We start from the raw sequence: 44,529 nt of genomic DNA, 5'->3' as shown, positions 1-44,529 counted from the left end.
TGTCTCTATATCTATTGACGGTAGCTTCATTTTACCCAAGTGGCTTCCCGATCGCTCCGGAAGCCGCTCGCTTCTTGTACTACTACTCTTCTGTTTATCTTAAATCTTTCAAAGAACTCTTTCTTCAACGCTCAGGAGAAGTGTTTCATTCTCGAAAGCGGATGCAAAGGTATAGCTTTTTTCAACACAAACCAAACATTTCGACAAAAAAGTTGAAAATATTTTCCACCTATTGATTTATATCAACCGAAATGATGACCCTGGGGACTATATACCTTATTATAATATATACCCCACAGACCGACATTTACACATTCATCAAAGATGTAGAAGAAGTCATGATACATGTGACCGCCGCCAATCTATTCCGATGCAGACTGACGGCGGTCACATGTGGAATTGCCATAGACCGAAGACTACTCGAGCATGATTACCTGCGCAGAGCTGTTATCCATATCGGGCATAGTCCGCCCCACTGGCGCCCCGATATACGTTGGGTCAGCAATCACGAAACGCCGACCACCGACCACTACATAGTCACCCTGCACCGCTTGGTCGAAGGCGACGGCGCAAGCCAGATGGTTGGGGTAATACACCAGGATGCACTTCAATCCGAGCAAATCGCGCACCATACGAGTGAACAAAATCGCACGGTCTTCGCAGTCACAATAAGGATAATAGAGCGTCTCTTCGGCAAAGAAGGCACGGTCGCCACCCCAGACCTTGTCATCATATTCATACACCAGCCCCGTCTGCACCCAGTCTATGAGCATATTGGCCGCCTCAATCTGAGATTTGCCAGAAATGAGCTGCCGCATCTTGCCATACAGCTGGGATTTCACATTCTCAGCCATAGGCGTATTAGCATACATCGCCCAGCGCGTAAGTGGATTGTCGTCTATCGCCGAGGTGGGATAGACATCGTAGAAATCTATCAGATTGCGGTTTACCCTTACCTGCGCCTCCACCGAGGGATAGCGTTTGGACCGTATGGTGCGGTTGTCGCTGAAATTGTTGGTCAGAGACATCGCCGAAGGGATATAGAGCGACAGAGGCTGCTCTTCGGGGAAAGCTGCCCCGCATATACGCAACCGCGTACTAGCCGTTTCTCCCTTGTCCACAAGCGGATAGAAATAATTACCATCGATGCGGAAGAACGCGTGGTCATAAATCTGATGACGACTACCAAACAGAAGATAGAGACGTTGACCGTTGCTCCCCAACCTCATCTGATAACCACTCTGACAATAGACCCAAGCCAGGAAGAGGGTCGAGGCATTGGCGTCGCCACCATAGTAGCTCTCGCTCATCTTGCGGAGCATGAGCAGATAAGCCCAGTCGCAGAGCTGATGACTCATACGCAGTCCGAGGCAATCGCGGATGAGATGGTCAAAGCCGCCTTCCGAGAGCATAGTCCATCCTTTGCTCACCTCATTCTCTGACACACCGCCCTTCAAGACGGCACCGATATCAGGACGCAGGACAGGCATCCGCACACGGCCTTCTGTTCCGAAGAAGGTAAAGGAAAGTTGCTGTTCATTCTCCACCGTTCCCTCATAGATGGGAGCCACAGGCTTGGGCTGAGCCCCTTGAGGCACAGGAGCTATCACCGTATCCACCTTGATAGGCATAGGTTTCACCGGCTTGTCCACATCTCCTTGCGGCATTACCACGGGCTTCACCTCACGCTCTTTGGGACGTGGCACCACGGGACCTGCCTCATACGACTGCCAGGCTTGTTTCAGGAAAGCAGCATAATCAGCATTGCAAGCCCGACGGAAGTCTACATACCCTTGCCGAGCCTGTTTCTTAAACTGCTCATACCCTTGCCGAGCCTTGTTTGTCGTCTGCCCCAGACAGTTTACTGCCATCAGCAGCGACACGCAGAACACCATTTGCCTCACCATGATTGTCTCCTTTATACAATGGTTATTTCAATGTCCAATTACGCCACTTGTCATAGACAGCAGCCGACGGAGAAATGGTAGGAGTCTGCCGCTTGCCATTTACCACCAGCGACTTCTTCACCACATTGTCCTTGACATAGTCAAACAGGCTGCCCAAATTTGCCGTACCTTTACTCTCCTTCAGTTTCTTAAGAAGATAATACGTAAACATACCATGATGCTGCCCATCCAAGGGATAGGCAGTCTCGTCTCCCTGAGCGGCAGACAGTACGACCATGTTTCCCTTAGACTCGCTGCCCTTGGCCTTGATTGCCACACCACGAGCCGACGCCAGCATGCCATCTCCACGCAACGAGCCGGAGAAGCAGGCATCCATCAGCACCACCACCTGAGACAGGGACATTGCTCCCAATGCGGCATAGAAATCATTCAGATTGTAGCAGGTTGTCAAATCCGAACCATAACCATCTACCGGCAAGAGGTAAGCGTCTCCCGAAGCCTCGTCGGGCAGTCCGTGTCCTGCATAGTAGACGACAAGTTTAGCCCCACCCTTGTATGCTTCAGCAATTTGACGCATCAGATTGAGTTCACGCTTGATATTGATATAGGTTGCATTGTTTACCAGATGGATGTTGGTCTTGGGCATACCCAGAGTCTTCATGCAATAGTCTGCAAATACCCTTCCGTCATTGATAGCATTGGGTACAGGTGCCACATTCTGATAGGCTTCATTGGCGATGATGAGCGCAAAAGTATTCTCGTTGACCGCACCAGTCGAGGGGATGCCGGTATCTACATCCGACTTGGTCACCACTGGCTTTGACGTCGCGGGCTTGGGTTGTTCTGGCTTTGGCGTGGGAGCCGTCTGCTGTACGATAGTAATATGGTTTACCGTCTGCCCTGTGCCTCCACTACTGGCGGCGGGCTGCTGCCTTACCGTTCCTCCCCGTTTCGGACTGAGCGCATAATTGGCTATATTGCGTTGCGCCCCATTATATGCCTCGGCGATATCAGGCAGCAGACACTTGCCGCCTTTCTTCTGATAGCGCTCCATCCATTCGTTATATCTGCCATCGTCCTGACTTACCACAATACCATTTTGGTAAAACGAAGCCAAGCGCAACATGGCATCAGGCAGACCACGTTCGGCTGCACGACGATAGAGGCGGAACGCATCCGTAAGCGCTTTCTCACAAGCCACAGCATTCTCATAACACCAGCCCAGATAGTACTGGGCAGCCATGTCATTGGAAGCGGCAAGCCGTTTGAACTCATCAAAAGCATACTGGACATAACCGCCGCGCATCGACTCGAGCGCAGCCTTACTCTGCACATCCATACTCTGCGCCGACACCGTCTGCACGCACCATATTAATATAAGGAACAATAAGCGCATCATGACATACAATGCTAAGACAACTGCCACTCCCCTCATTCATTCGGGCAGAGTGGCAGTCGCGGTTTATACTATTTCTTTTCCTGCTTGGTATCCTGAAGTCTACCTACGTAAGTCATCTTACCCCAATCGCTTGTAGCGCCATCAAAGTGGATGACTTTCTTATAGCTGGTCTCTGACAGGGGCACGAGCAGCGTAGCTCCATAGGTAAATATGGCGCCGATAATACGACCGATACCAACCTTTCCCTGCTTCGACACATTGGTACTGCTCAGTCTGAATGTTCCCTTCTTGAAGTTACCTTCCCAGTCACACACGATGATGGGTGAGCGGTCTTCGTCAAACTCAAAGGGAGAGTTGGCCATCACGTGAAGAACGGCTGGTTTGGTCTCCTTGACGCCAAACCCGCGCTTGTCTTTCTTGGTCAGGTCGTCGGGCATTTCCACATAGTAGGGCGAGAAGATGATGTCACTCACCCAGGCAGACAGGGCCACACTTGTCCATTCCTCGGAACGCTTGTTGAAGGCATAGGCAATAGAGGCACCAATATTGTTGATACTCTCGTCTTCAGTGAGGTGACGGCTTACAGTACCTTTGTATTCCTCACGTTTGGGGTCGGCTTTCTTCGACTCGTCCAGCAAATCGGCAATGAGATTGAACAGTCGCTTGTCATACTCTGTGAATTCTCCGGCAGGAGTTTCCGAGGTACTGTAATTACCCAGAATACCCGTTGCCATGTTACAGATGAAAGTATCATTCTGCTTGCCGCCAGTAGATGGCGGGATGGTAATAAACTCATCTATCGACGTAGTCTTGCCTTTCTTCGAGGCGTGGCGCTCGTCCTGTTTCTTGTCAAACAGAGGGAACGACGAGCCATTATGCACCATGAAGCATTGAGACAAGTCGATGAAGATGGTCTTCTTGGTCTTGTTCTTGGCCCATAGCTGCTCGTTGTAAATTTCCAGTCGTATATTGTCATCTTCAAACACACTGTTGGCCTGAGAATAGGCAAATATCAGCGCGTTGCGATAAGAAGTCTTGGTTTTTCCATACGTGTTGCTCACACAGAGGGAGACAAAAAAGAATAAAAGCAATACCTTTTTCATAATTAGTTAATTTTTAATGGTTAATGATTTATTGATGATTTGTATATTTTTGTCTTTGATGCGCATTTCAGCCAGCCATTTGTTGAAGTGGTCAATGCTCATGGCTCGCGGCAGCAGCCCCTCACTCGCCGAGGTATTGGCTTTGGCCAGTTCGCCAGAGCTGAATATCACGACCATTTCGTTCTGCTCCATTTTCTTGTCAGTAGTGAGCGTATATTCATCCACCACCTGACGCTCTTCGGCTGCCACACTCTTGGCAGAAAAGAACAGATACTCCCTACCCTGCTCTATAGGCTGGGCCATATCCGCCTGCTGCGAATAGGGCAAGAGACAGTAGACTTGGCGTGCGGTATAGTCGACGAGATAGACCAGCAGTCTGCCGCTTACGGGCGACTGGAAGTGGAGATACATATCGTCGCCATTGCGGAAATCGTCGCTCTCGTATTTGAGTTCGGTGCCATTGCGCAGTATATTGACAGCGAGGTCTATCTTGGGGCCAGACAACTTGCGTATGCGCCCTTTGACCTTCACATTGACGATGAGCATCCCCTGTTCATAGTTTATCGCATATTGGGGCTCACCGATGGTTTCTATCCACTCGCCATTGACGTCACTACGACCAATCGATGAGAAATGGGTATCACTCTTTCCGTTTTCATTGGTCACCAGGGTAGAGTTGCTCTGCCCTATGAGAGTGCCAAATTCGTCGGCGATAGCCTGGACCTTTGCCCTTTCGAGCGCCGTAGTCTTGGCCTGCTCCACCGTCACATTCTCGGGCATGTGATAGGTGTACGACGCTACCACCGTGACGGTTTTCTGCGCCCAAGCCACACTCGCCACGAGACAGCATAGAGTTACTACCCAACTACGCATACGCTACCAACCCAGCAGTTCGTCCAACTTCTTGTGCAGGTCGTCGCCCTTCTTTTCCAGTTCCTGGCGCACGGCCTTTTTGGCAGCCTGCTTTGCCATCTCCGCATTATAGGCAATGCGCAGCGACACCTCCTTGTTCTTGTTGCCCAGCACGCGATACATCTCTACCACGGTGAGCACACGGCCTATACTCTGGGAGATAAGGTTCTTGGCTGCACTGATGGTCTGGGTCACAGAGGCAGCCTCTTCAGCCGCCAGCTGCTTGTTGCTTACGGTGTTTTCTATCAGGGCGGTCACCTCAGTCTGTATCTGTCCAGCCAGGCTTTGCTTGGCCAGCTCCATAGCCTGCAGGCGGGCAGCGTCATAGTTTTCGCCGATACTCATAGCCTCGCCCATGAGATACTTGGGAAACATATTCTCATCATACTCCATCTGCATGAGGTACGACTTGTCCAATTGTTTTTCCAATGGCAGAGCGCCGGGCGTGACCTTCCATCCCTCCTTTGCCAAGCGTTTGGCTTCCTTGCGGGCTGTCTTCGTGGCCTTCTCGCCGAGTTCAGCCTTCGAGGCTTTCTTGATTTCCTTGCGTTCCTTGATTTGCTCTTTCGTCAACTGGGCAAAAGATACGGTAAAAGTCATGACCAGCACCAGGGTCAATACTAATCTGATGGTTCTCATACGTTAAGTTTTTAATTGTACCAACGGCTCCCGATTGGCTTGGTTAAGATGTGACGGACATTAATTGTGTTATGTAGGGCAGATATACATCTGTAGCACGGAGAGCCTCACTCCGTGGAGTGAACGTGTGAAATGCAATATGCCAAGGGCGACCATTGTTAGCTCGTAATCGACATCGCCAAAGTTGGTGAGGTAATAGTTATAATCTCGTTAGTTGCAAAAGTAGCATTAAATTCTGAATAAATACTAAAAAACGGAAGATTTTTTGACCATCATCGTTATTTTTGTCCAAATCACGGTCAAGACCATCCATATCCATTAGCTTTCCGCCGCCATCCACCAGTCCTTTATACTGGAGGAAGTGACGCATCTGTCCCTTTCTGCGCCATTCCTGCAGCCTGCGCTCCGCCCGCCTGTCATCCTTGGGTTGGCTGCAACCCATCTACACCTTATTATATATATAGCATCCCTGACAACGGTTGTCGCCACCCTCTCTGCCGCCATCGCCATGCCGAAGGTGGCGAGGTCTGCGGCAGCGGTTGCCGTCTCGGTCGTGGAGGGCACCATTGTGGCAGGGGCAGAGGACGGCGGGGAGAGTGCGGGGGATATTATTATGGACATTTATGAGGCTGTTACAGTTTTTTTGGCTAATTTTGCAACTGATTAAAAGACAATATGATGACATTATATCCAAAACTTATCACCGACGCTTTGGCTACGGTGACTTACCCTGGTAACAAGAAAAACCTGATAGAGGCAGAAATGCTCGCCGACGATGTTCGCATCGACGGTATGAAGGTGAGTTTCACACTGATATTCCCCCGCGAGACCGACCCGTTCCTCAAATCGACCTTAAAGGCTGCCGAGGCAGCCATACACTACCACGTGGACAAGGCGGTAGAGGTCGAGATAAAGACCGAGTTCAAGTCTGCGCCACGCCCCGAGGTAGGCAAACTGCTGCCTCAGGTGAAGAACGTGATAGCCGTAAGCTCGGGCAAAGGCGGCGTAGGCAAGTCGACCGTCTCTGCCAATCTCGCCATAGCCCTTGCCATCATGGGCTACAAGGTGGGTCTGCTCGATACCGACATCTTCGGTCCCTCCATGCCCAAGATGTTCGGCGTAGAGAGCGAGCGCCCCTATGCGGTAGAGAAGGATGGTCGCCAGCTCATCGAGCCCATCGAGAAGTATGGCGTAAAGCTCCTGTCCATTGGTTTCTTCGTCAATCCCGACACCGCCACGCTGTGGCGCGGAGGCATGGCCACATCAGCACTGAAGCAGCTTATCGCCGACGCCGACTGGGGCGACCTTGATTTCTTTATCCTTGACACGCCTCCCGGCACATCCGACATCCACCTTACCCTGTTGCAGACGCTGAGCATCACCGGTGCCGTCATCGTATCGACGCCGCAGAATGTGGCACTCGCCGATGCGCGCAAGGGCATCGACATGTACCGCAACGACAAGATCAACGTGCCCATCCTCGGTCTGGTGGAGAATATGGCATGGTTCACTCCCGCCGAACTGCCCGAGAACCGCTACTACATCTTCGGCAAGGAGGGCTGCAAGCAGCTGGCCAAGGAGATGGGCTGTCCATTGCTCGCCCAGATACCTCTGGTGCAGAGCATCTGCGACAATGGCGACGCCGGTACTCCCGCAGTGCTCAACACCGAGAGCCAGACTGGTCAGGCGTTCCTCAATCTCGCCCAGGCGGTGGTGACAGTGACCAACCGACGCAACAAGGAGCTGCCCAAGACCCGCATCGTAGACATCAGCAAGAAGTAATCTACGCCCCTATAGAATACGACAATCCCTGTCTCTCCATCCGATGGATGCCAGAGACAGGGATTGTTATTTCTGCACTGCCGCAATTATCCTTCCTTACCCGACTGCTTGCGGCCTATTGCCTCCTTGGTCTTCTGCTTGAGCATTTCGAGGCGTTCGTAGGCGTGGGTGTGGGTGTGGATAATCTGCAGACGATAGACCACGCAGGTGGCAAAGAAGTATATGGCCACCTGAACCCACAATGCCATATATTCGGTGGTGATGTCGTCGAGCGTGCCTCCCATGCTGTTGAGCGTGAGGAAGCCCCTCACGCCGAAGGTCGACGGGAAGAGCAGCGACACGCCTTTCCACACGCCGGGAATATTGCTTACGGGCCAGCTGATGCCCGTCATGAAGAGCAGAGGTACCGAGGTGAACACCACCAGCAGCATCACATTCTCGCGATAGCGCACCAGACACGACAGCATCATGCCAAAGAAGATGCAAGCCAGCAGATAGGGCACCATGAGGGCCAACAGCGGACCGCCCTGGGCCAGGGTGGTGAAGTGGAAGAAGCGAGGAACGCAGAGGGTGATATAGGCACCCGCCACGGCATAAATCATGAAGTAGCACATCGCCTTTCCCAGCACAATACGGAAGATGCCGTTGTGATGGCTGGTAATGGGCACGAGGTCCTGATAACGGTTGTTCTCGCGGGCGGTACCTGCCGCCAGACCGATGCCCAAGAGCAGCGACTGCTGGAGTATCAGCATGAGCACACCGGGCAGGATGGCATTGCCATAACCACCCGTGGCATTGAAGATGGGCACCTCGTCGAAGTCGAGCGGACGGGTGGCTATATCTTCATCGCGGGCGGTAAACGAGTTGGAGCCCGCTATCTGTATCTGGCTTCCCATCTCCATCGACACAGCCTGCGCCGACTGGAGTATAGCCTTGTAGGTGAGCATCAGACTCATTTCGCAGTACACGCCCACATGTGCCTGTTCGCCCCGATGCAGTTTCGTGGCGAAGTCTGATGGAAAATAGAGTATGCCGTGGGCCTTCTGGTGCCCCACCACCTCACGCGCCTCCTCGAGGTTGTTGCAGTAGTAAGCCACGCGTACCCCCGAACAGGCATCGACCTTGCGCACAAACTCGCGGCTGTCGTGGCTGTGCGACAAGTCTACTATGGCTACGGGCACCTTGTTGACCACCTCGTTGTTGTATATCCATGAGTAGAGCACAGGGTAGAACAAGGGCAGGAAGATGAAGAACAACAGCACGCCCTCGTCGGCAAATACCGACCGCATCTCCTTGGCCCAGATATGACACATGTCATAGATGCCTTGTTTGATTTGTGAGATAAGACTATGGTCTCCTTTCATAATCATTTAGGGTATATAGACATATTCCTGCATGGCCCTGCGCAGGTTGCGCACGGTAAACAGCGGCAGCAGCATGAACAGCACCAGAGCCGCGACGTTGATTGCGCAGTCGGCAAGGGGGAATGCGTTGAATATGCTTATTTTATATATCATGTAGTAGTGGCGCAGCGGGAAGAGCTGTGCCATGGCTTCTATCATCGAGTCCATGGCGAACACGGGATAGGTGGCTCCGCACACCGAGAAGCTCAGCACCGCCCACAGCGAGCAGATACTCATCGACATACGCAGCGACGGCATCAGTCCGAAGACAAACACGCCGAAGCACTGGCTTGCCACCACCGAGAGGAAGCCATCGAGCAGTATCGGCACCACGCCTCCAGGATAGGGGAAGTCCAATATATAATAGATGTAGAAGTCAAACCCATAGAACACCGTCAGAAAGACGAGCGTATGGGGTAGCAGCTTGCCTGCCAGAGCCACCGGCATGCTGTTGCCCGCCATCTTGAGCCACTCGTGCGAACGCTTGAACTTGAGTTCGGTGCCGATGGAGTATGGGGTGATGAGGAATACAAACAACAGCAGCAGTCCGGGTACCATGATGGTCGAGAGATACACATTGTAGTTGGCCCAGGGGTTGCCTATCATGTGCATGTCGAGGGCTATGGGCTGCAGGAAAGCCTGTATCTCGCGCTCGGTCTTGCCCAGAGCCGACAACTTAGCCGAGCCTACCGCCGCCGAGCCCAGCGTGCAGATGGTCTTGAGGTCCTTGAAGAGCGTCGAGCCCGCCAGGAGCGTCACCTGGCTGTAGTAGAATGATATCTTGGGCTGGCGTGCCGACACCATGCCGTCGGTGGTACCCTTTGGGATGAGCAGAAAGGCATAGATGTCGCCCTCCTGCACCGCGCGGCGCGCATCGTTGATGTTGGCATAGTGCGCCACCACCTTCGTGGTCTGAAAGGCATCGAGCCGGCGTATCAGCGCCCTCGTTGTGGCGGTATTGTCCTGGTCTACCACTCCCACCGGCATGTTTACAGGCTGTCCCTCGGTCATGAGTGAGGTGAAGAACACCACCACCAGCACCGGGAACACTACCATGCAAAACGCATAGATGGGATTGGAGCGCAGGATGCCACACTCGCGCAGGGCTATCCGATATATCTGCTTTATCATAGTGTCTGTGCCTCTCAGTCTTTACGGATAAGGCTCATACCCGGACGCAGGCCCTCAAACTTGCCCACTGGGCGAGCCTTGACTTCAAATGTCTTGAGGTCATACTGGCCGTTGGTCTTCGTGGCCTTCCACACGGCGTAGCTTCCCTGGTCGTGTATATAGTATACCTTGAGTTCTATGTCCTTGCCGAATGCCGGGCAGTAGGCGGTAAACGTGTCGCCAATCTTCATGCCGCCCAACTGGTCTTCGCGGATATTGAATGTGCCCCATACATCGTTCATCATCGAGATGCTCATGATGGGCGAGCCCAGTCCCACGAGTTCTCCCACCTTGGGATATACCTCGCTCACCTCGCCCTCTACCTGTGCCACCTGCACCGTCTCGCGCAGCAGCGAGCTCACCACATCCACAGCGTTGCTGGCGGCCTGGGCATTCATCGCAGCCACCTCGCGCTCCTGTTTGCGGGCTCCGTTCTTCGCCATTTCATACTGGCTCTCGGCAGCCTTTACCTGTGCCTCGGTCGCCTTGTACGCGGCAAAGGCTTCATCGCGCTTCTGTCCGCTTATGACGCCCTCGTTGTAGAGGTTCTGCATGCGGTTATAGGTTTTCTGGGCTATCTCGCTTGCAGCCTTGGCCTGCTGCATCAGCTGGTAGGCACCCTGTATCTGCTCCTGGCGTGCTCCGGCGTCGGTGAGGTCCTTGAGCGCCTTGGTCGCTTCACCTGTAGCCTCGACCACTCGCTTCTGGGCGTCCATCTCGGGCACCTCGAGTATGGCGAGTGTATCGCCTACATGCACAAAGTCGCCCTCCTTGACTCTGAGTTCTACCACGCGGCCGGGCAGTTTGCTCGACACCCTGTATTCAGACACTTCGACCTCGCCCTGGATAATCTCCGGTTCCTGGCCGAGGGTAAGATAGCCGATGAGGGCCACGATGACCACCACTGCCGTAAATCCTACGACGGCAAGCAGTATGTTGTTATGTTGTGTTTTAGCTGACATAATCGTTTCAGTTTAATATACCTAATGCTTTCTTTACGTTTACTTGCGACAGTTTGACGCCCACCTCGGCGTCTATCTTCTGCGACTGCGCCATCTGCCATGCGGTCTGTGCCGCCATGACATCGGTGACCTCCATCACGCCTTCCTTGAATCCCAGGTTGGCACATCTCAGATTTTCTTCGGCACTCTTCATGTTCTCGTTGGCCATGTGGAACCGCTTGAGCGACTCCTTGAGCTTGAACTGGCTCTGTGCCACCTGCAGATTGACCTTCTCGCGTACATCGCTCAGCTCCATCACGGCTATGCTGGTGGCTGTCTTGGCGGCGCGTATCTTGTAGCTGCTTTCAAACCAGTTCCACACGGGTACCTGTACCAGTACGCCTACGTTCCATACGCCGGCAAACTTGCGTTCAAACCCGTTGAAGACATTGGGGTTACTCACCATGTATCCGCCGGTAAGTGCCACATGGGGCAGAGCGGCGGCGCGGATGAGGCGGGTGCTCTGGCGGCTCAGTTCGATGGCGTTCTCGAGCATCTGTATCTCTGGGCGCGCAGCATAGGTTGTGTCGGCTGCTTCATAGGTCTCTGTTATGACTGGGGCGAGTGTCTGCACGTTCTCGTCGGCGAGGGTTATCTCCAGGTCCATGGGCAGACCGCAGAGCTGGCAGAGCATCATCTTGGCCAGCGACAGGCCGTCCTCGACCTGGGTGAGCTGCATGTCGGCCTCGTTGACCTTGACATCGACCTTGAGTCCGTCGGCCTTGGTAGCCACGCCCTCTCTAATCATCTTCTTCACATCCTCGCTGAGCTTCTTGACCAGGTCGCGATAGCTCTGGGCCAACTGCTCCTTCTGGCGCAGCGACACCACGAGCCAGTAGGCCTGGTCTATGTCGTAGAGGGTGGTCTGCCGACGCAGTTCGAGGTCACTGGCAGCCATCTTCTCGCCGATGTCTGCCATCTTGTTGGCTGCGACGATGGCGCCGCCCATAAAGATGGGCTGTCTCACCATGACGGCTCCCGACCAGATGTTCTTGGTGTCGGTGCGGAAGGCATCGTTGACCGCCTGGCCCAACTTGTTGCCAGCCTCAGCCAACTGTGGCGTGAGCTTGTTGAGCACGCCACCCAACTGCTGTGCCAACTCGGGCGTGATGACGCCCTGCTGAACCAACCCCGTTATCATCTGGGTGATATTGCCACCCACGGCTCCCGTGGCAGTCGTTCCCAGCGACCCGAAAGCGGTCTTCTGGTTGCTGTTGAGCAGCGATATCTCTTTGCTGAAATACTCATAGCCGCCCACGGCATCGACTTTGGGCAGATACTTGGTGCGCATCACCTTGCGGTTGTATCGCGCCACATCCTGCTTGAGCCTTGCCACATTGAGCTGCTTGTTGTTGCGCAGCGCCAGAGCCCGACAACTGTCGAGCGACAGCCCCTGCGCCTGAACCTGTGGCAGCCAGACGGCACATAACATTAAGGATAATAATAGCCTTGTCATTTGCTCTCCTTTTTAGTCTATCGTAACGCTCTTGGAACCTATCATGTTGCCATCGGCGAAGATGCTTGCATGATAGGTGCCTTCGACCAGCGCCTGGGTGACATTCCAGAACAGTGTCACGGGGGTCTCCTGGCCGCCATATTCCACCACCTTCTTCATCGAAGCCTGCAGGGTGCGGTTTTCATAGCTGAATGAACCTGCGCCACCCAGCAGTGTGCCTGTGGGCGATGTCAGTCTTACATATACTGTCTTCATGCCGCTCTGGGCGGTGACGTTCTTGGCGAGTGCGAAGCTCACCTGGATGGCCTTGCACTTCCTTATCTTTCTTGTAGCCCTGCCTCGCTTGTCTAAGGGTGTGACGCTGATGCCTATAGCATCGAGCTGTGCGGCTATAGCGACCTTCTCCGAGAGCGTTGCTTTCTCCGAATTGAGTCCCTCTATCTGTCTGGTAGCCTCTTCATACTGTCCGCGCACACGGGTATTCTCGGCAGTAAGGTTCTGATTGAGTCGGTTGAGCGAGTCTATCTCCAACACATAGTTGCGCAATACGGCGCGCACGGTGGCCAGTTCCTTCTTCAGTCGGGCTATCTCTCTTGCGTCCGACGCTTTGGTATCCTTGAGTTCCTTGAGCAGCTGCTGGGTACGCTCCTGTTCGGCGGTGAGCTGGGCGACGATAGAGTCGTTGTTGATTTTGGTCTTCATCTCACCGTACTGATTGGCAAACTGCTGATACTCGTTCTCCATTTCCCGCTTGTCTATCTCGGCAAGTTCCTGCATAGCCTGGTTTTCCTGCCTCTGTTGGTTGAGGCTGAGAGCGAGATACACTATGCCGCCCACAAGGAGCAGACCTACGACGATTACGGGGATAAGAATTTTAGTCTTCATATATTGCACTGTGAATATTTGTTATGCGCTGCAAAAGTAAGCCAATTATCTGACTTATCAAATAAATCGTCAGACCAAATATATAATAATATGAAAAATTAGCACTTTTGTGGAAAAAAAGGCCAATCATTAATATTTGTTTGCAGTGGGCAGTTGCGGTGTATACCACCACTCTCAGTCCTCTCGGAGAGCCTGTTGCGGGCTCGCTGCCGACCGTCTCGGGCTGGGGGCTGACGGCTGCCGAGACGCCCGCTATCATGACCCTATCTGTGGGGCTGTCGGCGGGGTGGATAGGGGCATACTCGCCTACGCCAACCGTGGTCTGTGGGCTGGCGATTGTGCCACCAGGCAACGCTATCGGCACTGTTGTCGTCACGATGACCAAGACTTATGGCATCCACCACGTTCGGCGGTGTGCTGACCATCATCATCGGCTCGTGCTTTGCGATACGAGGGCTCGTATCTTATGTCACGTGGGCTCGTGCCTATTGTCACGTGGGCTCGTATCAGAAGGCACGAGCCAGCCCATGCAACCTCCACGCCGCTGTCTGCAGTCGCCTGACTTCTGGAGATACCATCCTGCTCAATAGAGACAATCTCCACGCCGATAGAGGTACCCTCCAGCTTTCCAAAGGTACTCTCCAGCTTTCCAAAGGTACCCTCCAGCTCGCTAAAGGTACCCTCCAGTTGTCTGGAGGTACTCTCCACGATGCTGGAGACAATCGCGGTGGGCGCCATGCTGGTGAGGGTGGTTGGCACGATGCCTCGGAGATTGGCAAAAAACTTTTCAAGATTTCGGGATTTTTCCTCCGCCGTTTGGCAGGAAAGTTGTATTTTTGCAAGATAATACTAAGGGTATTGCAAGATAGCTGTATTTTTGCAAGATAATACTCTAAAGTATTGCGAGATGATACTCAGAGAGTGTATGATTAACGACTAAAACATCGAAAGGTCATGAAGATTTTATTTCTGCTTCAGTTTACGAGCCTCTTGTCCATGCTTATCAATGCTATGTTATTGGGCCTTGGCAGCCTCCACGTGAGATGGAAGAACCGTCGTTATGAGCAGTCGCGCTGGATGCTGTTTGCAGCCATGCTGATACTGGCTGCCCACTTCCTGGCGCAGATGACCCTGTCTGTGAGAGCGTCGGGCGCCGCCCTGGGTGCAGTGCTCAATCTGCTTGCCTATCCCCCGAGCTTTGCACTGATTGCTTTGTCCATCTACAACATCGAAGCCGTCCACGACAACCGCCGCCGCTTTGTCGCCGGCATCGTCGGGCTTTATGCCCTCATCGTCGTGTGCTACGCCATAGGCTACTGCTGCAACGGCAGCATGCGCATCGGCATGTGGATGTATGTGATGCTTGCCCTCTATATATGCCTTGTAGCCTACTGCATCTGTATGGCATCTCGCCAACTACTGCTCCGCCGCAAGCTGCTCGAGACCCTCACCGCCAGCGACATGCTGCCCCATGTGCGCTTTGCCAAGACGAGCGTGACGGTGCTGTTTGTGACATCGATGACGATGCCCTTTGTCATCCTCTTCAACAAAATACTGGTCATCTATGCCCCCGTCATCCTGCTCGCCATATTCTTCTTTGTCCTGACATTCAGCAACCTGGGCTTCAACTACGTGCCCACCGAAGAGCTGGTCAACGATGACGAGGAGTCTGCCCGCGCAGCCGGAACCAATGGCACCGGAAGCCCGGCAGCCGCCACCTACAATCTGGCAGCCCTGCCGCCCGAGCGCGAGCGCATCGTCGCCGAGCGCTTGGACAAATGGTGCCAGGACAAGGGCTACCGCGACAGCAATGCCAACATGCTCACCCTCTCGCGCATGCTGCTCATCCCTCGGGCAGAGCTTACCCGCTACTTCGAGCAGAACCTGAAACTGTCGTTCCGTATATGGCTGAGCGAGATAAGGTTCAAGGCGGCGCAGGAGATGATGCGCGACTACCCCGACTACAGCAATGATATCATCTCTGCCGAGTGCGGCTTCTCGTCGCGCACCCACCTCTACCGCATCTTCAAGAACCGCGCAGGCTGCACACCCACAGCCTGGAGAGAGAGGGGCTGCCCCATACTGCCGTCGCAGACAGGCGGCAGCGATGCCGACGGCAGTATGTAACCACCGGCGGCTGTAGCCATCACCCCGACAGCCACCATCAACCACACGACTATGAACAGAATATTATATCTACTACTGGCGCTGTGCTGCTCGATGCAGATACAGGCGCAGAAGGTGGCTTTTGCCGGGGGCAAAAGCTACATGTACAGAGTGTATCTCAAAGACAAGAAGGGCGGAAGCTACTCGCTGCGCCACCCCGAGAAGTTTCTCTCTGCCAAGGCCCTTGCCCGCAGAGAGCGCCAGGGGCTGGCTGTCGACTCTACCGACCTGCCCGTATCATCCAAATACATAGGCACGCTGCGCCACGACGGCTATCAGGTGGTGGGCGGCAGCCGATGGAACAACACCGTGCTCATCGCTTCGCCCAAGGGCGACATCGCCCCCCGGCTCGAAGGGCTTAACTTTGTGACCCGCGTGGTGCGCGTCTTCGAGACGCCCGACTCGGTGAGTCCCGTGAAGCCCTACGGCGTGGTGAAAGACACGACCAAGGCGTCGGCGAGCGTCTATGGCAAGGCGCTGCCCCAGATAGCACAGCTCAACGGCGTGAAGCTGCATGAGGCTGGCTTCCGCGGAAAGGGCATGACCATCGCCATCATCGACGGCGGCTACATGAACTACACCCGTATACCCGCCCTGCGCGGTGTACGCGTGCTGGGCTGTCGCGACTTTGTCTACCCCTACCGCGACAAGATGGAAGACCTCTTGTCTCACGGCACTATGGTGCTGTCGTGCATGGCTGCGGTCGACTCGTTCCGCTACGTGGGCACCGCACCCGAAGCCTCCTACTATCTGCTGCGCTCGGAATACGGCCCCACAGAGAGCCTAATGGAGGAAGACTCATGGGCGATGGCTGCCGAGTATGCCGACTCGGTGGGCGTGGATGTCATCAACTCGTCATTGGGCTACGCCGAGTTTGACGATGCCACCACGAGCCACAAGTATGTGGACCTCGACGGCCGCCGCACGCTCATATCCAACACGGCATCGATGCTGGCCCAGAAGGGCGTGGTGCTGGTGTGCAGCGCGGGCAACTCGGGCCGCGACCGCTGGAAGAAGGTGACGCCTCCGGGCGACGCCATCGACGTGCTCACGGTGGGGGCTGTAGACAGCCACGGCCTGAACACGGTATTCAGCTCTATCGGTCCGTCGCAGGACGGTCGCGTGAAGCCCGACATCATGGCACGGGGCGGCATGGCACGCATCTTCAACGCAGCCGGCGTCAACGGTGGCGCCAACGGCACCTCGTTTGCCTCGCCCATAGCCTGCGGCATGGTGGCATGCCTCTGGCAGGCGCTGCCCGGCAAGACCGCCAAGGAAATAATCAGTCTGGTGCGTAGCAGCGCCGACCGCTATCTCACCCCCGACAACATCTACGGCTACGGCATCCCCGACTTCTGGCGTGCCTACCAACAAGGACGATAGCCCATGGCGAGCGAGAGAACCTTCACGCTGCTGGAGCTCAACCACATGGTGCGCGAGACCATCGAACGGCAGATGGACGGCAAATACTGGGTCGAAGCCGAGCTCTCCGACCTACACGACCGCAGCCACTGCTATATGGAACTCGTGGAGAACGACCCCTTCGGCCCCACCCCTTTGGCCAAGGCCCGTGCGGTGTGCTGGGCCAACCGCTGGACGGCACTGCGCAGCAAGTTTGAACGCCAGACCCAGCAACAGCTGCGGCCTGGCATCAAGGTGAGGATGATGGTAACGCCCACCTTCCACGAAGCCTACGGTTTCGCCTACCAGGTGAGCGACATAGACCCCGACTACACCTTGGGCGACATCGTGCGCAAGCGCATGGAGATAATCCGCCAGCTCAAGGAGGCAGGCATCTTCGACCTCCAGCGCGAGCTCGCGCTGCCCCGCTTTGCCCAGCGCATAGCCGTCGTCTCCAGCGCCCAGGCTGCCGGTTATGGCGACTTCTGCCACCAGATAGACGACAACAGCTACGGGCTGTCGTTCAGCCACGAACTCTTCGCCGCCATCATGCAGGGCGAACAGGTGGAGCAGAGCGTGATAGCCGCGCTCGACCGCATCAATGCCCGCATAGACGAGTTTGATGTGGTGGTCATCATCCGTGGCGGTGGCGCCACCACCGACATGTCGGGCTTCGACACGCTGGCGCTGGCAGAGAACGTGGCCAACTTCCCGCTGCCCATCATCACCGGCATAGGCCACGACCGCGACGAGTGCATACTGGACATGGTGTCATATATGCGGGTGAAGACACCCACAGCGGCAGCCGCCTTCCTCATAGACCATCTGAGCGAGGTCTATACCGCCCTCGTCAGCGCCCGCGAGCGCATCAGCCGTATCGCCGAGCGCCATCTCGCCTACGAGAAGATGAGGCTCAAGCAGCTCGCCGACCGCATCCCTACCCTCTTTGCCCTGACCCGCGAACGGCAGACCAAACGCATAGACGCCCTCGCCCACAGGCTGGACAGCGCCGCAACCCAACGCTTGGAGCGCGAGCGCCACAGGCTGCAGCTCGTGGGCCAACGCGCCCAAGCCCAAGACCCCATACACATCCTGCGCCGGGGCTACAGCATCACGCTGCACAACGGTCATGCCCTGCGCAGTGGCGATGAACTGGCCGACGGCGACATCATCGAAACACGACTGGAACAAGGAACCCTGAAATCAGAGATAAGGAAATGAGCAAGCAAATGAATTACGAAGAAGCGATGGCAAGACTGGAAACCATCGTGCAGCAAATGGAACAAGGCGAGCTCGACATCGACTCGCTCGCCAAGCAACTCACCGAAGCCAAGAAGCTGATCGCCCTGTGTGAGGCCAAGCTCACTGCTGCCAATGACAAAATAGACAAAATATTGGCAGGATAACAACTTTTTGCTACAGATGGTTGGCAAAGCAACAAATATTGTTTACTTTTGCACCCTGACAAGTAGAACGAATACTAAAACGATAGTAAAATGAAAGAATTAGATTGGGCAAATCTCAAGTTCGGCTATCTGCCGACCGATTACAATGTGCGCTGCAACTACCACAATGGCAAGTGGGGCGAGATAGAAATCAGTTCTGACCCCAACATCAACCTCTCAATGGCAGCTTCCAGCCTGCACTACGGACAGGAAGCCTTTGAGGGTCTGAAAGCCTACCGCTGTCCCGACGGCAAGGTGCGCGTATTCCGCGTGGAAGAGAATGCAGCCCGCCTGCAAAGTACCAGCCGCGGCATCATGATGCCCGAGGTTCCCACCGAGCTCTTTGTAGAGATGGTTGAACGCGTGGTACGCCTCAACCAAAAGTATATCCCCCCCTATGAGAGCGGCGCCACTCTCTATATCCGCCCGCTGCTCATCGGCACCACGCCCTGCGTAGGCGTGCATCCCGCCGAAGACTATCTGTTCCTCATCTTCGTTACCCCCGTAGGCCCTTACTTCAAGGGTGGCTTCTCTGCCAACCCCTACGTCATCATGCGCGACTACGACCGTGCCGCTCCCCTCGGCACCGGTATCTATAAGGTGGGTGGCAACTATGCCGCTTCGCTCAAGGCCAACCACATAGCCCACGAAAACGGCTACGCCTCTGAGTTCTACCTCGACGCCAAGGAGAAGAAGTATATCGACGAGTGTGGTGCTGCCAACTTCTTCGGCATCAAGGACAACACCTATATCACTCCCAAGTCGACAAGCATCCTGCCCTCTATCACCAACAAGAGTCTGATGCAGATAGCCGAAGACCTGGGGATGAAGGTAGAGCGACGCCCAATTCCCGAGGAAGAGTTGGAGACATTTGAAGAGGCAGGAGCCTGCGGTACCGCAGCCGTCATCTCGCCTATCTCTCACATCGACGACTTTGAGACCGGCAAGAAATACTTCTTCGGCAACGAGCCCGGCCCATGGTCGAAGAAGCTCTACGACACCCTCCGCGGCATCCAGTACGGTATACTGGAAGACAAGCACGGATGGACACGCGTGATTATCGAGTAAGAACGCAACCATACAGAAAAAGCGCAGCCCCTCACGGACTGCGCTTTTTCTGTATAACTGTACAATACGATGCTCCTTCAGTATAATGATATACGCAACGCTCTAAACGACACTTCCACTGAGTGCATTATTGTTGTTTAGTGACAATATCATCATTGACAACGCTCGAAACTCCCCTGCGCTGCTGGAATCTCTTACCCAAATTCCACGTCACCGAGAGAGTAATGTTGTTGGCATAACTCTTTTGGAATGTGCGCTGATACATATCTCGGAAGTGGTAATTGGTATGCGACGTATAGAAATAGACCAGAGAATTGGTAAAACTGAGTTTGAAGTCCAACTGGTTGTTACAGGTGCTCTTAGTAACCGAAACATAGAGATTAGGGTTCTGCACATGCGTATAACTGAGTTCATAAGTCTTGGGAGTAAGGTTGGCACTCAGAGAATACATCCATCCCTTGGTGCTAAGATAGCTGGTATTGAAGGTAGCGGAATATCCCCAACCCTCGGATGGAATGATTAATGTGTTGCGCTCCAGTTCTGGCTTGATAGCATATCTCTTGTAAAATCCTTTGAGACTTATTGAAATATTCATGCGGTTCTTACACAGTCTGTTCATCAAGTATACAGACAGTGAAGCCTCATCACATTTGCCAATGTTGTCGTAGGTGCTGACATTGTAGTCCTCGGGATTGACAAATATCTGGTCTATGATATTAGAGGTATGTATATAGCTTGCAGTCGTAATGAGATAAGCCTTCTTGATTTGCTTGCGGAACGAAACGGACATATTGTCGCTGTTTTGAGCGCGTAGAGCTTCATTGCCGACCACAATATTGTATACATTCTGAAACAGGGAGTCGGTATTGAGGTAATCTATACTTGGTCGGGTTGTCTTGCGCTGGTATGAGGCTGTCAACGTTCCCTTTTTCCCCATATTGTAGTTCAACCGCAATGACGGCTGAAAGGAGAAAACTCGCTTGGGCCCCATATTATCACTCTCACCCTTGAGTATAAGATACGAAGAAAGTGCCTTGCCGTATGAATGATAGTCTGTAAGGTATACCTGCTGCATCGAATAGTCATTGCGCCCATTGGCATAAGACATATTCTGGCGGTAGGTGTTACGGAGACCAAAAGTAACATCGTGCGAACCACCCCAGAGTTTCAGTCTGCTCTCGATATTGGCTTCTCCTGTATATTCGCGCATGGCAGCCTTATAATTGTAGTCAGGGAGAAGGTCGTAAACGTACTTGTCTCTGTAATAGAGGAAATTACCCTTTACATTTATCTTGTTGCGGTCGTTTATACTATAACTACCATTGGCATAGCTGCCATAAGATTCAAGAGTCTCTTTATACTTGCGATGAGTATCATCACCCTCCGTGTCATTGATGAAATCGGAAGACTTAGTGGGGTAACCATAGTGATAGCCACCGAGAGTCATCGTAAACCTCTTGGTAGGATACCAACTGAGAGAGATACGCTCTGCCTGCTGCTTGATACGAATGTCTCTCTGGATGGTCATCTTCTGAGACGGGCTATACGGCAAAGATGGTATGCGACACACCTCGGTATAAGATTTTTGGCTATGCTGATTATAGGATATCAATCCAGTAATATCCCAATGCTTATTCTGAAAGGCGAAATGGTCAAATGTACCCCACAAAGACCGTATCATACCTCCTGTGGCAGAGATGCTACCAAAAATTTTTGGCTGTTCGTGCCGTTTCTTGATAATATTGATTTCTCCAGCGAAACGCTCGTCGTCGTCCTTGGTCACTTCGCGCACTTCCACCTTTTCAATATCACCGGCATAAAGAGCCTTCAAGTCTTCGGCACCGGCAATGACGCCATTGATTTTAATTCGGGTCTTCTGGCTTTTGCCTGCCAGGGAGTAGCTGTCGTTGAAGGCTACCACGCCAGGCAAAAAGGCAAGTGCCTTGTTAGCCTTTGTCGTTTTAAGAAGCCCTCGGGTGTCAATAGTATATACCGATTTCTCTGCATTGTTTTTGCCTATGGGGCGGTAAGCAATCACTTCCACCTCTTTGATTTTCTGCACTTTGTCGCGCAAGGTCAGCCGGACAATGCTGACGGTATCAGAAGCGTTAACAGGTACTATGGTATCAAGGTTCTCATAGAATTTACTTTTTATCGTCACTGCTACGTTGTCACAAGTAGCCTCCTTAGAGGAATAGCTGATTACAGCCATTCCCTTGGGGTCAGTCTTCACCCCCTTGGCAACTCCACAATAATCTGATTTTATCGCTATACCCTGCAGGGCAACTCCTTGCTCGCTCGTAACATGAAAGGTGATGCGCTTTTGGGCATTAACTGCCATGCAGAGCGACATAAACATAAGCAAACATCCCCATCTGAGATGGCTAATGCAATGGCAATTTGAAAGTGTACGATTTCTATCCATATTTCTATCGTGAGTTTCTCCACCTTTATAATACATTGTTCATTAATAACTCCATACATTTCCAATGTGTCAAGACGCATTGTCCATATTTGATTCAATTACAATTCTACCGCTGATTTAACGATTTCTTTAGGCTAATAGTCCCTACAGAACGTGACCTATATACGAGAACGTCACAAATGCCTCATACGACAAACTACTGGATGACATTCATTCGTTTTCGATTTCTCTCAGCATTTGGATTGCAGGTAAATAATTTTGTGCAACAGCCTTCTTTAGCCAGAAAAAACCTTTCTTTTTCTGTGGGGTCTCAAAAGCAGATATATACAAATCTGCTAATAACATTTGAGCTTCTGCATTACCCCGCTTGGCTACATAGATTAGTAAGGATTCTGCCTCACAGAGTAATCTGTGTACACGTATCGAACAGAAAGGAGGATATTCATCCTCTAGCCCAGGCATTTCAGGAGGATAGTTATTAATCGCTTCTCGTATAATATCCTTAGCCCTCATCAATTGCTTTTGTTCTTCTGATAATTGTTGCATAAAAGCATCATCTACACAAACGAGAATCGTCTTAAAACAATCAAGTGCTTTGAATAAAAAGTCGTTATCCGCAATTATAATTGTATCAATACCGAATGTCTTTAAGCCATTGGTAACTCCTGCATAATTGAATAGCGTACATCTATCCTTTTCTTTCGATAGGGAACCATGCATATAGAGATTACGCAGTAACCTATAAAAAGAGTTGGCATACTCCACATTTTCTTCTATACAAGTTATCTCTTCTCCGTACTTTGTCTTATATGCTTTAAGAATTGAATCAAGTATTTGTGATGGCAGGGTGGCATTATTTGCTATTTTATAATACAGGACAAATTCGTTGAGCATTGTCTCATAGTATGAAAAAATCGCGCAAAACAGGATCTTTCTGCTTTCCGTCATCAAACAATACGACCTTTCCTCAACATCATTAAAACTATTCAAGATTGTATGATAGACCTCATAATCTCCATCAGAATTATCTCGCGCCAATCGATCAGCTTCTTCCTCTGTTTGTTTTAATTGCGTCTGGTATCTGTAAGCTATATCCATTATCATTTGTGATAAAATCCCATATTGGGTTTCTATCATCGCCCTAATATTTGTATATCCTTTAGCAAACATTTGTTTCCGTTATTAAAATCCTAATAAATCGTAGTCAACACCAGAACCAGGGTAATCGCCTTCCATTCCATCTGTTAGTGCATCCCAACGTTCTGCATCATAATTATGATAAGTATCATTGCAATAATGCTGCTCTATACGTGTCCTTTCGTAGGAACCATCTTTGTTGAACACATATTGATATTCGTTACTCTCAAGATATACTTTACCATTTTTAAATGCCCTAATGGAACTCTCTTTAATCTTATCATCCTCTATTTTAATTTCAAATAGTAGATGCCCGTCTAAATCGAAATAACCATATTGCTGTTGTGTTGTTTTAAAAGCGATAGCATTGTCATTAAGAGTATCTGGAAATATTTGGTATTCAACAGAAATACAAGGAGAACACATAATCTTCTCATTTTTCAGATCAAAGACTCCTTGAAGATTGTTTTTAACAATTATGGCTCTACTACCTCCAACCCCTTTCTTTTTAATAGCATCAAACTCTATTCTTGTAATAGGAGCAGGAACAGGATTTTTAAATCCCTCAATGTTGATGTTTTTATTTCTACTAATTATTCCCCATTTATTGTTTTTTCTGACAATATAACAGTTTGAGCATATGTCAATTTCATCAAACCATGGATAAAGTATCATATTGTAGTTCTTATCTGTGATAAATAAAAGTCCATCTTTCCTCCGTAATATATATAAACCTTCAAAAAAGTTCACATAAGTACATCCTTTGGGAAGAAATTTCCATAATTTTAAATCTTTTCTGTAATGGATTTCAGTGACCATACTATCGTCATAAAAACATGTTATCAAAAGGATAGAAAAATTGATTTTGATTTTTATATATTTTGGTTCAAGAAATACACTTCCATCTTTTCGTATAATTCCTTGTTTCCCTCCTTTTTGTGCTATAAGAATATTTTTATTGTCAGAATGTTCTATCCAATCCCATCCTGGCATTTCTTTTTTGGTTGAATAAATAACAGGGACTCCATACTGATTAAAATAATAGGAAGCATATTCAGGGCTTTCAAAAAATATATTATATCCTACTTCTTTATCAGCTCTAATATAATTGAATTCCACCTTCATGTGCGAATAGATAAACGGAACAACAACATTCATCATGGAATCAATACACCCCCATAGTTTAGTGTATATTACATGATTCTTCCCCCAATAAAAATATTCTTTTTTATTAAGAATCAAACTTACCATAAGCAAGGAACTATCATGGAGTTCAATATAATCAGCAATTTCCAATCGTTTATCTCCATCTATTCCTTTCAAAAACATGATACCATTTGATGTTTCAATTTTACATTTCATAATCAGGATAGAATTATTTAATTTGCCAATGACCACCTTTGTCGGAACCTATGCGTTGAATAATACCTTTATCAACCATCATCTTCAGACGACGCTTCACACTACTTTCATGAAGTCCCATTTTGTGTGAAATTTCGCTTCTACTTATTTGTGGCTTTTCCTTGATTAGTTCTAAAATCATTTTTATCTGGTCGCTTATCTGGTCGCTTATCTGGTCGCTTTCTGGTCGCTTCTGGTCGAATATAGTCTTTTCTTGCCCTTCCTCCAATAAATTAGCCCACACAGAAGCTTTCATTATAAAGGCGACCAAATGATATTGGGGTTCCTTCGTGCCAATGGCAGAAAGCTCACGACACATACGGTCAACTCCTTCACCGAACTCCTTTACATAGTCGTAGGCTTTCAGGTACTCGGCTATCTTGGGATTACGGGAAAAATGGGTGTGGCGGATATTGTCGGTGCGGACGATACCAGGCAGCTTACCGGGGGTCTCGAACACAAGTCGGTCATCAAACATCTTTATCTGTATCTCAGTTCCTTTGATGCTATAATCGCGGTGGCAAACCGAGTTTACCGTCATCTCTTGTATCACGAACTTAGGATATTCCCTGTCGGTCTTGAAGAGTCCGTCCTCACCGAGATAGGAATGTTCCTTCACTTGCGTTTCGAGGTAGTCGATGGTTTTCTGTATCTGGTCGAGGATGCGCCCCTCGAAGGTGACATCCTTGATGACGTTCATTTCCCTGCCGACTTTCTCTTCCGTACCATAGTACTTGATAAAACGGACACGGGCACGAGGAAAAAAGTTCTGGGGATTCTTACCGAAGAGCAAGATGCAGGCAGTGCTGACTTGTGGTACATCGCCCTTGTAAGTCAAGAATCCTTTGTTCTCTTGCAGGTATTCCATTGGAGACTTGCCATAACCAATGCGCTTCATATATGCTTTTACGGCATCTATGTCGATATCCTCGATAGTGGCATCGTAGGCAGGGCTGTCCTCATAGTATCGTTCACCCTTGTCATACATCAGTTGCAGACGTTCCTCAAAGGGTAGCTTACGCGACTTGTCGCCCACCCGCCAAAACACCTCATCGGCTTGGTTGGCATGGAGGCGAGGACTGGCCGGGACATGGATTATCAGTATGTAGTTATCATTGCCCTCGCTGTCTTGGCAAGGCATAAACTCTGTCGTAACGGAAATAGTGGGTACACAGAAATCAAACGGAGTGCGAAGAATCTCGTTCAAATGAGCCTTGTCTTGGTCAACACCCTCGATACGACGAGTCTTGTCGGATATACCTACGGCTATCATGCCGCCATCGGCATTTGCCATAGCGACAATAGTGTTGGCGAGAGCCTTCGGTTCTATATGAATGCTCTTACAGTCGAAAGTCTGCCCTTCGGGCATCTGACGTATCTCTTCGATAGTATATCTCATATTCTGTTCATTTCACTTTGGTATGACAAATCAACTCGGTATATCCACATTGAGAACATCGGCTATTTATGCCAATGTCTTCAAGTCAGGTTGTGAGTGGTTGTTGCACCTCTTCGATACTGTGGCAGGGTCCTTATGCAATGTCTTTGCCATCCATTTACTCATAATACCTCTTTCTACCAATACAGTCTTGACACGATTCAAATCTGCCATACTTCAATTATTTGTTGTGTTTTCCGTAAAATTACTGCTTTTAACCGGGAATAAAGAATATATTTGCATAAAGTTGCCAAAAAGAGTGTTATTTTCTCAAACACAAGGCATTTTTGTGTGCAAAATGGACTGTTTCATGCTCTTTACTAACACGCGAATGTCTTCACCTGTATACTAAATGGGGTGGTTTGTACCCACCTTATCAACATACATCAAAACTATATTTGCCGTGAAAGAATAAAGATCTACCACCTCACCAGCCCATAATCTTTGCATCACATGACTTTATACCTCTTATATACAGACAATAAGGTAAAGTTATTTGTATATCTATATAAGAGAATGGGTATAGTTTCAACTGCATCCCATCCCATTCTATTTTCTCTTTTAACAGCATCTATTTATTTATCGTGTCTTCCCTCATTTTGCCATCCACCCTCACATTTGTTCGTAAAAGCAAGTTAAAATCGTTAAGTCTCCACTTTCCTTAAACCCAAAACGGTCATTAGGCCGTTAGGTGTGTTATTTCATGACTGCCTGCAGTCTTTTGTCTTTTATAAGGCGTCTCTTGCTTGTTTTTTAATTCGCAACAGCTCGCTATTACTCATTAAAAACCATACAAAATCCACTCTTCCAAAAGAGCCAGATCCAAGCAAGTCCTAATGACCGATCCGGGATAAATAGACGCGCCTCAGCAGCTGGCTATAGCGCAGCCAGACAGCGGTCAAGATAGTCTATGTCGGCATCGGTGGTCGCCCAGCTGGTGACAAAGCGGCAGGTGAGGGTGCCGTCGGCATGGCGCTCCCATATCTCAAAAGCCACCTGGGCGATGAGGACATCGTACTGGCTGGGCGAGAGGATGACAAACTGCTGGTTGGTGGGCGAAAGGCAAGCCATAGGGATGGCGTGACGGGCAAAGACCTCCTTGAGGCGGGCTGCCATCGCTATGGCGTGGCGCGAGAGACGCAGGTAGAGGCCGTCGGTAAAGAGCGTGTCGAACTGGATGCCGAGCATGCGCCCCTTGGCCAACAGCGCACCGTGGCGCTTGACGGTGGTAAAGAAATACTTGGGCGCGCTGATGCCGGTAAACACCACTGCCTCGCCAAACATGGCTCCCACCTTGGTGCCGCCGATATAGAACACATCGCAATGGCGTGCCAGGAAGGGCAGGTCGTAGTCGCAGACATCGGACATGAGTCCATAGCCCAGGCGTGCACCGTCGATATAGAGTCTGAGGTGGTGGCGGCGGCACGCCTCGTAGAGGTTGGCGAGCTCGCTGCGGGTGTAGACCATGCCCAACTCGGTAGGCATGGAGACATAGACCATGCCCGGCTGCACCATGTGGGGCGCCGTCTCGTCGGCAGTAAAGGTGTCCATGAAGCGGTCGAGTGTGGCGGCAGTGAGCTTGCTGTCGACGGCGGGAAGCGTGATGACCTTGTGTCCGAAAGCCTCGACCGCTCCCGATTCGTGTACGGCGATGTGGCCCGTCTCGACCGTGATGACCGCCTCGCAGCCCATGAGCAGCGAGTCGATGACGGTGGCATTGGTCTGGGTGCCACCGATGAGGAAGAAGACATCGGCATCGGTCATCTGCACTGCCTCGCGTATGCGCCTGATGGCCGACTGGCAGTAAGGGTCAGAGCCATAGCCTGACGTACGGTCGTCATTGGTATCGGCAAGACGACGGAGTATCTCGGGGGTACATCCATTGTTGTAATCACTCTCAAAAGAAATCATAATCTATCGTGTTGTAAAGTTGTCATCTATACTCTCCCCCATCGCAGACCGACGCGGCAGGCCGCGGGGGCGGATGGCTGCCGACGGAAAGACGAGGGTGGTGGGTGCAAAAGTAATGAAAAGCAGAAACATAACCAAGGCAATGGCTGTCAATCTGAGCGCCGACGGCAGGTATCGGCATACTTTTATGCCGTAGAGGGTATGATTTATGAGGCAGTCGTCTGATTATTTGACACAAATTGTGTAATTTTGCATCAAAAACAAGATATGGGCAAAGGTAAATTAGCCAAATTTGCGGATATGGAAGCGTTTGAGAACGTGTTTCAATATCCTTTCTCGGTCATAGACAACGTGCCTTTTGAGATGAAGGGGCATTGGCGCGACATGTACTTCAACAACTCCAACCCGATAGTGCTCGAACTGGGCTGCGGACGCGGTGAATATGCCGTAGGGCTGGCCCGCAAATATCCCGACATCAACTTCATAGGCGTGGACATCAAGGGCGCGCGCATGTGGACGGGAGCCAAGCAGGCTCTGGACGAAGGGCTGAAGAACGTGGCTTTCCTGCGCACCAATATCGAGATAATAGACCGCTTCTTCGACAAGGACGAGGTGCAGCAGATATGGCTCACCTTCTCGGACCCTCAGATGAAGCACGTGCGCAAGCGCCTTACCTCGACCACATTCATGACCCGCTACCGCCGCTTCATGGAGGATGGCGGACTGGTGCATGTCAAGACCGACTCCAACTTCCTCTATACCTACACCCGCTGTATGGCTGAGCACAACCAGCTGCCCATCCATGTGGCTACCGCCGACCTCTACCACACCCCGGGTATGGACGAGCGGTTGCTGAGCATACAGACCTACTATGAGTCGATGTGGATGGAGCGTGGCATAGACATCAAGTATATCTGTCTGGGTCTGCCGCGCGAGGGCGAGCTCTCCGAACCCGATGTGGAGATACCCATGGACGAGTATCGCAGCTACCACCGCGAGAAGCGCAGCCCCAAGGAGACAGCAAAGTAAGCACGACGACAACGGCACAAGATGCCAGCCCCGCCAAGCGGATGGGGCGAACGGCGACTACACCTTATTATGTATATAAGACACCAGCCCACAGATGGAAGTTCATCTGTGGGCTGGTGTCGATATAGGGGGATGGGGTCTACAGCTGCTCGGCGGTCACAGGGAAGATGTAGAACTCGCGCACGGGGTCGTAGTCGACCATCAGCTGGTCGATAAATACCGGCGTGTCGAGCGCGCGTATCTCAATATCGTGGCTGTTGCGGGTGAGGTTGACATCGACGTTGACAATGACTTGTCCGCGCTGTTCGGCGGTCTGCCACTGAGGCGAATGGATATCGGGGCGCACGCTCACCATCTGTGCCTCGCCATCGTCGACACGCACCGCCAGCCGTATGTCGTGGCCCAGATAGTCGGGCATGGCTATGGCAGCCACCCGCACGACAGCCTTGCCTCTGAGTTCGGAGAAGAAGGAGTAGGACAGGCTGCCACCGGGCGGCACCATCACCGCCTTCATGCTGTGGCCAAGCATAGAGACCGTCTGTACCCCCTGGGTGGCGCGGCGGAAATGGCAGGCGTTGCGGGTTATGGTATTGCCGACATCGAGATTGAACGGCTCGGGGCCCTGCTGGGCAAAGCGCTTGATGGCGTCGTGAGACAGCGGGCCGGGGAACTTAGGCTCTGCCATCAGGGGCATGTGGGCAAGAGAGAGGGTATGCTCCCACTTGCCGTCGAGCATGCCGGCAAACTTGCGGTTGAGCGCCAGCAGCTGCTGGTAGGCTTTCCAGCTACGCACGGCAGAGGACAGCGCCTCATCGTCGCGGACGAACGAACTGGGACGGCCTATATGGCGCGCCTCCTGGGCCTGCAACTGCTTGACCGCCATGAGCAATGCTGCCCTGACGGGATAGTCGACCCAGGCGAAGAACGCCTCGCTGCGCTCTTGGGGCACAAGGGCGGCAATGGGGGTGAGAGCCTTGACGAGAGCCTCGTAGTTGGCGAGATAGCGCTCGAGCTCGTTGCCAAAGGCATCGGCCATGAACTCGACATTCATCTGCTCGGGTCGGCGTATGCCCACGAGATGGTAATACTCGGTGAGCACGGGCAACAGGCGGTCGGCAGCCTGCTCGCCAAACTGCTCGGTAAGCCACGCGTGAAAGTGGGAGGGGATATTGGTGGCATTGACATAGGTGATGTTCCATGCCATATCCATGAAGAGCGAGAGCTGGTAAGCCACGGTGCGTGGATTGTCAATCCGGGCTACCCATTCGTGGCGGGCACCCTGGTCGTAAGCGGTCTTCATCTCAGCATAAATGCGGCCGGGCTGGGTAGAGGGGAGCCAGCGCTCACCAATCTCCATACACTTGGCGCCCCGACCGTCGCAGTCGGCATGGCGCAGGAGATTGCCACGGAGTCGCAAGAGAAGCTGGTGGAGGCGGTGACTGTCGAGGCCATGGCCCTGGGCGATGAATCCACGCCGCGCCACCGAGGGCCACTGGATAGTGAGGTAGTCGGAAGCAAGAGCGAGATAGTGGCGGCGCAGGGGAGTGACATCGCCCCACCACGCCCACGGCGAGACACCCGCAAGGCGCGAGAGTTCAAGGATGCCATAGGCGGTGCCGTTGGCATTGCTGCCCAGCACCACGATATGTCCGCCCTCGACACAGATGGCAAAGGCATCGTCTTTGGCGATGATACGGTCGATAGGCACCTGGCGTCGCTGGAGCCTCCGGAAGTCCTTGTCGCGCATCTTGTCGAGCTCGAAAATCTCTATCACAGCCCCCGCGCGATGCTCAGCGCGATGGCCGGTGACGGCGCGCATATCTTCGGCAAACATATTGAGCGCCATATCGACTACGCCCGTTCGCTTGCCCACAAAACTATATTCCACGCTGCCTCGCCCGCTGTACCAGACCACGTCCTTGGCCCACGAGGCAAGCACGAAGCAGCATAATAAGATGGTAAGTATATTCCTTTTCATTGAATACAAAGGTAGTATAAGCTGGGCGAAATACAAAACAAACTTGAGGTTTTTCTTTGCATTGTCTTCGACTTGCACTACCTTTACTGCTCCCGCCGTGAAGGTAGGCGGCACCTCAAGAATAAAAATAAACAAGTTTATTTTGTATTCTCTTAGGTTTGCACTACCTTTGCAAACATATATATATAAAAGATGGATAATAAGAAAGCTACGTTAGAATTGGGAACGAAGCCAGTAGGGCGGCTGCTGTGGCAGTTTGCCTTGCCAGCTATCATTGCCATGACCGCCTCGTCGCTCTACAATATCGCCGACCGCGTGTTCTTGGGACAGGTAGTAGGTCCGCTCGCCATATCGGGACTGGCCATCACGCTGCCCTTCATGAACCTCTCGGGAGCCTTCGGTGCCGCCATCGGCGTGGGAGCCTCGACCTCTATCTCCGTGAAATTGGGGCAGCGCGACTATGGTGTCGCCGAGAACCTGCTGGGCAATACCATTACGCTCAACCTGCTGGTGGGTATCGGACTTGGTGCCCTGTGTCTTATATTCCTCGACCCCATACTCTACTTCTTCGGCGCCAGCGAGGCCACTATCCCCTACGCCCGCGACTATATGCAGATAATACTCGTGGGCAATGCCGTGACCCACATGTATCTGGGTATGAACGCCGTGCTGCGGTCGGCAAGCAAGCCACGACAGGCTATGAACGCCACCATCTTCACGGTGGTGATGAACATACTGCTCGACGCGCTCTTCATCTGGGTCTTCGGTTGGGGCATACGCGGTGCGGCGTGGGCCACGGTAATCTCGCAGACGATAGCGCTGTGCTACCAGATGCGCATCTTTGCCAACAAGAACGAGCTGCTCCACCTGGAGCGTGGCATATACAGACTCAAAGCCAATCTGGTAAAGAATATCATCGCTATAGGCATCTCGCCCTTCCTCATGCAGAGCTGCGCCTGCGTGGTGGTGATATTCCTCAACAACCAGCTGGTGCGCTACGGTGGCGACCTGAGTGTGGGTGCCTACGGCATAGCCAACAGCATAGCCTTCATCTTCGTTATGTTTATCATAGGCCTCAACCAGGGCATGCAACCCATAGCAGGATATAACTACGGCAGCCGACAGATAGACCGTCTGGTGCGAGTATACCACCTATCGGTAATGGCGGCTACGGCAATCATGGTGGTGGGATGGCTGATAGCCATGTTTGTGCCCCATCTCTGTGCCCGCATGTTTACCACCGACCCCACGCTTATCGACATGTCGGCACGCGCCATACGCATCATGATGCTGGTGTTCCCCTTTGTGGGCTACCAGATAGTGACGACCAACCTCTTCCAGTGTATCGGCATGGTGAAGATAAGCATCTTCCTCTCGCTGTCGCGACAGATGCTCTTCCTGTTGCCGCTCATCGGCGTGCTGCCCCTGTTCTGGGGCATCGGCGGAGTGTGGTATGCCATGCCCGTCTCTGACTTCATGGCAACTATCGCCACCTTTGTCATCATGAAGATATATATCAGCAAACTAAAGAATAGCAACCCCGTAGCCACTAACAATCATGGACAATAACAACATCATCATCACCATAGGTCGGCAGATAGGCAGTGGTGGAAGCGCCATCGCCAAGATGCTCGCCGAGGAGTTCGGCGCACGCCTCTACGACAAGGAGATACTCAACCTGGCAGCACGCGAAAGCGGCTTCTGCGAAGAGTTCTTTGAAGAGAACGACGAGAAGAAGGGGTTCTTCAAGACTGCACTGCAGTTTCACTTCCCTCTCTTCACGCGCAACAGCTACTACAACACCGGCTTCAACCAGGAGAACCTGTACCTCTTCCAGTGTGACGCCATACGCAAGGCTGCCTCGGAGGGCAGTTGCGTGTTCGTGGGCCGCACCGCCGACTATGTGCTGCGCGATATGGACAATGTGGTCAACGTGTTTGTAAGTGCCGACCTCGACACCCGCATTGCCGAGATAGCCCGCCGCCGCAACATCAGCGACGACGAAGCCCGCAAGTATATCAGCGAGGGCGAAAGCCGACGGGCGTCGTACTACAACTACTACACGGGCAAGCAGTGGGGACACTGTGAGAGCTACGACCTCTGCATCAACGCAGGACGGTTGGGCCACGAGGCTGCCACCAAGCTGATAGCCGACTACGCAAGACAGGTGATGGGACAGGCAAACGACAAGAGCCATGAGTAAGCGGATAGGCATCATCAGCGATACCCACGGATGCTGGGACGACAAGTACGAGACCTATCTCGGCGACTGCGACGAGATATGGCACGCCGGCGACATAGGCACCACCGAGCTGGCAGACCAGTTTGAGGCCATGCGCCCCGTCTTCCGCGCCGTCTGCGGCAACTGCGACGGCGGCGACCTGCGTCGGCGCTATCCCGAGAGGCTGCGGTTCAAGTGTGAAGATGTGGACGTGCTCATCAAGCATATCGGCGGCTATCCGGGCCACTATGACCGCTCGGTCTTCAGTTCGCTCGTGGCTATGCCTCCCAAACTCTTCGTAGCCGGACACTCCCATATCCTCAAAGTGCAGTATGACCGCACGTTGGGGATGCTCCACATCAATCCCGGAGCAGCCGGTATGCAGGGCTGGCACGTAGACCGCACGCTGGTAAGGCTCACTATCGACGGCGACAAGATGAGCGACTGCGAAGTGATAACCCTCAATGATAGAAAACAACGATAAACCAACTAAAAAACATACCGATATGAAGACTTACCTTGTCACGGGAGCCGCCGGGTTCATCGGCGCCAATTTCATCAAGTATCTACTCTATAAGAAGTATGCCAACGACGACATACGCGTGGTGGTGCTCGATGCCCTCACCTATGCCGGCAACCTCGGCACCATCAAAGACGACATCGACAACCGTCGTTGCTTCTTTGTCAAGGGCGACATACGCGACCGGGAGCTCGCCGACAGACTCTTCAGCGAATACGATATAGACTATGTGGTAAACTTTGCCGCCGAGAGCCATGTGGACCGCTCTATCGAAGACCCGCAGCTCTTCCTGAGTGTGAACATCCTGGGCACGCAGAACCTGCTCGACGCCGCCCGCCGTGCGTGGGTCACCGGACGCGACAGCCAGGGTTATCCGGCATGGAAGCCGGGCAAGCGCTTCCATCAGGTTGCCACCGACGAGGTGTATGGCTCGCTGGGCGCAGAAGGCTACTTCACCGAGGAGACCCCACTCTGCCCCCACAGTCCCTACTCGGCGTCCAAGACCTCGGCCGACCTCTTTGTGATGGCTTACCGCGACACCTACCACATGCCCGTGTCAATCACCCGCTGTTCCAACAACTACGGCCCCTATCACTTCCCCGAGAAGCTGATACCCCTCATCATCAACAACATCCTCGAAGGCAAGCCGCTGCCCGTCTATGGCGAGGGCCTCAACGTGCGCGACTGGCTCTACGTGGAAGACCACTGCAAGGCGATAGACCTGGTGGTGCGTCAGGGTCGTGAGGGCGAGATATACAATGTGGGCGGTCACAACGAGATGCGCAACATCGACATCGTGAAACTCATCATCAGCACCATCCATGACATGATGGCCGAAGACAAGCAGCTGCGCAAGGTGCTGCGCAAGCAGGTAATCGGCGACGACGGCGAGATAAGCATAGACTGGATTAACGACAGCCTCATTACCCACGTGGCTGACCGACTGGGCCACGACCAGCGCTACGCCATCGACCCCACCAAAATCAAGAATGAACTGGGATGGTACCCAGAAACCCGCTTTGCCGACGGCATCGTCAAGACCATCCGCTGGAACCTCGAGAACCAGGACTGGATTAAAGACGTCACATCGGGAGACTATCAGAAATACTACGAACAAATGTATGGCAACCGTGGATAATTCCACCTTATTATATATATGACAATGAAAAAAATAATGCTGCTCGGCTCGGGCGAGTTGGGCAAAGAATTGGTAATAGCTGCCAAGAGAGCCGGTCTCTACGTGGTGGCGTGTGACAGATACGACAACGCTCCCGCCATGCAGGTGGCCGACGAGAGAGAGATATTCAGCATGCTCGACGGCGATGCCCTCGCTGCCGCCGTGGCGCGCCACAACCCCGACATCATCGTGCCCGAAATAGAAGCCATACGCACCGAGCGACTCTTCGACTTCGAGGCGCAGGGCATACAGGTGGTTCCCAGCGCCAAGGCAGTAAACTACACGATGAACCGACGCGCCATACGCGACTTGGCATCAAGAGAGCTGGGTCTGCGCACCGCCAAATACTTCTACGCCAAGACCTTTGAAGAGTTCAAGAGCGCTGCCGACGCCATAGGGTTCCCCTGCGTGGTCAAGCCGTTGATGAGCTCGTCGGGGCACGGCCAGAGCTACGTGCACAATGACGACGAACTGCAGCAGGCGTTTACCGAAGCGATGGAGGGAAGCCGTGGCGACGTGCGCGAGGTAATCATCGAAGAGTTTATCGACTTCGACAGCGAGTTTACCCTGCTCACCGTCACTCAGAAAAACGGCAAGACGCTCTTCTGCCCGCCCATCGGACACGTGCAGAAGGGCGGCGACTACCGCGAGAGTTGGCAACCCTACCAGATAGCGCCACAGGCACTGGAGCAGGCACAGCACATGGCTGCCGAGGTGACACGCGCGCTGACAGGCTATGGCCTCTGGGGCGTGGAGTTCTTCCTGACCAAGCAAGGCGAGGTAATCTTCTCTGAGCTGTCGCCCCGTCCCCACGACACCGGCATGGTCACCCTCGCCCACACCACCAATCTGAGCGAGTTTGAACTGCATCTGCGTGCCTTTATGGGTTGGAATATCCCCGCCATCCACCTCGAACACGCCGGCTGTTCGGCCGTGATACTCTCGCCGACGGAGTCTTGCCAACCGCTCGACTACCACTTCGACGAGGCTATGGAGGAAGACCGCACCCGTCTGCGTATCTTCTGCAAGCCCGAAGCCCACGTAGGCCGCCGTATGGGTGTCGCCCTCTGCTATGGAGAGGTGGGCGACGACATCGACCGCCTGCGCGAGAAAGCCAAGCGTGTGGCCAAGACCGTGCTGGGCACCGACCCTTATATGAAAAAGTAAGATGATAGGAAAGATAATCAGCCTGAGCAAGATAGCCGACCCTCGGGGCAACCTCTCCGTGGCCGAGCAGATGAAGGATATCCCCTTCGAGGTAAGCCGAGTCTACTGGACCTACGACATCCCTGCCGGCAGCCATCGTGGAGGTCATGCCCACCGCCACTGCCGTGAGTTCATCATCGCTGTGAGCGGCGCGTTCAGCGTAAGCCTGGACAATGGCACCGAGCGCGAGACCTATCAGCTCAACCGTCCTTACCAGGGGCTACTGGTAGATACCGGCATCTGGCGCACTCTCGACGATTTCTCGTCGGGAGCCGTATGTCTGGTGCTTGCCGAAGACCCCTACGACGAGGCCGATTATATCTATGACTACGAAGAATACCTGCAGAGCAGACGATGAGATGTTTGAGATAAGAAGATATACCGCCGACGACCGCAAGAGCTGGGACGGTTACGTGCGCCGTGCACGCAACGCCACCTTCCTCTTTGAGCGCAACTATATGGAGTATCACGCCGACCGCTTTGATGACTGGTCGCTGATGTTCTATCGCCAAGGCAGGCTCTACGCCCTGCTCCCCGCCCACCGTCGCGACACCACGCTTATCTCTCATTATGGCCTCACTTATGGCGGACTCATTATGGACATCCATGTCACCATAAGCGACACCTGCCAGCTCTTCGCCTGCCTCAACGACTATCTGCGCCACGAGGGCTTTACCCGTGTGCTCTACCGCCCCATCCCCTGGATTTATCATGTTCATCCCTCCGAGGAAGACCTCTATGCCATCTTCTGGCAATGTCATGCCCGGCTCGCTCTCCGCAACATCGGCACCGCCATCAGCATGCCCCAGCATCTGCGCTGGCGCAAAGACCATCTGCGGCGGTTGCGAAAAGCCCACGAGAACGGCGTGACCGTGAGGGCCAATGCGTCCATAGCCGAGTTCTGGCCCATCCTCACCGACAACCTGCACAAGCGCTTTGACGCCAAACCTGTGCATACGCTCGACGAGATGCTCCTGCTGCAGAGCCGGTTTCCCGACAACATCATCCAGTATAGCGCCTACCGCGAGGGACACATCATCGGCGGCATCACCTTCTACATCTCGCAACAGGTGGTGCACGGCCAGTACAGCGGAACCAACGACGAGGGCAAGGAGTATGGAGCCATGGAGGCTATCTACGAGCAGGTCATGTACCAGGACTACAAGGACTGGCCCTACCTCGACTTCGGCAGTTCTACCGAGGAGCAAGGCAGCGTCATCAACGCCGGACTCATCGCCCACAAGGAGGGCTATGGCGGCCGGGGTGTGGTCTACGACACTTATGAATGGGAGTTATGATAGAATACTTGAACCTGAAACGGATGACGGCGATGCATGCCGACGAAATCACGCAGGCGGTGACCGGTGTGGTCAATGGCGGACGCTATCTGCAGGGCGATGCCACACGGGAGTTTGAGCACGACTATGCCCGATATATCGGCACGCGCCACTGCATAGGCTGCGGCAACGGGCTGGATGCGCTCACGCTGATACTGCGCGCCTATATCGAGCTGGGGCGACTGGCCGAAGGCGACGAGGTAATCGTGCCTGCCAACACCTATATCGCCTCGATACTCGCCGTGACCGAAAACCGGCTCAAGCCTATCCTGGTAGAACCCGACATAACCACCTACAACATCGACGCCAACCTGATAGAGCAGGCCATCACTCCCCGCACCCGCGCAGTGCTCATCGTGCACCTCTATGGCCGATGTGCCTACTCCCCGCAGATAGCCGCAATATGCCGCCGACACGGGTTGCTGCTGATAGAAGACAACGCCCAAGCCCACGGATGCCGCTTCGGCGACGCGCACACCGGTGCCCTGGGCGACGCAGCCGGACACTCGTTCTATCCAGGCAAGAACCTGGGCGCCCTGGGCGATGCCGGAGCCGTGACCACCGATGACGACCGTCTGGCAGAGACCGTCAGAGCCATTGCCAATTATGGCAGCCATAAGAAATATGTATTTGATTACTGCGGACGCAACAGCCGTATCGACGAGATACAGGCGGCGGTGCTCCGCGTGAAGCTCCGCTATCTGGACCGTGACAACCAGCGTCGCAAAGATATAGCCCGCTATTATCTGGACCATATCCACAACCCGCTTGTCGCTCTCCCTGCGGATAGAAACAATGACAGCGTATGGCATATATTCCCCATACGCTGCAATGACCGTGATGCGTTGGCGCGGCACCTCCTCCAACGGGGTATCCAGACGCTTATCCACTACCCCATCGCTCCACACCGCCAACGCTGTTATCTTGCGTGGAGCCATCTCTCACTGCCCATCACCGAGCAGATACATGCCCAGGAACTGAGTCTGCCGCTGGCACCCTATCTCTCAGACGAGGAGTGCCGGCAGGTAGCCGAGGCTGTCAGCGACTACTCGCCATCAAACGGGAACAGACCGTAGAGTTCGGCGTCGATATTGTCGGTGATGGTCTTGAAGTCTTCCACGCTGTTCTCAAACTGCAGAGTGTCACCATCCACAATCATGAGCTTGCCCTTATAACCGGCAATCCATTTCTCGTATCTCTTGTTGAGACCCTCGAGATAGTCGATGCGGATGGAGCGCTCGAAGTCGCGCCCGCGCTTCTGGATATGCGACACCAGGGTAGGTATGGACGAGCGGATGTAGATCATCAGGTCGGGCAACTTGACAAGCGACATCATCAGGTCGAAGAGGTCGGTGTAGTTGTCAAAGTCGCGGTCGCTCATCATCCCCATATCGTGGAGGTTGGGCGCAAAGATGCGCGCGTCTTCAAAGATGGTGCGGTCCTGGATGATGGTGTCCTGGCTCTTGGCTATCTCCACCACGTCGCGGAAACGCTTGTTGAGGAAATAGATCTGAAGGTTGAACGACCAGCGGTCCATATCGGCGTAGTAATCGGCCAGATAGGGATTGTTGTCGACGGGCTCGAAATGGGGAATCCACCCATATCGCTTGGCGAGCTTCTTGGTAAGCGTGGTCTTACCGCTGCCTATGTTTCCGGCTATTGCTATATGCATAGTTGTATAGAGTTTTTATTCGTTGTCTTTGAAAGGAAGTGTACCCAGTTCCAGCGCACTGTCCACGCGCTCGATGATGCGGGCAAACTTGTCGGGGTCGTGCTGGAAGTCGTTGTCGTCGGCCTCTACCACCAGCACCTTACCCTTATACTTGTTGAAGATAAAGTCCTCGTAACGCTGGTTGAGGTTCTTGAGATACTCCAGCTGCATCGTCTGCTCATAGGCACGGCCACGCTTTTGGATATTCTTCACCAGATGAGGCACCGAGGCGCGCAGATAAATCATCAGGTCGGGCAGCTGGGCCACGTCGGTCATAATCTCAAACAGTTCCATGTAGGTCTCATAGTCCCTGTCTGAGAGGTTGCCCATATCCCGGTTGTTGGCGGTAAATACATAGACGCCCTCATAGATGGAGCGGTCTTGCACGACGGTTCTGTCGCTCTTGCGTATCTCCAACAGGTCGCGGAAACGCTGTTTGAGGAAATACACTTCAAGACAGAACGACCATCGGGCTATGTCCTTATAATAGTCCTCAAGGTAAGGATTGATATCCACCGGCTCGAAGCGTGGTATCCATCCATAATGTTTTGCCAACATTGTGGTAAGCGTCGTCTTGCCGCTACCTATATTGCCTGCTATCGCTATATGCACGTTAGTGTAGGTTTTTATCGTGGTTATTGATAAATCTGTACTGCCCGGCGCCATCTCTATTGGCGCAAACGCGGTGCAAAGATAACCATTTATATATAAAAAAAGGTAGCGGAATAGAAAAAAATTAAAAACAGTCTATCAATCGGGATATTATATTTATCTTTGTAATCGTAACAGAGTACATTATTCACCATTAAACCTTATAGATATGAAGAAAATCAATGTCACCGTCGTAGCATGGTTGCTTCTGGGCAGCCTCACCATGAGTTCGTGTATCGGCTCGTTCACCCTCTTCAACAAGTTTGCCAAGTGGGAAACGCAGATGACCAGCAACAAGTATGTCAACGCCATCGTGGGCTTCATCATCACTCCCTTTGTGGGCTCGGTATGCCTCTTGGGCGACGCGCTGCTGTTCAATACCATTGAGTTCTGGAGTGGCAGCAACCCCATCGCCGACATCGGAAAGACACGCACCATCATGGGTCAGGACGGACGCTACTATGCCGTGACCACCCTCAAGGACGGATATGAAATCAAGGCACCTACAGGCGAGGTGACCAATCTGAAATACAACAAGAAGAACAACTCATGGACCATGGAGCAGAACGGTGACGTGAAGGAAATCTTCCGCTTCAACGACGACGGCACCATCATGGCCACCGTCAACGGCGAGCCTCGCACCTACACCCTCGACGAAGCCGGAGTTTACCAAGCACGCATGGATGCCAACGAGGGCATGTATTTTGCCGTGAGATAGAGTCACACCCTCTACATACAGACCATCTGGAGCAGCCCACCGCCACTGGCAGAGGCTGCTCCTTTTGGTTTCAGGCACATAGAGCCTAAACAAATGTCCCACTCTCTGTCATGGAGAGTGGGACATTCGGATATGGAGGCACTGCCGTCCATACGGGGTTACCCTTCGGCGGTGAAGGATTTAATCGGTGGTGTCGGCGACATCGACATCGTCGAAGTCTGCATCGTCTTCGTCATCTTCGATGATGTCCTCGGGCACGGGCAGCTGACGGTCTATCACCGCATTGAAGGAGACAATGGTCTCGCTACGCGACAGGCCCAGCGGCTGCAGACGGTCATGGATGATGTTGAGCAGGTCATGGTTGGTACGGGCATAGAGCTTGATAAACATGTCATAGCCACCCGTGGTGTAGTGACACTCGGTCACCTCGGGTATCATTCTCAACTTCTCTACCACATCATCAAAGGTGGCGGGGTCCTTCAGGTAAAGGCCCACATAAGCACAGGTCTCATAACCCAGTTTTTCGGGGTCGATTACGTACTTGGAGCCCTTGATTAAGCCCATCTTTGTCATCTTTGCAATGCGCTGATGGATGGCAGCGCCACTCACATTACAGATACGAGCGACCTCAAGAAAAGGCATGCGTGCGTTATCGGCCACCAAGTTCAGGATCTTCTTGTCCAGTAAGTCTAAATTACGATATGCCATAGCAAGTTATATTTTACTTGCAAAGGTACTAATTTTTACCGCAATTTACTCTGTTTCCACGCAAAAAAGTTACAAAATAACAGCGTTAACGTTTTTTGTCATTGGCAGTATAGATAACTCTCGTAGCATGGGCGCTGCGAAGAGCGTCCTTGACCTGGCGCAGCAGACTCATAGGGATATGGCGGTCGGCTCTGATGACGACCAGATGGCGCTGCTGTTCGGCGGGCGTCATGCGGCTGCGCTCGGCAGCCACGAGGGCCGACAGCTGACTGGCATCGACCATCCTGTCGCCCAACTGTATCTGGGGTTGGGCGCCAGGCCGCTCTATGGGTGTTCCCACGTAGATATAGGTCACACACTGGCGACTCTGCTGGCGGGAGAGGTGGGTGCCCTGGGGCACATCATAGCGCACACGCACGGCATTGGTCTGCATGTGGGTCACTATCATAAAGAAGAAGAGCACGGTGAATATCAGGTCGGGCAGAGACGAGGTGTTCAGCTCGGGCACTTCACGGCGGCGGCGACGGATGATGCTCATGGGCGACTACCTCCTTTCTCCATATAGTTTTCGACGATGCGCTGCGGACAAGCCTGTCTCACCTGGTCGCGCTCGGCGGCGGTGCAGCCCTTCATGGGGCGCCCATAGCGTCGGCGGGCTTCGGCGTCGCGCAGCTGGCGGTAGGCTTCGACGATGCTGTTCTGCAGCTGGAAATAAGACTGATACTCGGCATCGGGGTCTATGTCGATGGCGATGATATGGCGCAGCCCCCGGCTCGTCACGTGCTGCTCCACGCACGCTGCGACATCCTTGTCGGCCACAGGCTTGCCATCTACCGTCACCGTGCCATTGGCAGCCAGCGCGAAGGTGAGCACGTCGCGGCGGTCCACCTCTGTCGGGGTCTGCTCGGCAGGCTCCATAGGCGGCAGCTGGCGCACCAGGCCCTTGTTCTGGTCCATCGACGTGGTGACCAGAAAGAAGATGAGCAGCACAAACGAGATGTCGGCTGTCGAGGTGGTATTGAGGCCGAACGAGCGGCGGTGACGACGGGCAAACATGATGGTTTTCTATCTTTTTTCTTTGACTCTCCTGCTCTTGACTACTGCCACGGCGACCACGGCAGCCACGATGAGCGCCGTGCCGGCGTAGATGAACATATCGGCGACTCTCAGCCACAGTCCGTCGGCAAAGCGGGCACCGTTTGCCATGATGGGGGCGCTGCTGCCCAGGGCAAAGCCTATCGCCAGCAGAGCCACCGTGCCGAGAGCCACCGCCATCACGATGCGGCGTGCAGGGATGCCGTTGGTCAGAGGCTGCGACTTCACGCCACGACGGCGCACTACCATCAGCCACAGGGCGGCGACGACGGCAGCCACCATCGTCAGCTCTACAAAGGCGATGAGCAGCGGGGTGAGCAGCGGCGCGCTGAAGGTGGGGTCGGTAGCCAGCGGCAGGTCATAGCCGATGAGCATAAAGAGGGCATAGACCACCACAGCCAGACCTATCACTGCATAGAGCGCCAGGCGTGAGAGGGCTTCGGTAGGTTTGCTTCCGGTCTTCATGCTTGACCTCCTTTGTGTCGGGCTATGATGTCGAGCAGAGAGATGACGCTCTCCTCCATCTGGCAGGTGAGATGGTCTATCTTGGAGAGGATAAGGTTGTAGAACACCTGCAGCACCAACGCCACAATGATACCGAAGATAGTGGTGATGAGGGCCACGCGCATACCCGATGCCACGATGGCGGGACTGATGTCGCCGGCGGCCTGGATTTGGTCAAACGCCATCACCATGCCGATGACGGTGCCGAGAAATCCCAGCGAGGGTGCCATGGCGATAAACAGCACTATCCACGAGCAGCCGCGCTCGAGCTTGGCGGCCTGCACGCTGCCATAAGCCACGAGTGTGCGCTCGATATTGTCCATAGGCTCTGCCATGCGCGAGAGTCCCTGGGCGCAGAGGGCTGCCACGGGGCCACGGGTGGTGGTGCAGAGTTCACGGGCGCCATCGATGTCGCCGCCTTCCACCTTGTCCTTGATGTCGGTCATGAGTCGCTTGGCGTCCACCTCGGAGAGTCCGAGGTAGATGATGCGCTCGATGCAGAACGCCAGGCCCAGCACCAGGGCGAGGGCGACGAGCGACATAAACCCGGCATTGCCCTCGATAAACTTGGTCTTGAGCATCTGGTGGAAGCTGGGTGCCTCGTCGTCGGCAATGGCCTGCAGGTCGTCGGCGCCGGCTGTCAGCGAGTCGGTGGCGGCGAGGGTGGTATCGGCTGCTGTCACATCGGCGGCAGCAAGGCTATCGGCGGTCTGCGCCGTCGTGGGCACAGTCATCATGAGCATCAGGGCCATGCAGAGCCCCAGTATCTTTGTCATTGTCTTCATCATATATATATATTAATAAGGTGCAAAAGTAGCGGTTTTGCCACGACAGACCAAGATTTTTTGTATAATCTTTGTAAACGCGCCCGTTTTTTTATTTCGCCGCCAGACTGTCCACGCGTTGCGGGGGCACGAGGCAAAGGTAGCGCAGCAGCCCTCTATCTTCATTTCCAACTGCGAATTACTGATTGCAGGCCGCGCCACAATCATATCAAACCACGCTTTCACCATTTCACGCCTCGAAGTTAGGTTGGGGATGGTTGCGATGCCGTTTGTCGTGAGCATAGACCAGATGTCCAGTAGTCAGATTTATGCCAGCGACACATGTAGTCTATTGTGGATGGCACGCACCCATGGCAACTCTGTAGGAGGTGCGATTACATAGCCCAGGGTAGAGGTGCGAAGCGCCTCTACCCTGGGTCATGATACACAAAGGGATAACAACGCTGAACCAAAGGTCACCGGCGCAGCGCAGTGCGACGCGGAAAGGTAAAGTGTTGTGTTTAGCCGTAGGCGTTATTATCAGTTTGATGGTATTTCCCTACACATTTCAGCCCATTATCCTGCTGCGGATAACGCCTGCGGCTAATCGCAACTCCTACAGAGTTGCCATGTTAGTGGGGCAGCTACCCAGGGTAGCGGTCTTCGCCCGCAACCCTGGGCTGGGGAAACGCAACTCCTACAGAGTTGCTGCTGCTTACGGGCTCCCCGCTTATAGCTGTTTTTGTACCGGCGACTGCCGGACTTTTTTTACCGCCAAAGGCGGACTTTTTGTTTTTGCGGCTTTTCAGCCTGCCGACAGGCAGGCGCGGATGAGGGTGGCGGCGAATGGCCGAGAGCGTG

General features: G+C 53.1%; 43 protein-coding genes. 18 read left to right on the top strand and 25 right to left on the bottom strand.

Features of this window, described 5'->3' with window-relative positions; translation table 11 throughout:
- Positions 1-236 (top strand): hypothetical protein (locus tag CIK87_RS14585; RefSeq protein ID WP_216822765.1); only part of this gene is annotated, 236 nt, incomplete at its 5' end.
- A 180-nt stretch (positions 237-416) separates the two neighbouring features.
- Here the strand turns inward: CIK87_RS14585 and CIK87_RS12965 are convergent.
- The 6 genes from CIK87_RS12965 to CIK87_RS12940 form a co-directional block, all read right to left on the bottom strand.
- The gene (locus CIK87_RS12965) at positions 417-1,907 is read right to left on the bottom strand and encodes a transglutaminase domain-containing protein (RefSeq protein ID WP_022310438.1); all 1,491 of its coding nucleotides are present in this window, start codon (positions 1,905-1,907) and stop codon (positions 417-419) included.
- A 22-nt stretch (positions 1,908-1,929) separates the two neighbouring features.
- Entirely contained in the window at positions 1,930-3,306 is a 1,377-nt protein-coding gene (locus CIK87_RS12960; protein WP_158216257.1) for a caspase family protein, read from the bottom strand.
- Between the two features lie 68 nt (positions 3,307-3,374).
- Positions 3,375-4,409 carry a hypothetical protein gene (locus tag CIK87_RS12955; protein WP_022310436.1) on the bottom strand — a complete coding sequence of 345 codons (1,035 nt, stop codon included), beginning with the start codon at positions 4,407-4,409 and terminating at the stop codon, positions 3,375-3,377.
- 6 nt (positions 4,410-4,415) lie between these two features.
- A complete protein-coding gene (locus tag CIK87_RS12950) occupies positions 4,416-5,282 on the bottom strand; it encodes a DUF4384 domain-containing protein (RefSeq protein WP_144008226.1) in 867 nt (288 codons plus the stop codon).
- 3 nt (positions 5,283-5,285) lie between these two features.
- Entirely contained in the window at positions 5,286-5,960 is a 675-nt protein-coding gene (locus tag CIK87_RS12945; RefSeq protein ID WP_022310433.1) for a hypothetical protein, read from the bottom strand.
- A gap of 199 nt (positions 5,961-6,159) precedes the next feature.
- Positions 6,160-6,402, bottom strand: coding sequence for a hypothetical protein (locus tag CIK87_RS12940; RefSeq protein ID WP_094387506.1), 243 nt, complete (start codon positions 6,400-6,402; stop codon positions 6,160-6,162).
- Positions 6,403-6,638: 236 nt separating this feature from the next.
- On the opposite strand from CIK87_RS12940, the gene CIK87_RS12935 reads away from it, so the two are divergent.
- Positions 6,639-7,742, top strand: coding sequence for an Mrp/NBP35 family ATP-binding protein (locus CIK87_RS12935; RefSeq protein ID WP_094387516.1), 1,104 nt, complete (start codon positions 6,639-6,641; stop codon positions 7,740-7,742).
- A gap of 86 nt (positions 7,743-7,828) precedes the next feature.
- Here the strand turns inward: CIK87_RS12935 and CIK87_RS12930 are convergent, their stop codons facing one another.
- The 6 genes from CIK87_RS12930 to CIK87_RS12900 form a co-directional block, all read right to left on the bottom strand.
- Positions 7,829-9,106, bottom strand: a complete 1,278-nt coding sequence (locus tag CIK87_RS12930) for an ABC transporter permease (protein ID WP_254046458.1) — start codon at positions 9,104-9,106, stop codon at positions 7,829-7,831.
- A gap of 6 nt (positions 9,107-9,112) precedes the next feature.
- Positions 9,113-10,276, bottom strand: a complete 1,164-nt coding sequence (locus CIK87_RS12925; RefSeq protein ID WP_173823504.1) for an ABC transporter permease — start codon at positions 10,274-10,276, stop codon at positions 9,113-9,115.
- A gap of 14 nt (positions 10,277-10,290) precedes the next feature.
- A complete protein-coding gene (locus tag CIK87_RS12920; protein ID WP_022310428.1) occupies positions 10,291-11,277 on the bottom strand; it encodes an HlyD family secretion protein in 987 nt (328 codons plus the stop codon).
- Positions 11,278-11,284: 7 nt separating this feature from the next.
- On the bottom strand, positions 11,285-12,772 hold the full coding sequence (locus tag CIK87_RS12915; protein WP_094387505.1) for a TolC family protein: 1,488 nt from the start codon (positions 12,770-12,772) through the stop codon (positions 11,285-11,287).
- A gap of 12 nt (positions 12,773-12,784) precedes the next feature.
- Complete coding sequence (locus CIK87_RS12910; protein WP_022310426.1) at positions 12,785-13,657, bottom strand: hypothetical protein; 873 nt, start codon at positions 13,655-13,657, stop codon at positions 12,785-12,787.
- A 372-nt stretch (positions 13,658-14,029) separates the two neighbouring features.
- Positions 14,030-14,395, bottom strand: a complete 366-nt coding sequence (locus CIK87_RS12900; protein ID WP_144008225.1) for a hypothetical protein — start codon at positions 14,393-14,395, stop codon at positions 14,030-14,032.
- 216 nt (positions 14,396-14,611) lie between these two features.
- Here CIK87_RS12900 and CIK87_RS14680 point away from each other — a divergent pair, with 216 nt between their 5' ends.
- The 5 genes from CIK87_RS14680 (at position 14,612) to CIK87_RS12875 (ending at position 19,737) form a co-directional block, all read left to right on the top strand.
- Positions 14,612-15,784, top strand: coding sequence for a helix-turn-helix domain-containing protein (locus CIK87_RS14680; protein WP_254046561.1), 1,173 nt, complete (start codon positions 14,612-14,614; stop codon positions 15,782-15,784).
- Between the two features lie 51 nt (positions 15,785-15,835).
- Complete coding sequence (locus tag CIK87_RS12890) at positions 15,836-17,206, top strand: S8 family serine peptidase (protein WP_254046560.1); 1,371 nt, start codon at positions 15,836-15,838, stop codon at positions 17,204-17,206.
- A 3-nt stretch (positions 17,207-17,209) separates the two neighbouring features.
- Positions 17,210-18,445: an exodeoxyribonuclease VII large subunit gene (gene xseA / locus CIK87_RS12885; protein WP_094387501.1), complete on the top strand. Its 1,236-nt coding sequence runs from the start codon at positions 17,210-17,212 to the stop codon at positions 18,443-18,445.
- Positions 18,446-18,453: 8 nt separating this feature from the next.
- Positions 18,454-18,630 (top strand): exodeoxyribonuclease VII small subunit, encoded by a 177-nt coding sequence (xseB, locus tag CIK87_RS12880; protein WP_022310422.1) that lies wholly within the window; start codon positions 18,454-18,456, stop codon positions 18,628-18,630.
- 90 nt (positions 18,631-18,720) lie between these two features.
- Positions 18,721-19,737, top strand: coding sequence for a branched-chain amino acid aminotransferase (locus CIK87_RS12875; protein ID WP_094387499.1), 1,017 nt, complete (start codon positions 18,721-18,723; stop codon positions 19,735-19,737).
- Positions 19,738-19,864: 127 nt separating this feature from the next.
- Here the strand turns inward: CIK87_RS12875 and CIK87_RS12870 are convergent, their stop codons facing one another.
- From CIK87_RS12870 to CIK87_RS12845, 5 genes are all read right to left on the bottom strand, one after another.
- The gene (locus CIK87_RS12870) at positions 19,865-22,096 is read right to left on the bottom strand and encodes a TonB-dependent siderophore receptor (protein ID WP_216822764.1); all 2,232 of its coding nucleotides are present in this window, start codon (positions 22,094-22,096) and stop codon (positions 19,865-19,867) included.
- A 276-nt stretch (positions 22,097-22,372) separates the two neighbouring features.
- Positions 22,373-23,332 (bottom strand): hypothetical protein, encoded by a 960-nt coding sequence (locus CIK87_RS12865; protein ID WP_094387497.1) that lies wholly within the window; start codon positions 23,330-23,332, stop codon positions 22,373-22,375.
- 12 nt (positions 23,333-23,344) lie between these two features.
- A complete protein-coding gene (locus CIK87_RS12860) occupies positions 23,345-24,661 on the bottom strand; it encodes a WG repeat-containing protein (protein ID WP_094387496.1) in 1,317 nt (438 codons plus the stop codon).
- Between the two features lie 13 nt (positions 24,662-24,674).
- Entirely contained in the window at positions 24,675-26,099 is a 1,425-nt protein-coding gene (locus CIK87_RS12855; RefSeq protein ID WP_094387495.1) for an RNA-binding domain-containing protein, read from the bottom strand.
- A 915-nt stretch (positions 26,100-27,014) separates the two neighbouring features.
- Positions 27,015-28,049, bottom strand: coding sequence for a low specificity L-threonine aldolase (locus CIK87_RS12845; RefSeq protein WP_094387494.1), 1,035 nt, complete (start codon positions 28,047-28,049; stop codon positions 27,015-27,017).
- Positions 28,050-28,316: 267 nt separating this feature from the next.
- Between CIK87_RS12845 and trmB the strand changes: the two genes are divergently transcribed.
- On the top strand, positions 28,317-29,078 hold the full coding sequence (gene trmB / locus CIK87_RS12840) for a tRNA (guanosine(46)-N7)-methyltransferase TrmB (protein ID WP_094387493.1): 762 nt from the start codon (positions 28,317-28,319) through the stop codon (positions 29,076-29,078).
- A gap of 139 nt (positions 29,079-29,217) precedes the next feature.
- Here trmB and CIK87_RS12835 read toward each other — a convergent pair whose 3' ends face one another.
- Entirely contained in the window at positions 29,218-31,056 is a 1,839-nt protein-coding gene (locus tag CIK87_RS12835) for a glycosyl hydrolase 115 family protein (RefSeq protein WP_094387492.1), read from the bottom strand.
- Positions 31,057-31,248: 192 nt separating this feature from the next.
- Here CIK87_RS12835 and CIK87_RS12830 point away from each other — a divergent pair, with 192 nt between their 5' ends.
- Genes CIK87_RS12830 through CIK87_RS12795 form a run of 8 tightly spaced genes read left to right on the top strand, consistent with a single transcriptional unit; the run spans position 31,249 to position 38,593 of the window.
- A complete protein-coding gene (locus tag CIK87_RS12830) occupies positions 31,249-32,625 on the top strand; it encodes an MATE family efflux transporter (RefSeq protein ID WP_094387491.1) in 1,377 nt (458 codons plus the stop codon).
- The gene (locus tag CIK87_RS12825; RefSeq protein ID WP_094387490.1) at positions 32,615-33,259 is read left to right on the top strand and encodes an AAA family ATPase; all 645 of its coding nucleotides are present in this window, start codon (positions 32,615-32,617) and stop codon (positions 33,257-33,259) included. Before CIK87_RS12830 ends, CIK87_RS12825 begins: the two co-directional genes overlap by 11 nt.
- The gene (locus CIK87_RS12820; protein WP_094387489.1) at positions 33,252-33,761 is read left to right on the top strand and encodes a metallophosphoesterase; all 510 of its coding nucleotides are present in this window, start codon (positions 33,252-33,254) and stop codon (positions 33,759-33,761) included. Before CIK87_RS12825 ends, CIK87_RS12820 begins: the two co-directional genes overlap by 8 nt.
- 22 nt (positions 33,762-33,783) lie before the next feature.
- Positions 33,784-34,935, top strand: coding sequence for a dTDP-glucose 4,6-dehydratase (gene rfbB, locus CIK87_RS12815; protein ID WP_094387488.1), 1,152 nt, complete (start codon positions 33,784-33,786; stop codon positions 34,933-34,935).
- A 24-nt stretch (positions 34,936-34,959) separates the two neighbouring features.
- Positions 34,960-36,141, top strand: a complete 1,182-nt coding sequence (gene purT, locus CIK87_RS12810) for a formate-dependent phosphoribosylglycinamide formyltransferase (protein WP_094387512.1) — start codon at positions 34,960-34,962, stop codon at positions 36,139-36,141.
- Between the two features lies 1 nt (position 36,142).
- Positions 36,143-36,538, top strand: a complete 396-nt coding sequence (locus tag CIK87_RS12805; protein WP_094387487.1) for an FdtA/QdtA family cupin domain-containing protein — start codon at positions 36,143-36,145, stop codon at positions 36,536-36,538.
- Positions 36,504-37,478, top strand: coding sequence for a GNAT family N-acetyltransferase (locus CIK87_RS12800; RefSeq protein WP_254046027.1), 975 nt, complete (start codon positions 36,504-36,506; stop codon positions 37,476-37,478). The genes CIK87_RS12805 and CIK87_RS12800 overlap by 35 nt, the downstream gene beginning before the upstream one ends.
- Complete coding sequence (locus tag CIK87_RS12795; RefSeq protein WP_094387511.1) at positions 37,475-38,593, top strand: DegT/DnrJ/EryC1/StrS aminotransferase family protein; 1,119 nt, start codon at positions 37,475-37,477, stop codon at positions 38,591-38,593. Before CIK87_RS12800 ends, CIK87_RS12795 begins: the two co-directional genes overlap by 4 nt.
- Here CIK87_RS12795 and CIK87_RS12790 read toward each other — a convergent pair.
- Both CIK87_RS12790 and CIK87_RS12785 read right to left on the bottom strand, forming a co-directional pair.
- On the bottom strand, positions 38,563-39,189 hold the full coding sequence (locus CIK87_RS12790) for a deoxynucleoside kinase (RefSeq protein ID WP_094387486.1): 627 nt from the start codon (positions 39,187-39,189) through the stop codon (positions 38,563-38,565). The genes CIK87_RS12795 and CIK87_RS12790 overlap by 31 nt on opposite strands.
- 15 nt (positions 39,190-39,204) lie before the next feature.
- Positions 39,205-39,840 (bottom strand): deoxynucleoside kinase, encoded by a 636-nt coding sequence (locus CIK87_RS12785; RefSeq protein WP_094387485.1) that lies wholly within the window; start codon positions 39,838-39,840, stop codon positions 39,205-39,207.
- Positions 39,841-40,048: 208 nt separating this feature from the next.
- Here CIK87_RS12785 and CIK87_RS12780 point away from each other — a divergent pair, with 208 nt between their 5' ends.
- Complete coding sequence (locus CIK87_RS12780; RefSeq protein WP_022311179.1) at positions 40,049-40,597, top strand: DUF3332 domain-containing protein; 549 nt, start codon at positions 40,049-40,051, stop codon at positions 40,595-40,597.
- A gap of 180 nt (positions 40,598-40,777) precedes the next feature.
- Here CIK87_RS12780 and CIK87_RS12775 read toward each other — a convergent pair whose 3' ends face one another.
- The 5 genes from CIK87_RS12775 to CIK87_RS12755 form a co-directional block, all read right to left on the bottom strand.
- Positions 40,778-41,305, bottom strand: coding sequence for an Lrp/AsnC family transcriptional regulator (locus CIK87_RS12775; protein WP_094387484.1), 528 nt, complete (start codon positions 41,303-41,305; stop codon positions 40,778-40,780).
- Positions 41,306-41,390: 85 nt separating this feature from the next.
- Positions 41,391-41,843, bottom strand: a complete 453-nt coding sequence (locus tag CIK87_RS12770; RefSeq protein WP_094387483.1) for a biopolymer transporter ExbD — start codon at positions 41,841-41,843, stop codon at positions 41,391-41,393.
- A complete protein-coding gene (locus tag CIK87_RS12765; protein ID WP_094387482.1) occupies positions 41,840-42,361 on the bottom strand; it encodes a biopolymer transporter ExbD in 522 nt (173 codons plus the stop codon). Before CIK87_RS12765 ends, CIK87_RS12770 begins: the two co-directional genes overlap by 4 nt.
- A gap of 9 nt (positions 42,362-42,370) precedes the next feature.
- Positions 42,371-42,865, bottom strand: a complete 495-nt coding sequence (locus CIK87_RS12760) for a hypothetical protein (RefSeq protein WP_022311183.1) — start codon at positions 42,863-42,865, stop codon at positions 42,371-42,373.
- Complete coding sequence (locus CIK87_RS12755) at positions 42,862-43,689, bottom strand: MotA/TolQ/ExbB proton channel family protein (RefSeq protein ID WP_173823505.1); 828 nt, start codon at positions 43,687-43,689, stop codon at positions 42,862-42,864. The genes CIK87_RS12760 and CIK87_RS12755 overlap by 4 nt, the downstream gene beginning before the upstream one ends.
- A gap of 419 nt (positions 43,690-44,108) precedes the next feature.
- On the opposite strand from CIK87_RS12755, the gene CIK87_RS14580 reads away from it, so the two are divergent.
- Positions 44,109-44,529, top strand: a 421-nt coding sequence (locus CIK87_RS14580) for a hypothetical protein (protein WP_216822763.1), incomplete at its 3' end; no start/stop codon positions are given.

The organism is Prevotella sp. P5-64 (genome assembly GCF_002251285.1).
GTDB lineage: Bacteria > Bacteroidota > Bacteroidia > Bacteroidales > Bacteroidaceae > Prevotella.
The sequence above is the reverse complement of the archived record's forward strand: the minus strand, read 5'-3'. Positions and strand labels throughout refer to the sequence as shown.

Excerpts from the sequence above, each read along its gene's own strand:
- CIK87_RS12780 (WP_022311179.1), top strand. The coding sequence starts at position 40,049 with ATGAAGAAAATCAATGTCACCGTCGTAGCATGGTTGCTTCTGGGCAGC.
- CIK87_RS12945 (WP_022310433.1), bottom strand. The coding sequence starts at position 5,960 with ATGAGAACCATCAGATTAGTATTGACCCTGGTGCTGGTCATGACTTTT.
- CIK87_RS12935 (WP_094387516.1), top strand. The coding sequence starts at position 6,639 with ATGACATTATATCCAAAACTTATCACCGACGCTTTGGCTACGGTGACT.
- CIK87_RS12830 (WP_094387491.1), top strand. The coding sequence starts at position 31,249 with ATGGATAATAAGAAAGCTACGTTAGAATTGGGAACGAAGCCAGTAGGG.
- CIK87_RS12940 (WP_094387506.1), bottom strand. The coding sequence starts at position 6,402 with ATGGGTTGCAGCCAACCCAAGGATGACAGGCGGGCGGAGCGCAGGCTG.
- CIK87_RS12870 (WP_216822764.1), bottom strand. The coding sequence starts at position 22,096 with ATGTTTATGTCGCTCTGCATGGCAGTTAATGCCCAAAAGCGCATCACC.
- xseA (WP_094387501.1), top strand. The coding sequence starts at position 17,210 with ATGGCGAGCGAGAGAACCTTCACGCTGCTGGAGCTCAACCACATGGTG.
- CIK87_RS12925 (WP_173823504.1), bottom strand. The coding sequence starts at position 10,276 with ATGATAAAGCAGATATATCGGATAGCCCTGCGCGAGTGTGGCATCCTG.
- CIK87_RS12800 (WP_254046027.1), top strand. The coding sequence starts at position 36,504 with ATGACTACGAAGAATACCTGCAGAGCAGACGATGAGATGTTTGAGATA.
- CIK87_RS12875 (WP_094387499.1), top strand. The coding sequence starts at position 18,721 with ATGAAAGAATTAGATTGGGCAAATCTCAAGTTCGGCTATCTGCCGACC.
- CIK87_RS12825 (WP_094387490.1), top strand. The coding sequence starts at position 32,615 with ATGGACAATAACAACATCATCATCACCATAGGTCGGCAGATAGGCAGT.
- CIK87_RS12855 (WP_094387495.1), bottom strand. The coding sequence starts at position 26,099 with ATGAGATATACTATCGAAGAGATACGTCAGATGCCCGAAGGGCAGACT.
- rfbB (WP_094387488.1), top strand. The coding sequence starts at position 33,784 with ATGAAGACTTACCTTGTCACGGGAGCCGCCGGGTTCATCGGCGCCAAT.
- CIK87_RS12835 (WP_094387492.1), bottom strand. The coding sequence starts at position 31,056 with ATGAAAAGGAATATACTTACCATCTTATTATGCTGCTTCGTGCTTGCC.
- CIK87_RS12910 (WP_022310426.1), bottom strand. The coding sequence starts at position 13,657 with ATGAAGACTAAAATTCTTATCCCCGTAATCGTCGTAGGTCTGCTCCTT.
- CIK87_RS12805 (WP_094387487.1), top strand. The coding sequence starts at position 36,143 with ATGATAGGAAAGATAATCAGCCTGAGCAAGATAGCCGACCCTCGGGGC.
- CIK87_RS12765 (WP_094387482.1), bottom strand. The coding sequence starts at position 42,361 with ATGTTTGCCCGTCGTCACCGCCGCTCGTTCGGCCTCAATACCACCTCG.
- CIK87_RS12760 (WP_022311183.1), bottom strand. The coding sequence starts at position 42,865 with ATGAAGACCGGAAGCAAACCTACCGAAGCCCTCTCACGCCTGGCGCTC.
- CIK87_RS12960 (WP_158216257.1), bottom strand. The coding sequence starts at position 3,306 with ATGATGCGCTTATTGTTCCTTATATTAATATGGTGCGTGCAGACGGTG.
- CIK87_RS14680 (WP_254046561.1), top strand. The coding sequence starts at position 14,612 with ATGAAGATTTTATTTCTGCTTCAGTTTACGAGCCTCTTGTCCATGCTT.
- CIK87_RS12930 (WP_254046458.1), bottom strand. The coding sequence starts at position 9,106 with ATGAAAGGAGACCATAGTCTTATCTCACAAATCAAACAAGGCATCTAT.
- CIK87_RS12790 (WP_094387486.1), bottom strand. The coding sequence starts at position 39,189 with ATGCATATAGCAATAGCCGGAAACATAGGCAGCGGTAAGACCACGCTT.
- CIK87_RS12755 (WP_173823505.1), bottom strand. The coding sequence starts at position 43,689 with ATGAAGACAATGACAAAGATACTGGGGCTCTGCATGGCCCTGATGCTC.
- CIK87_RS12890 (WP_254046560.1), top strand. The coding sequence starts at position 15,836 with ATGAACAGAATATTATATCTACTACTGGCGCTGTGCTGCTCGATGCAG.
- CIK87_RS12900 (WP_144008225.1), bottom strand. The coding sequence starts at position 14,395 with ATGGCGCCCACCGCGATTGTCTCCAGCATCGTGGAGAGTACCTCCAGA.
- xseB (WP_022310422.1), top strand. The coding sequence starts at position 18,454 with ATGAATTACGAAGAAGCGATGGCAAGACTGGAAACCATCGTGCAGCAA.
- CIK87_RS12865 (WP_094387497.1), bottom strand. The coding sequence starts at position 23,332 with ATGTTTGCTAAAGGATATACAAATATTAGGGCGATGATAGAAACCCAA.
- CIK87_RS12920 (WP_022310428.1), bottom strand. The coding sequence starts at position 11,277 with ATGTCAGCTAAAACACAACATAACAACATACTGCTTGCCGTCGTAGGA.
- CIK87_RS12775 (WP_094387484.1), bottom strand. The coding sequence starts at position 41,305 with ATGGCATATCGTAATTTAGACTTACTGGACAAGAAGATCCTGAACTTG.
- CIK87_RS12955 (WP_022310436.1), bottom strand. The coding sequence starts at position 4,409 with ATGAAAAAGGTATTGCTTTTATTCTTTTTTGTCTCCCTCTGTGTGAGC.
- CIK87_RS12845 (WP_094387494.1), bottom strand. The coding sequence starts at position 28,049 with ATGATTTCTTTTGAGAGTGATTACAACAATGGATGTACCCCCGAGATA.
- purT (WP_094387512.1), top strand. The coding sequence starts at position 34,960 with ATGAAAAAAATAATGCTGCTCGGCTCGGGCGAGTTGGGCAAAGAATTG.
- CIK87_RS12915 (WP_094387505.1), bottom strand. The coding sequence starts at position 12,772 with ATGACAAGGCTATTATTATCCTTAATGTTATGTGCCGTCTGGCTGCCA.
- CIK87_RS12950 (WP_144008226.1), bottom strand. The coding sequence starts at position 5,282 with ATGCGTAGTTGGGTAGTAACTCTATGCTGTCTCGTGGCGAGTGTGGCT.
- CIK87_RS12770 (WP_094387483.1), bottom strand. The coding sequence starts at position 41,843 with ATGAGCATCATCCGTCGCCGCCGCCGTGAAGTGCCCGAGCTGAACACC.
- CIK87_RS12795 (WP_094387511.1), top strand. The coding sequence starts at position 37,475 with ATGATAGAATACTTGAACCTGAAACGGATGACGGCGATGCATGCCGAC.
- CIK87_RS12820 (WP_094387489.1), top strand. The coding sequence starts at position 33,252 with ATGAGTAAGCGGATAGGCATCATCAGCGATACCCACGGATGCTGGGAC.
- trmB (WP_094387493.1), top strand. The coding sequence starts at position 28,317 with ATGGGCAAAGGTAAATTAGCCAAATTTGCGGATATGGAAGCGTTTGAG.
- CIK87_RS12860 (WP_094387496.1), bottom strand. The coding sequence starts at position 24,661 with ATGAAATGTAAAATTGAAACATCAAATGGTATCATGTTTTTGAAAGGA.
- CIK87_RS12965 (WP_022310438.1), bottom strand. The coding sequence starts at position 1,907 with ATGGTGAGGCAAATGGTGTTCTGCGTGTCGCTGCTGATGGCAGTAAAC.